This window comes from Micromonospora sp. NPDC007271 (genome assembly GCF_040634005.1).
Classification (GTDB): Bacteria; Actinomycetota; Actinomycetes; order Mycobacteriales; family Micromonosporaceae; genus Micromonospora.
The window spans coordinates 1-56,487 of the sequence record NZ_JBEYER010000045.1; the positions used below are offsets into that span (position 1 = coordinate 1).

Consider the following 56,487-nt stretch of genomic DNA (forward strand, 5'->3'; position numbering starts at 1 on the left):
CTCACCTCGCGGCCGGAGAGCCAGACCCGCCGGGCGTTGAGGTCGACCCGCAGGTTGCCGACCTCCAGGGTCGCCTCGACCCGGGGCGCGCGGGCGGTCCGGCGCATCACCGCCTCTATCCGGGCCTGCAGCTCCGCCATGGAGAACGGCTTCACGACGTAGTCGTCGGCGCCCGCGCGCAGCCCGGCCACCCGGTCCCGTTCCTCGGACCGGGCGGTCACCGCGATGATCCCGACGTCCTCGTTGCGGCGGCGCATCTGCCGGCACAACTGCAGGCCGTCGCGGTCGGGCAGGTTGAGGTCGAGCAGCACGAGGTCGACCTGACCGGCCGCGAGCGCCTCCGCCGCGGTCGCCGCCGTGACGACCGTGTGGCCCCGGCGGCGCAGCGCGGCGCCCAGCGCGGACGCGACTCGCAGATCGTCCTCCACCAGAAGCACGCGCACGTACGTCTCCTCGGCCGTCGTCGTTGACAGGTCCACGCGAGTCTGGCCGATGGGCACCGCTGCCACCAGCCTGGACTCAAGATCGTGACCGCAACATGACGTGCCTCGACCGTTCGGTCACCCGCACGCCGCCGCGCAACGGACGGACCCCCGTTCCGGGATTACGGTGTAACGGGCGGGCCTGTTCGTCGGCGCGGCGGGCGCCCGGGCGGGCGACCCGCACGAGGCCGCCCGGTCGGGGTGCTCAGCGCAGGCCGGCGGCGGCCAGCAGGTTGCCCTCCGACAGCGGCGGGAGCGCCCGGCCGAGGGTCATCCGCCGCTCGGCCCGCTCGGCCGTGAACGCGGCGTCCCGGGCGATGGCGGCCGCGTACGCGGCGGCGGTGCGGGACGCGATCGCCGACCAGGCGTACTGGTCGTGCACCATGGCCCGGGCACGCCGGGCGAGGGCGCGGGCCCGCTCCCGGTCCGACAGCAGCGCGTGCACCGCCTCGGTCAGCCCGTCCGGGTCCTGCGGGGCGAAGGTCATCCCGGTGACGCCCGGCTCGACGATCTCGGCGAGCCCGCCGGTCCGCGACACGGCGAGGGGAGCGCCGGCGGCGGCGCCTTCCAGGGCCACCATGCCGAACGGCTCGTAGATGCTCGGCACGGCGAAGCAGTCCGCCGCGGCCATCACCGCGGGCAGGTCGGTGCCGCCGAGGAAGCCGGGCATGGCCACCGTGCCGGCCAGGCCGAGCCGGTGCACCTCCGCCTCCAGGGCGCCCCGGTACGGGCCGTCGCCGACGATCACCGCGCGCAGCCCGGGGTGCCGCTCGCGCAGCGCCGGCAGCCCGGCGAGCAGGTGCTGCACCCCCTTCTCGTAGACCAGCCGGCCGGCGAAGGTGACCAGCGGGCCGTCGCCGGCGAAGCGGGCCCGGGCGGACGCCACTGCCGCCGCCGGCACCCGCCAGCGGTGCGGCTCGACCCCGTTGGGCACCACGTCGACCCGCGCGGTCGGCACGCCGAACAGCGCGGTCACCTCGTCGCGCATGTATCCCGAGCAGACGATCACCCGGCCGGACTCGGTGGCCAGCCAGTGCTCCACGCCGTGGATGGTCCGGTTCATCTCCTCGGGCAGCCAGCCCTGGTGCCGGCCGGCCTCGGTGGCGTGGATGGTGCTGACCAGCGGCACGTCCAGGTGCTCGCGCAGGGTCATCGCGGTGTGCGCGACCAGCCAGTCGTGGGCGTGGATCACGTCGTACCCGCCGGCCTCGGCGGCGCGCAGCGCGGCCCGGGTGAGGGTGTGGTTGAACGCCATCGTCCAGGCCAGCAGGGAGTCCGTGGCGAGGGGGAAGGTGACCGGGTCCTCGGCGGCGCGGACGATCCGTACCCCGTCGGCGTACTCCTCCAGCGGAGCGCCGTCCGCGTGCCGGGTGACGACAGTGACCTCGTGGCCGGCGGCGGCCAGGGCGACGGAGAGGGCGTGCACGTGGCGGCCGAGGCCACCGACGAGCACCGGCGGGTACTCCCACGACAGCATCAGGATGCGTCGCGGTCGGGCCGGCGTGCCGGGCTGCTGGGGGATGGTGGGGCGGGAGGTGAGGGTGGGGCGCTGGGTCCGGTCCGTCGCGGTGGCGGGCTGCTCGCCGACCCGCAGGATCGTCACATCAATCTCCGTCCATGCGTGCTGGGACGCGCCGGCGACGCTGACGGCGAGGAAGGTGCGGTGAGGGTGGCCGAGTGGCCGGGAGGAGGCGGGCGGGCGCACGCGTCCGACATCCAGGAAAGGCCATCCACCACGAACCCGCATCCCAAAACGGGCGATCGTGACGGACGACACCCGACGTTCGTCCCGATCCCAGCTGGGCGGTTGTCGGCTACCGTCCGAACGGGTGGGTTGGCGCGGCGTAAGGAGCGACATGCAGGTCTGGCCGGGCGAGAGCTACCCCCTCGGCGCCACCTACGACGGACTGGGCACCAACTTCGCGATCTTCTCCGAGGTGGCGGAGAAGATCGAGCTCTGCCTGTTCGACGAGGGGGACACCGGCGTCGAGCGCCGGGTCGAGCTGCGCGAGGTCGACGCGTACGTCTGGCACGCGTACCTGCCCGGGATCGGGCCGGGGCAGCGGTACGGCTACCGAACGCACGGGCCGTGGGACCCGGCCGACGGGCTGCGTGCCAACCCGCACAAGCTGCTGCTCGACCCGTACGCGAAGGCGATCGACGGCGAGGTCACCTGGGGCCCGGCCGTCTACGACCACGAGCCGGGCGGCGACCCGGACCGGATGTCGGAGATCGACTCGGCACCGTTCATGCCGAAGTCGGTGGTGGTGAACCCGTACTTCGACTGGGGCAACGACCGGCCGCCGCGCACCCCGTACCACCACTCGGTGATCTACGAGGCGCACGTGCGCGGGCTGACCATGCACCACCCCGACATCCCCGAGGAGCTGCGCGGCACGTACGGGGCGCTCGGCTCACCCGTCATGATCGACTACTTCCGGCGGCTCGGGGTGACCGCGGTCGAGCTGATGCCGGTGCACGAGTTCGTGCACGACCACCGGTTGGTCGACCTGGGCCTGCGCAACTACTGGGGCTACAACACCATCGGCTTCTTCGCCCCGCACCACGGCTACTCCGCGCTGGGCCGGCTCGGCCAGCAGGTGCAGGAGTTCCGCGGCATGGTCAGGGCGCTGCACGCGGCCGGCATCGAGGTGATCCTCGACGTGGTCTACAACCACACCGCCGAGGGCAACCACCTCGGCCCGACGCTCAGTTTCAAGGGCGTCGACTGTGCCAGCTACTACCGGTTGGGCGAGGCGGACCGGCGGGAGTTCGTCGACTACACCGGCACCGGCAACAGCCTCAACGTGCGCAGCCCGCACTCGCTCCAGCTGATCATGGACTCGCTGCGCTACTGGGTCACCGAGATGCACGTCGACGGCTTCCGCTTCGACCTCGCCGCCACCCTCGCCCGCGAGTTCTACGAGGTCGACCGCCTCTCCACCTTCTTCGAGGTGGTGCAGCAGGACCCGGTGGTCAGCCGGGTGAAGCTGATCGCCGAGCCGTGGGACGTGGGCCCCGGCGGCTACCAGGTGGGCAACTTCCCGCCGCAGTGGACCGAGTGGAACGGCAGGTACCGGGACACCGTGCGGGACTTCTGGCGCGGCGAGCCGGCCACCCTGGCCGAGTTCGCCTCCCGGATCTCCGGCTCCGCCGATCTCTACCAGGACGACGGCCGCCGGCCGTTCCACAGCATCAACTTCGTCACCTGCCACGACGGGTTCACCCTGCACGACCTGGTCTCCTACGACGACAAGCACAACGAGGCCAACGGCGAGGAGAACCGGGACGGCGAGAGCCACAACCGGTCCTGGAACTGCGGCGTCGAGGGGGAGACCGACGATCCGGCCGTGCTCGCCCTGCGCGCCCGGCAGCGGCGCAACTTCCTGGCCACCCTGATGCTCTCCCAGGGGGTGCCGATGATCGGGCACGGCGACGAGCTGGGCCGCACCCAGCGCGGCAACAACAACGCGTACTGCCAGGACAGCGAGCTGGCCTGGGTCGACTGGGAGCGGGCCGACCAGGAGCTGCTCGACTTCGTCCGGCGGCTCACCGAGTTCCGCAACCGGCACCGGGTGTTCCGCCGCCGCCGGTTCTTCACCGGGCTGCCGGTGGGTGGCCGGGCGACCGGCTCCGCCCTGCCCGACCTGGCCTGGTACACCCCCGAGGGCCGGGAGATGACCGGCGAGGACTGGGGCGACGACTTCGGCCGATCGGTGGCCCTCTTCGTCAACGGCGACGGCATCCCGGAACGCGGCCCGTACGGCCAGCGCCACCGGGACGATTCGTTCCTGCTGCTGTTCAACGCGCACGACGCGCCGCTGGACTTCACTCTGCCCGGGGCCGAGTTCGGGCCGCGGTGGGCACTGGCGATCAGCACCGCGGAGCCGGATCCGGAGCAGGCCCTGGTGGTCGAGGCGGGCGGGAGCGTCCGCGTACCCGACCGCTCGCTGCTGGTCCTGCAGAGGGCGGCCTGACCGCTTTCGTCGATATCCGTTCATCGTGTTACGGACATGTTCACCGGTCGGGTCTACAGTGGGTCTGAGCTGCTCCTTCATGATCTGTTGAGCACCGTCCCGTCGCCCTCCTCCCTCCCACCGATCCCGTGGAGGCCGCCGCATGACCGAGTTCACGGTGTGGGCGCCCGAAGCCGCCCGGGTCCGGCTGCGCCTGCCCGGCGTCGCCGACCACGACATGCGCCCCGGGCCGGGCGGCTGGTGGCGGGTCGAGGTGCCCGGCGCCGGACCGGGCACCGACTACGCGTTCCTGCTGGACGACGACGAGCGGGCGCTGCCCGACCCGCGGTCGGCCTGGCAGCCGGCGGGCGTGCACGGGCCGAGCCGCCGCTACGACCACGCGGCGTTCCGCTGGACCGACCAGGGCTGGACCGGTCGGCAGCTGCCCGGCAGCATCCTCTACGAGCTGCACGTCGGCACGTTCACCCCGGAGGGCACCTTCGACGCCGTGATCGACCGCCTCGACCATCTGGTCGACCTCGGCGTCGACCTGATCGAGCTGCTGCCGGTCAACGCCTTCAACGGCGAGCACAACTGGGGCTACGACGGCGTCTGCTGGTACGCCCCGCACCAGCCGTACGGTGGGCCGGACGGGCTCAAGCGGCTGGTCGACGCCGCGCACGGCAGGGGGTTGGGGGTGATCCTCGATGTCGTCTACCACCATTTCGGGCCCTCCGGGGCCTACGCGCCGGCGTTCGCGCCGTACCTGGCCGAGCGGACCAACCCCGGGGGCCGCGGCATCAACCTGGACGGCCCGCACTCCGACGGGGTACGCCGCTACATCGTCGACAGCATGCTGATGTGGCTGCGCGACTACCACGTCGACGGGCTGCGGCTGGACGCCGTGCACGCCATGCCGGACTCCCGGGCCCTCCACCTTCTCGAGGAGGTGGCGATCGAGGTCGAGGCGCTCTCCACGCACCTGGGCCGGCCGCTGTCGCTGATCGCCGAGTCCGACCTCAACGACCCGAAGATCATCGCCCCGCGGGAGGCCGGCGGGTACGGCCTGCACGCCCAGTGGAACGACGACGCCCACCACGCCCTGCACACCCTGCTCACCGGCGAACGGCAGGGCTACTACGGCGACTTCGGCTCGCTGGAGTGCCTGACCGACGTGCTGACCGGCGGGTTCTTCCACACCGGCACCTGGTCCGGCTTCCGCAAGCGGCAGCACGGCCGGCCGGTGGACCGGCAGCGCACGGCGGGACACCGGTTCGTGGCGTACCTGCAGAACCACGACCAGGTCGGCAACCGGGCCGCCGGTGACCGGATCTCCCAGACCCTCTCCGCCGGGCTGCTGCGCGTCGGCGCCACCCTGCTGATGACCGCGCCGTTCACCCCGATGCTGTTCATGGGGGAGGAGTGGGCGGCCGGGACGCCGTGGCAGTACTTCACCAGCCACCCGGAGCCGGAGCTGGCCGCGGCGGTGGCGGCCGGCCGCCACCAGGAGCTCGCCGGGCACGGGTGGCCGGCGGGCGAGGTGCCCGACCCGCAGGACCGGCAGACGTTCCTCCGGTCCCGGCTGGACTGGGCCGAGCTGGACAAGCCCGAGCACCGCGCGATGTACGACTTCTACCGGCGGCTGATCGCCCTGCGCAAGCGCCGGCCCGAGCTGTCCGACCCTCGGCTGAACCGGGTCGACGTGCGGCACGGCGACCAGTTCCTGGTGCTGCGCCGGGGCGAGTGCCTGGTGGTGGCGAACCTCGCCGGCAAGCCACAGCGGATCAACCTGCCCGGAGTGGTCCGCAACGTGCTGCTGGCCACCGGGGAGGGGGTCACCGTGATGCGCGACGGCATCGAGCTGCCGGCGGAGTCCGCCGCGATCGTCGCGCTGTAGCCCCTGCTCGATCTTGTTCTGGCCCGGCGGGGCATCGCCGGGCCCCGGCCGGTCGACCCGAAGGAAGGACCGACAAGGATGGCATCCCGTCCCGGCCTCGCGGCGGCCATCGTGCTCGCCCTCGCTCCCGTCGCCGGATGCACGCCCGGCGCCGCCCCCGGCGCCCGGTGGCGCCGCAGGGTCGGCGCCGGCCCCTTCGGCCACCGCGACGTCCGCCTCCGCCGTTCCGGTGGCCGGCTTCGACCGGCTGGAGGCCGAGTTCGACGCCCGGCTCGGGGTGTACGCCGTCGACACCGGATCCGGGCGTACCGTGGCGTACCGCGCCGACGAGCGGTTCGCGTACTGCTCGACGTTCAAGGCCCTGGCCGCCGCGGCGGTCCTGGGCGCGACGTCCACGGCCGAGCTCGACCGGATCGTCCGCTACTCGAAGACCGACCTGCTGACGTACTCGCCGGTCACGGAGCGGCACGTCGGCACCGGCATGACCCTGCGCGCGGTGGCCGAGGCGGCGGTGCGCTACAGCGACAACACCGCCGCGAACCTGCTGCTGGCGCGGCTCGGCGGTCCGGCGGGGTTCCAGCGGGTGCTGCGCGGCCTCGGCGACCGGGTGACCGAGCCGGCGCGGACGGAACCCGAGCTCAACGCGGCCGTCCCGGGCGACGTGCGGGACACCAGCACCCCGCGGGCGCTGGCCGGCGACCTGCGGGCCTACGCGGTGGACGACGCGCTGTCCGCCGAGGACCGCGCCGTGCTGGTGGACTGGTTGAAGCGCAACACGACCGGCGCGACGCTCATCCGGGCCGGTGCTCCGGCCGGCTGGGTGGTGGGCGACAAGACCGGGTCGGGTGGGTACGGCACCCGTAACGACATCGCCGTGGTGTGGCCGCCCGACCGCGCGCCGATCGTGCTGGCCGTGCTCTCCGGTCGCGCCGAGCGGGACGCGAAGAGCGACGACGGCCTCATCGCCCGGGCGGCGGAGCTGGCCCTCGCGGCGCTCCGCTGACGACCGATGGGCCCCGCGCACCCGCCCGAAGCCATTTGAGGGTGGGGTCGTGACTCGCTGTGAATCTCACCTCTGGAGGTGCTTATCTCACCCTCCGTGACAGCGCTGGGGTGCCCGAAGTACGGGGACTGTTGCCGCCCAAGCGCGTGACCAGCGGAGAGCCCTGAATCAAGGCCAGCGCGCCACCCTCCTTCACCCACCCTTTGCTCTGCAGCCATATGCGCAACAGTGAACCGTGCGTGGCTGTTGCGGGTATGGCTGCAGAGCAAAGTCACTGCGACCCCGTCCCGGGGACGGTGGGGGATGTGACACAGCGTGGTGACTCACCGTACGAGAGTCGGGGCTGGTGGCCGGCCGCCCTCAGGGGATCGGCCACTCGTGGACGGGGCGGTTGCTGTGCATCAGGTCCACGTAGTGGCGGACCACCTCGCGCAACGCCTCCGGCCGGTCCAGGTGGTCCGCCGACTCCAGCCGGTGCAGCGTCTCCACCTGCCAGGTCGCGCCGTTGCGGCCGGTCAGGCAGCGCTGCTCGACGATGCCGAGCAGCCGGTCGCGCTCGTCCGGGTCGAGCCCCCACCGGTCCAGCCCGTGGTGGGCCAGCGGCAGCAGCCGGCGCAGCACCAGCTCGGTCACCGGCAGGTAGCCCAGGCCGGGCCAGAACACCTGGGCCTCGATGCCGTACCGGGCACAGGCGGTGAAGTTCTCCTCGGCGGCGCTGAACGACATCTGCGACCACAGCGGCCGGTCGGACTCGGCCAGCGCGCGGACCAGACCGAAGTAGAACGCCCCGTTGGCGATGGTGTCCAGCACGGTCGGCCCGGCGGGCAGCACTCGGTTCTCCACCCGCAGGTGCGGGCGCCCCTTGAACACGTCGTACACCGGGCGGTTCCAGCGGTAGACGGTGCCGTTGTGCAGGCGCAGCTCGGCGAGCTTGGGTACGCCGCCGCTGGCCAGGGCCTCGCCCGGGTCCTCCGGGTCGCAGATCGGCAGCAGCGCCGGGAAGTAGCGGACGTTCTCCTCGAACAGGTCGAAGACGGTGGTGATCCAGCGTTCGCCGAACCAGACCCGCGGGCGTACCCCCTGGGCCTTGATCTCCTCGGCGCGGGTGTCGGTGGCCTGCTGGAACAGCGGCACCCGGGTCTCCCGCCACAGCTCCCGCCCGAAGAAGAGCGGCGAGTTCGCGCCGAGCGCGACCTGGATGCCGGCGATGGCCTGGGCGGCGTTCCAGTAGTCGGCGAACTGGGCCGGGCTGACCTGCAGGTGGAACTGGGTGCTGGTGCAGGCGGCCTCGGGGGTGATCGTGTCCGCGGTGACGACGAGCCGCTCCACTCCGCTGATCGAGATCCGCAGGTCCTCGCCGCGGGCGGCGAAGATCTGCTCGTTGAGCAGCTCGTAGCGCGGGTTCGCCGAGAGGGCGGCGGCGGTCAGGTGCTCCGGGCGCAGGGTCGGCAGGATGCCGATCATCACCATGTGGGTGCCGACCTCGCGGGCCTTCTCCTCGGCGGCGTTGAGGCTGGCCCGTACGTGCTCCTCGAACTGGGCGGTGCCGGTGCCGGTGAGCCGGCGCGGCGTCACGTTGATCTCCACGTTGAACTGGCCCAGTTCGGTCTGGAAGCTGGGGTCGGCGACCGCCTTCAGGACCTCCGTGTTGCGCATCGCCGGCCGCGAGTCGTCGTCGACCAGGTTGAGCTCGATCTCCAGCCCGGTCATCGGCCGTTCCACGTCGAAGCGGGACTCGCGCAGCATCTCGGCGAAGACGTCGAGGCAGCGCCGGACCTTCTCCCGGTAGCGGGCCCGGTCCTCGCGGCTGAAGGTGCGTACGCTGACGTCCTCGCCCATGGTCACCACCTTGTCACCGTTGGTCCCCCTAACCTCGCACGCCACGGCGGGGCGGGGAAGACCTGAAGGACGCTTTACTACCCACCCGCGGACCTGGTGATCCCCGTCGCGTCGGGCCCGTTGACCGCCCGGTCCGCCCGGGTTGGCTGGATAGCATGGCCGCACCGATCGTGGGGGAGTACGGATGCGCGAGAAGACGACCAGGCTGTTCGTGGCGGCGGCGATCGCCGAGGCGTTCTCCTGGGCGGGCCTGCTGGCCGGCATGGCGGTCAAGTACGGCCCGCCGCGCAACGAACTCGGGGTGCAGGTGTTCGGGCCGGTCCACGGTGCTCTCTTCGTGGTGTACGGCCTGCTCGTCCTCGTGGTGGCCCGGCAGCGCCGCTGGTCGCTCTGGCGCACCGCGGTCGCCCTGGCCTGCGCGGTGCCGCCCTTCGCCACCGTGCTGTTCGAGCGGTGGGCCCGCCGGCGCGGCCTGCTCGGCGAACCGGCACCGGTTGAGCGCCCGCTCACCCCGGTGGGCTGACCGAGCGCGCGGCGGAAACCTCAGGTGAGGGTCGCGCAGGCCGCGACGCCCAGCACCAGAAGCATGCCGAGCGCCGCCTGGAGCAGCAGCGGCGGGCCCAGGTGGGACCAGACCGTGGCGGTACGCGGGGTCAGCAGCTGACCGGTGGTCAGGTTGACGACTCGTTCGATCCGCGGTGGCAGGTCGGCGTCGTGCTGGGGGCGCAGGGTGAGTTGCAGATGGTCGCCGGGGTGCAGCGCGCTCTGCGGCAGGTGGCCGTGCAGCTCCACCTCCAGCAGCCCGCCCGCGACGTCCCGCAGGCGTACCGGGGTGACCAGGAACTCAGGCCCCTTCTTCAGCTCCTTGAAGCTGCGCCGGCCGCCCCGGCCGCCCCGGCCGGCGCTGCCGCGCAGGGCCCGCACCAGCCGCGCCAGCAGCCGTACCACGCCGGCGGCGGTCAGCACCCCCACCAGCACCGGCTGCCCCACGCGCACCTCGCGCGGGTAGCCCTCGAGTAGCCGGACCAGCCGGCCGGTGACGATCCGTTCGGTCAGGTGGACGACACGCCGGAGGGGGAGGTCGGCATCCATGCTCACCACCGGGAGTTCTTGTGCGTTCACGGATCGTATCCGCCCTCGGCGTTGAAGGTCGTGAATGAATAGCGGTCACGCCGCGGCCGGCTCAGGTGACATCCCCGGTGGCGCGGGTATGCGTGCGGCCGAGCTGGAAAGGGGTCGAGCATGCAGCTGTCCTTCCTGCGCCCGCTCTACGACCGTCCCGGGCCGTGGTGCTCGGTGTACCTGGACGCCTCCCGGGACACCCACGACTCCCGTCCCGCGGTCGACCTCCGCTGGCGGTCCCTGAAGGGGCACCTGCTGGAGCAGGGCGCCGACCGGGTGACCATCGACGCGGTCGAGGAGGTCGTCCGCCGGCACGACCCGATGCCCGGCGACTACGGTCTGGCCGTCTTCGCCACCCGGGGCCGGGTGGTGCTCACCGAGTACCTGTCCGCACCGCCGCTGCGGGATCTGGCGACCTGGTCCCTGGTGCCGCACACCATGCCGCTGGTCGCCCAGCGGGGCGAGCAGGTCGCCTGGGTCCGGGTGCTGGCCGACCGCAGCGGCGCGGACGCCGTCGCGGTCAGCGCCGGCGGGGTGCCCCGGCGGGCCCGGGTGAAGGGCCGGGAGAGCTGGCAGCTGCGCCGGGTGAAGCCGGGCGGCTGGTCGCAGTCCCGCTACCAGCGCGCCGCGATGGAGGCCTGGCACCACAACGCCGGCGACGCCGCCGCGGCCACCGCCGAGCTGGCCGAGAAGGTCGGCGCCGACGTCGTGGTGGCGGCGGGGGACATCCGGGCCACCGGCATGATCGCCGCCCAGTTGCCGGAACGCTGGCAGGACGTGCTGGTGCGTACCGACGCCGGCGCCCGTACCGGCGGCGCCGACCCGACCGCGATGGACGACCTCATGGTGCAGACCGTCGCCGAGGTCGCCGACCGGCGGATAGCCGCCGCGCTGGACCGGTTCGGCATGCAGGAGAACGTCGGGGCGGGCCTGGACGCGGTCGTCGCCGCCCTGCAACGCAACCAGGTGGACACCATGCTGATCGTGGACGACCCGTCCGCGGACGGCGAGCTCTGGATCGGCCCCGAGCCGACCGAGATCGCCACCGACCCGCGGCAGCTGGAGGCGATGTCGGTGACCGACCCGCAACGGGTCCGCGCCGACGCCGCGCTGCTGCGCGCGCTGGTCGGCACCGACGCCGAACTCACCGTGCTCGCGCCCGAGGAGGCACCGGAACTCACCGACGGGGTCGGCGCGGTGCTGCGGTACGTGGACGCGAGCACCCCCGGGCGGGGCAATGGCTGACCATGCCGTCGCGGACGTGGTCGTCGAACGGCTGCGCGCCTGGCACGTACCCCGGGTGTTCGGCTGCCCGGGGCCGGCGATCGCCCCCCTGGTGGCCGCGCTGGACGCCGCCGGCGGGGACCCGGAGTTCATCCCGGCCCGCCACGAGGAGACCGCCGCGTTCATGGCCACCGGCCACGCCAAGTTCACCGGCCAGATCGGGGTCTGCCTGGCCACCCAGGGTCCGAGCGCGCTGCACCTGCTCAACGGCCTGTACGACGCCAAGCTGGACAGCAAGCCGGTGGTGGCGATCGTCGGCGAGGACGTCACCGGGCCGCTCGGCGGGGCGCACGAGGAGATCGGGCTGAGCCGGCTCTTCGGCGACGCCTGCAACCAGTTCCTACGGTACGGTCGGCTGCCCGGACAGGTGTCGGCCCTGCTGGACCAGGCGCTCCGCACCGCGGCCGCGACCCGGAGCCCGACCTGCGTGGTCCTGCCGTACGCCCTGCAGGTGGCCACCGTGCCGGACCGGCAACCGCAGAGCGCCGGCGTGATGTCGGCCAGCCCGGGCGAGCCGCTGGCCCGGGTGCTGCCCCACGACGCCGACCTGGACGCGGCCGCCTCGCTGCTCAGCGCCGGCCAGCGAGTGGCGATCCTGGTCGGCCAGGGCGCGCACGGCGCGGCCGGCGAGCTCGTCACCCTGGCCGACCGGCTGGGTGCCGGCGTGGCCGCCTCGCTGCTCGGCAAGCCGGTGCTGGACGAGCGGCTGCCCTTTCACACCGGCGTGCTCGGCGAGGTCGGCACCGCCGCGGCCGCGGAGCTGATGGGGGGTTGCGACACGTTGCTGCTGGTCGGCACGAACGACCCGTGGACCGACTGGTTTCCGCTGCCCGGCCAGGTGCGCACCGTCCAGGTCGACATCGACGGCCGGCGGATCGGCACCCGGTACCCGGTCGACGTCCCGCTGGTCGGCGACGCCGCCGAGACGCTGCGGGCGCTGCTGGACCGGCTGCCGGACCGGCCCAACCAGCGGTGGCGGGGCGTCGTGGAGGGGTCGGTGGACCGGTGGCGGGAGGTCGTCGCCGCCCGGGCCGCCGCGCCGGCCGAGCCGGTCAACCCCCAGCTCGTGCTCCAGGAGCTCTCCGCCCGGTTGCCGCACCGGGGAGCTGTCGCCGTCGACGTCGGTTCGGTCATCTACTGGTACGCCCGGCACCTGGCGTTGCCGCCGGGCGTCCGGGCCCAGCTGTGCGGCACGCTCGGTTCGATGGGCTGCGCGCTGCCGTACGCGGTGGCCGCCAAGCTGGCCCGTCCGGACGAGCCGGTGGTGGCGCTGCTCGGCGACGGGGCGATGCAGCTCAACGGCCTGGCCGAGCTGATCACGGTGGCCCACCACTGGCGGCGGTGGCGGGATCCCCGGCTGGTGGTGCTGGTGCTCAACAACCGGGACCAGTCCGGCACGGGCGGCGGCCGGCGGGCCACCGGCGACCTGGGCGACCGCCGGCCCGACGTGCCGTACGCCGGGTGGGCCCGGCTGCTCGGTCTGCACGGCGTCCGGGTGGACCGCCCCGAGCTGGTCGGCCCCGCCTGGGACGAGGTCCTCGCCGCGGACCGGCCCAGCGTGCTGGAGGCCGTGGTCGACCCGGCGGTGTCGCTGGAGCCGCCCGAGCCGGCCCTGGCCGACCTGCGCTGGCTCGTCGCCGACGGGGACGCCGCGCGCCGCGTGCGGGAGCGGATGCTGGCCACCCGGACGGTGGTGGAGGCGGAGGACCGGGGGTAGCCAGGTCGTTCCCCGGCCGGGGATGGTGGCCCGTGACCGGCGATCCGCCAGTGGCATCAGCTCGACAGCGGGCAGCGGAGACCGCAGCGGGCGGCGGGAGATCACCCGCCGCCCGCCCGGCATGCCCCGGGTCCGGCCGCCGGCCCCCGGGTCCGTCGGGGCCGGCTCTCCGCCCGGCGGCGGGCCGTCCCGGTACGACCCGAACCCGTCCCGCACTCCGGTTCCGGCCCCGCCCGGTGGCCCACGGCGGCCTCGACGTACCTGGGTGCGGTGCGTGGCTCGGACCCTGCCGCCGGACACCCGAGGATTGGGGCGGCCCGTGGGGGGATGCCCGTTTAGACCCGATAGGGACGGGAAGGCGGGCCGCGTGGTGAGCGAACGAGGCAAGGTGGGGCCGATACGCAAGGTGCCCGTGGGGCTGCCGACGGACCGTGCCGGCCTGGGCGGGGACCGGGTCGTGGCAGCGGGCAGCCCGGCCCGGGTCCTGGTGGCGGCGACGGTCCGGGCGCTGCGCGGCGACGACTGCGCCGACCTCGGCCACGCCACCCCGCTCGCCCGGTTCACCGGTGCGCCCGAGCCGGTGCGGCGGGCCGCCGCCGCCCGCGCCGCCGGCCGGCTCGCCCTGACCCCGGAACAGGTCACCGAGGTGGACGCCGAGCGGGTGGCGGCCTGGATCGTCGACCAGTACCCGGCCCGCCAGTGGCCGGGGGTGCTGCTCGGTTCGCCGCACGGCGCGGCGGCCCACCTGGCGGTGGCGCTGGGCGTGCCGTGGCTGCCCGCCGCGTTCGAACTGGCGGTGCACTGGACCCGCGGCGCCGTGGACCGGCCCCGGGCCGCGCTCGACCACGGTGCCGCCGTCGCCGGCCGGCTGCTCGCCGGCAACCGGAACGTGCACGTCCGCCAGGTGCACTGTCCGGCCAGCCGGGGCGCGTCGGCCGGCGCGACCGCGGCCCTCGCGGTGCGGTGGCGCGCCCTGCCCGGGGCGTACGCCCGGTTCGTGGCCGAACAGCTGGCCCCCGGCGCGCCGGTGCTGCTGCTGCACGACGCTCGCACCTGGCCGGTGCTGGACGAGGGGCGGGGGCACAGCTTCCAGGTCGGCTCCCCGGCCAGCGGGCTCGATCCGGTCGACTTCCACCCCGACGGGCCCGCGCTGCGCCAGGTGCTCCGCTCGGTCGGCGGCGACGGGGCGCGCTGGGAGGCGCCGGACGTCTCGTGCCCGGCGGCGTACGCCGAGAACGGGGTGGAGCCCGGTTTCGAACACAGTGCCCGGTACTGGGCCGGCCGGCACGGGCATCCCCTGCACCGGGTCCTCGTCCCGCAGCCCGACGCGTTGAGCGCCGCCACCGCCGACGTATACCGGCGTTGGCTGCGTCGGGCCGGCAAGACCGGTGACCGCCTGGTGGTGGAGTGCGGTCGGCTGCTGGACCCGTGGCAGGTGATCCGGGCCGGCCTGGTGCCGTACTGGTGCGAGAACGCGACCCGGCGTCGGGTGGAGGGGGTGGAGTGGTGGCTCGCCGGCAGCGAGCCGTTCAGCTCGGTGGACGTGCTGCCGGAGCCGCCCGGCGTCCGGTCGCCGGCGCTCGCGGGCCTGCCGCAGTGGCTCGCCGTGGCCGGCTTCGGGCTACGCCGCCGGGCCCTGGACCGGGGGGCCGCCCGCGGGTACCCGGTCGCCTCGGTGCCGACCCGGCGGGCCACGGAGGTGTTGCGCAACCAGCCGTACGACCTGCCGGTCCCGCCGCCGCTGCGGATGGCCGAGGCCCTCGCGGCGCTCCGGGACGCGGGCGCCCACCAGGGGCTACTGGTCTCCTGACCGAACCCGCCGAAACATCCTCACGATCCTGCGGTCCGTGATTGAGTACCTACGGAGCGGGAACACCGCTGGCTGCGAAGACGGCCCACGACGCCGTGCGGCGGGCTGCCGCCGCTCCTGGCGTTCCGTCACGTAACCCACTTCCGGCCCGGTGCGTGGCCAGACCACGCGCACGACCGGTTTCCCGATCCGGGCGGGGGACCTTCCTGAGGGAGGCGCGGATGTTCGGACAGACCACCACACCCACACCACCACCGACCGAACGGGGTCTGGAGGACCTCGACGCGGCGGCTCTGGCGTACGCGGCACGGATCGAAGGGCTTCCGCCCGAGCGGCGGCAGGAGGCACGGGACGACCTCGTCCGCTTCGCGCTGCCCTTCGCCGGGCGGCTGGCCCGCCGTTACCGGGGCCGCGGCGAGCCGCTGGAGGACCTGGAGCAGGTGGCCCGCCTCGGCCTGGTCAACGCCGTCGACCGGTACGACCCGGAACGGGGCTCCTTCACCGCGTACGCGGCGATCACCATCGTCGGGGAGATCAAGCGGCACTTCCGGGACCGCACCTGGGGCGTGCACGTGCCGCGTCGGCTGCGCGACCTGATCCTGGAGGTGGGGCAGGCGACCGCGGCGCTGACCAGCGAGCTGTCCCGGGCGCCCACGGTCGCCGAACTGTCCGAGCGGCTGGAGACGCCGGAGGAGGAGATCCTCGCCGCGCTGGAGTCGGCCGCCGGCTACAGCCCGGCCTCGCTGAACGCGCCGGTCGGCGGGGAGAGCTCCGCCGAGTTCGGTGACCTGGTCGGCGAGTCGGACAGCGCTCTGGAGTCGGTCGACGACCGGGTCACCGTCAGCGGCCTGCTGCACCGGTTGCCCTGGCGGGAGCGGCGGATCCTGGCCATGCGCTTCTACGGCAACCAGACCCAGGCGGAGATCGCCGCCCGGTTCGGCATCTCCCAGATGCACGTCTCCCGCCTGCTGTCCCGGGCGTTGACCTGGCTGCGGCAGGCGATGCTCGCCGACGCCCCGCCGCCCTGGCAGAACGGCGCGGCCGAGACCGAGCCGACGAAGGCGAGGATCTCGGTCAAGCAGAACGGCGACCGGGTGGTCGTCGAGGTCGGCGGGGAGGTCGACCGGGACGGCGCGGACCAGCTCCGCCGGGCGATGCTGGAGGCGGTGACCGGGCAGCCCCGAGAGGTGGTGGTCGACCTGGTCGGCGCGGGCGGCTTCGACGCCGGCGGGATCGCCGCGCTGATGGCCGGCCGGGACGCCGCCGCCCGCACCGGTGTGCCGCTGCGGCTGACCCGGGTGCAGCCGGCCGTCCGCCGTTCACTCGCCGCGGCCGGCCTGCCGGCGGCCGACTGACCATTCGTCCGCCGTCCCGGCCCGTACGCGAGCACGGGCCGCCGGCCCGTGCTCGCGGTGTTCCTCCCGTCACTGCTCCGGGGTGTCCCCGTGGCCGCGCGGGTGTCGCCACCGGTCGTTCTCCTGCGGTGCCCGCTGCGCGCCCAGGATGGTCTCCTCCGGCTCGTCGGTCTCCTCGAAGCTGGGCCGGCGGATCTCCTCCGGCTCCGGAACGTCGACCGGCCGGGCGCCAGACTGCGGCGCGGGGTGGTACTCGACGGCCTCGCGGGCGCCGTGCGCGCCCTCGGCGGCCGGCGACTCCGGAACCTGCGGCACGTGGTGCAGTTCCTCGATGAAGTGCTGCGGCGGTTTGGTGGTGCGTTGCGGCAGGTCGCGACCGAGGTCGGCGACGAGAGGACCGTACTTGGCGTCGAAGGCCGGCCGCTCGGAGCGGATCCGCGGCATCCGGTCGAAGTTGCGCAGCGGCGGCGGGCAGGTGGTGGCCCACTCCAGCGAGTTGCCGAAGCCCCAGGGATCGTCCACGGTGACCCTCGCCCCGTACCGCCAGGACTTCCAGACGTTGTAGATGAAGAACAGCGTGGACGCGCCCAGGACGAACGAGCCGATCGTGGAGACCTGGTTCAACACGGTGAAGCCGTCGCTGGGCAGGTAGTCGGCGTACCGGCGGGGCATGCCCTCGTTGCCGAGCCAGTGCTGCACCAGGAACGTCCCGTGAAAGCCCAGGAACATCGTCCAGAAGTGCATCTTGCCCAACCGTTCGTCGAGCAGTCGCCCGGTCATCTTCGGGAACCAGAAGTAGATCCCGCCGAAGGCGGCGAACACGATCGTGCCGAAGAGCACGTAGTGGAAGTGCGCCACCACGAAGTAGGTGTCGGTCACGTGGAAGTCCGCCGGTGGGCTGGCCAGCAGCACCCCGGTCAGACCGCCGAAGAGGAAGGTGACCAGGAAGCCGACGGCGAAGAGCATCGGCGTCTCGAAGGTGATCTGCCCCTTCCACATGGTGCCGATCCAGTTGAAGAACTTGACCCCGGTCGGCACCGCGATGAGGAAGCTGAGGACGCTGAAGAACGGCAGCAGCACCTGCCCGGTGCCGAACATGTGGTGTGCCCAGACACTCATCGACAGCACGGTGATCGCGATGGTGGCGAGCACCAGACCGGTGTAGCCGAAGATCGGCTTGCGGGAGAAGACCGGGATGATCTCGGTGATGATGCCGAAGAACGGCAGCGCCACGATGTAGACCTCGGGGTGCCCGAAGAACCAGAACAGGTGCTGCCACAGCATCGGCCCGCCGGTGGTCGGGTCGAAGACGTGCGCGTGCAGGAGCCGGTCCGCGCCGAGGGCGAGCAGCGCGGCGGCCAGCAGCGGGAAGACCAGGATCACCAAAACGCTGGTGAGCAGCAGGTTCCAGGTGAAGATCGGCATCCGGAACATGGTCATGCCGGGGGCGCGCAGGGTCACGATCGTGGTGATCATGTTGACCGCGCCGAGGATCGTGCCGAGACCCGAGATGACCAGGCCGACGAACCACAGGTTTCCGCCGACCCCCGGGCTGTGCTGCCAGTTGCTCAGCGGCGTGTAGGCGAACCAGCCGAAGTCGGCGGCGCCGCCCGGGGCGATGAAGCCACCGACCACCAGCGATCCGCCGAAGAGATACAGCCAGTACGCGAAGGAGTTCAGCCGGGGGAACGACACGTCCGGCGCGCCGATCTGCAGCGGCACGATGTAGTTGCCGAAGCCGAACACCATCGGGGTGGCGAAGAGCAGCAGCATGATCGTGCCGTGCATGGTGAACGACTGGTTGTACTGCTCGGGGGAGAGGAACTGCATCCCCGGCTCGGCCAGCTCGGCCCGCATCAGCAGCGCGAGCACCCCGCCGATCAGGAAGAAGATGAACGAGGTGCCGAGGTAGAGCAGGCCGATCACCTTGGCGTCGGTCGTGCCGAGCAGCTTGATCAGCGAGTTGCCCTTGATCGCCTCCCGGACCGGGCCGGGATAGCCGCCGAAGTGGGCGGGCGCGAGGATGGCGGGCCCCCGGTCCCGTGGCGGTTCCGTGACTACCCGCTTGGGCATAGCTCTCACCCCGTCGTGGACGACAGAAAGGGACGGGCAGGCCTACCCGGCCCTCTACCCATAAAACCAGGCGAGAGCGGAAAATTCGGTCAGTTCGCCGGTAGCATCGCCCAGATGACCTTGCCGGCGCCGGCCGGCGCGCTTCCCCAACGCTGGGTCAGCTCGCGGACCAGCATCAGCCCGCGCCCGCCCTCGGCCCGCGGGTCACGGCTCGTCACCGCGCACGCGTCGGCCGGGCAGCCGTCCATCACGGCCACCCGCAGGTACGGCCGGCGCAGGGTCAGCGTCACCTGCATCGGGGTTCCCGCGTGCCGGACCACGTTGCCGACCAGTTCGGTGAGCACCAGCGAGGCCGGGCCGACCAACTCGGGGATGTTCCACCGGCCGCACGCGTCGGCCACCAGCTCCCGAGCCCGCCGGCAGGCACCGGCGACTGGCTCCAGCCGGGCCCGCAGCCGAGGCGCCGCCGCCGCACCCGCCAGCGCGGTCGCCTCGGCCCGGTCGGGGCGGACCGGAACCACCCGGCAGGCCGTCGTCTCCGCGAGCCAGGCGGCGGCGGCCGGTGGCGGGGCGCAGAGCACCACCGGCACGGCGGGCCAGTCGGCCGCCCGCCGAGCGGCGGCCGCGAAGACGGACAGTGCCAGCCGGTCCGCCACGGCGAGCCGCTCCAGGTCGACCACGAGCGCGTCCGGCTGGGTGGCCAGGCAGCGCTCCAGCACGGTGTGCACCGACCGCATCGTGACCAGGTCGAGCTCGCCGGCGAGCCGTACCGCGGTGACCCACGGCTCCTCGCGGACCTCACAGCTGATCCGGGTCGACATCAGGCCCTCGCCTCCGTCACGTCGGAAGCCTGCGAACTACCCGCCACCAGGACGGGCGAAACCGGGACCGATCCGCCCACCCGACGCTGGTCAGCGGCGGTTCCCGTTACGGACGGTGAACAGCCCGAGCGCGATCATCCCGATGCCGAGGCCGAAGTGCAGCCAGTTGTCGGCGAGATTGACCGGGATGAAGTTCGCGTCGGTGCCGCGGTTGATCACCAGTCCGTAGAGCCAGAGCACGACGTAGATCGCCCCGCCGCCGACCAGGAAGGTGCGGGCACTGGAAACCGTTCGGGACATCGCCAGACCGGCGACGCCGAAGAACAGGTGCACGAAGTTGTGCAGCACCGAGACCTGGAACACCCCGAACAGCTCGGCGCCCGATCCGTGCCCGGCCCAGTAGAGCTCGTGGAAGTTGCTGGTGATCCCGGGGATGAAGCCGAGCACCCCGACGAGCAGGAAGGCCACCCCGACGGTCGCGGAGGCCTGGCGCGCCGGGGCACGCCCCTCGGCCGGGTTGCGCCGCCCGCGCGAGTGCGCCATCGCGTTCGTCATGGCCGACCTCCTCAGCGGACCCCCCAGGGTCGGGCGGCTTACCCCGTGTCACCGGCGGCAAACGCAGCCGGCCCGACCGCGCGGATCACCGCCGGGCGGCGACGGCAGCGGAGCAGCCACGGCCACGTCGGGTGCCGGCGACCGTCACCTACCGGCTCAGGCCGGTAGGAGCGGACGCCCGGCGAGCCGGCGGACCTGTTCGTACCGGCTGACGTACTTCTCGGCCATCACGGCCGGGGTGAACCGGCTGGCCGCCTCGCGGCGGCACTCGGCCGGGTCGAGCAGGCCGGCCGCCAGCACCAGCTCGCCCAGCTCCTCCTCGTCGCCGGTGAGCAGACCGGTGCGGCCGTGCTCGATCAGCTCCGGCAGGCAGCCGCGGCCGACGGCCACCACCGGGGTGCCGAGGGAGAGCGCCTCGACCACCGCGGTGCCGCCCGGCTCCTCCCAGCGCAGCGGGAAGAGGGCGGCCCGCGCCCGGGCCAGCAGCTCGTCCCGCTCCCGGCCGGCGACCGTGCCGACCCAGCGGACCAGGTCGCCGTCGACGTACGGGGCCACCTGGTCGTGGAAGAACCGCACGTCCGGGTTCTGTCGGGCCTCGTCGCCCGCCGCGGCGAGGTCCTCCGGCCGGTGGTACGGCCCGACCGGGCCGGCGAGCACCAGCGGGAAGCCGACCTGCCGCGCCAGCCGGGCACCCAGGTCCTGCCCCTTGCCCGGGTTGACCCGGCCCAGCACGACCACGTGGTCGCCCTTCTCCACCGGGGGCCGGCGGTCGGCGTCGACCGCCAGCGGCGTGGACAGGTGTACGTGCCCGACCGAGTGTTCCCGCAGCGCGCGGGGCGCCCGGGCCAGCTGCGCCGCGGAGACCCCGTTGACCCGTACCCGGTCGCCGCCGTCGAGGTTGCCGTAGAGCTCCGGATGCTTGGCCAGGTCCCAGTGCAGGGTGTGCAGCACCGGCGGGCCGTCGGGCCCCATCGCCGCCATGGTGGCCAGCCCGACCGCCTCCACGTGGTCGTGCACCAGGTCGATGTCGTCCCGGGTGTGCAGCGCCCGCACCACCCCGTTGAGGTGTGCCTGGGACACCCCGCAGACCTGGTTGTACGGCCGTTGCAGGGCGTGGAACTGCCCGTCGGGGAAGACCGAGATCTTCTCGTCGACCGGCAGGGTGCTGGTCTCCACCGAGGCGAGCACCACCCGCACGCCGAGTCGGCGCAGCTCCGGCACCAGGGTGGCGATCACGTTCTCGATCCCGCCGTAGCCGGGTGGCGGCACGGACAACCAGGGACCCGCGTTCATCAGTACCGTGAGGCTCATCGGGCCCGGCCCCTTCCCCCGGTCACGCCGCCACCGGCCGCCGGGGCACCCGGTGCCGCAGCTGCGCCAGCGGCGGCCGCTCCTCGATCGAGACGTCGCTGACCACGATCTCCCGCTCCAGGTTCGGCAGCGCGTCCGAGCCGCCCCGCCGGAACTGGGTCAGCAGGGCCGCCGGCACGGTGCCCGGGCTCGCCCAGCCCCGCCGCTGCAACCGGGTCCAGGCGGTCAGCAGGATCTGCGCGGACATCCGGCCCAGGGCCGCGGTGTCCTGGTGGCGGTGCTTGCGCTCCCCCAGGTCCACCTGGGCCAGGGCGTCCAGCCCGACCAGCTCCAGCAGGTCGATCAGCATGGCCGTCTCCACGCCGTACCCGGAGACGAACGGCACCTGCTCCAGCACGTCGCGGCGGCCGGCGTACTCGCCGGCGAGCGGCTGCACGAAGCCGGCCAGCTCCGGCCAGAAGAGGTTGAGCAGCGGGCGGGCCGTCAGCTCGGTCACCCGACCGCCGCCGTCGGCCTCCACCCCGGTCGCCCTGACGAGCGGCCGATGGTAGAAGCCCTTGACGAACTCGACCGACGGGTCGGTCAGCAGCGGGCCGACCAGGCCGGTGACGAAGTGCGGGCGGAACTCGTGCAGGTCGGCGTCGACGAACGCGACCACGTCCCCCTCGGCCGCCGCCAGCCCGGCCCAGAGCGCGTCGCCCTTGCCGGTCAGCCGCGGCAGCCCCCGGGTCATCGCGTCCTGGCTGACCACCTCCGCGCCGGCCGTCCGGGCCACCTGGGCGGTCCGGTCGGTGGACCGGGAGTCCACCACGAGCAGCTCGTCCACCAGCGGGACCCGGTCCATCAGGTGCTCCCGGATCGTCGACACGATGGCGCCGACGGTGGCCTCCTCGTTGCGCGCCGGCAGCACCACGCTGACCCGGCTGTCGCCCTTGGCCGCCAGCAGCCGCCGTACCGGCCAGTCCTCGGCCGACGTGGTGCGGTACGTGGCCCATGCCTCCACCACCGGTGACACGATCGCTTCTGACTCCCGCAACTGGCACACCCCCAGGTCGTGGTGGAACGCGGGACGGGGATTCCCCTGGTTCCCCGCGCTAACCGGATCATGCCTGACAGGCTGCTCACGACCGCCGCAGCGGCGGGCTCCCCGTGGGTGAGGGTTTGATTGCGCGCCGACCCGGGGAGAGCTGACGACAGCCTTCGGGTCGACGCGGCGAGGGGGACGAGGCGATGCGTACGTGCCGGGTGGGACTGGTCGGTGCCGGCGGGGTGGCGCGACGCCATGCCCGGGTGCTGACCGGCTTCGAGGACGTGGAGCTGCTCGGGGTGACCGATGTCGCCCCGGACGCGGCGCGGGCGCTGGCCGGCGCGCACGGCGGCCGTGCCTTCCTGGACGTGGCGGACCTGCTCGCCGCCGGCCCCGACGCGGTGTACGTGTGCGTGCCGCCGTTCGCCCACGGCCCGGTGGAGGAGCTGGTGATCGAGGCCGGCGTGCCGATGTTCGTGGAGAAGCCGGTGGCGCTGGACCTGGAGACCGCGGAGCGGATCGCGGCGCTGGTCGCGCAGCGGGGACTGCTCACCGCGGTCGGCCACCACTGGCGCTACCTGCACGTGGTGGGGCAGGCCCGGGAGCTGCTGGCCGACCGCCCGGTGCGGATGGTCAACGGGGCCTGGCTGGACAAGGTGCCACCGGTGCCCTGGTGGGCCCGGTGCGACCGCTCAGGCGGCCCGGTCGTCGAGCAGGCCGCGCACGTGCTGGACCTGGTCCGGCTGCTGGCCGGCGAGGTGGCCGAGGTGACGGCGTACGGCGACGGCAGCCCGCCGCCGGTGGCGGGCGCCGACATCGACTCGGTCACCGCGGCCACCCTGCGCTTCGCCAGCGGCGCGGTGGGCACCCTCGCCGCCGCCTGTGTGCTGGGCTGGAAGCACCGGGCCGGGCTGGAGATCCTCGCCGACGGGGTGGCGCTGTCGCTGGCCGAGGACGGCCTGCTGATCCGCGACAACGCCGGGGAGCGGCAGCTGCCCGCCGACCCGGACGGCGCCCGGGTGGCCGTCGACCGGGCGTTCGTCGACGCCGTCCGGGGCGTCGGCGACGACGTCCGGGTCCCGTACGCCGAGGCGCTGCGTACCCAGCGGCTCGCCGTCGCGGTGGCCGAGTCGGCCCGGACCGGGCGAAGCGTGGCGCTGCCCACCGGACCGGCCGCGGGGCTCACCGCGCCGGTCGCCGGCGCGGCACCGGCCGAGGCGACCCTGCCGGGGGTGACCATCGATGCGTGACCGGGTGGTGGTGGTCAGCGGACCGGGCAGGATTGAGCTGGTCGAGCAGGAGGCGGCCGAGCTGCGCGCGGGCACCTTCCGGGTGGAGACCCGCTACAGCGGCGTCTCCGCCGGCACCGAGCTGAGCTACGTCAAGGGCACCAACCCCTACCTGAACGTCACCTGGAACGCCGACCTCGGGCTCTTCCAGCCGGGCGTGGCGAGCGCCCCGTACCCGGTGACCCGGCTCGGCTACATGCAGGTCGGCCGGGTGGTGGAGAGCCGCACCCCGGCGGTCGCCGTGGGCGCGGTGGGGGCGATGACGTACGGCCACCGCAGCGGGTATGTGGCCGACCCCCTCGCCGAGCGCTTCGTCCCGCTGCCCGACGACCTCGACCCGCTGCTCGGCGTCTACGTCGCGCACATGGGCCCGATCTGCGCCAACGGCCTGCTGCACGCCGCCGCGGACCTGTACGGCACCGACGTACGCTCGCTCGGCGACGGCGTCCGCGGCCGGCGGGTGGCGGTGGTCGGCAGCGGGGTGGTCGCCCTGCTCACCGCGCTCTTCGCCCGACGGCACGGCGCCGCCTCGGTGGTGGTGCTCGATCCCACCCCGACCCGGCGGGAGGTGGCCGAGGCGCTCGGCCTCGAGACCCTGGACCCGGCGGCGGACGACCCGGCGGTGGTGCTGAAGACCCGCTGGCACCACGCCGCCGGCGACCGGGGTGCCGACGTGGTCTTCCAGTGCCGGGGCCAGGCGTGGGCGTTGCGGCTCGCGCTCCGCCTGCTGCGCCCCCAGGGCGCCGTGATCGACCTGGCCTTCTACCAGTCCGGGGCGGACGAGGTCCGGTTCGGCGAGGAGTTCCACCACAACGGGCTGTCGCTGCGCTGCGCCCAGATCGGGCGGGTGCCCCGGGGGCTCGCCCCCACCTGGGACCGGGAGCGGCTCTCCGCGGAGACCATCGAGCTGCTCCGGCAGTACGGGGACCTGGTGCGCGAGCACCTCGTCACGGCGGTGGTGCCCCTCGACGAGGCCCCGGCCCTGCTGATCGATCTGGCCGAGCGCCGCCGGCAGGAACTCCAGGTGATCCTCAGCGGCTGAGCCGGGGAACCAGCTCGCCGGATGGCGCCGATCAGACCGGCTCTGAGCTGCGGAAACGGGCATGGAGTCGGACACCGGGCGAGACCCTCGCCGGGCGGGGGTCACAATCGGCTCCGGTTCGCGTACCGTTGCCGCTCATGGGTGTGTCGCAACGGTTGAAGAGCAGGTTCCGGCGGTTCCTCCAGCGCCCGGGGACGACGGTCGACCTGGCCCCGCTGGAGAAGCTGCTGCCGGCCATCGAGGCCCGCGAGGCGGAGCTGGAGAAGCTCACCGACGCCGAGCTGACCGAGGCCGCCGGGCAGGCGCAGGGGTACGAGGAGATCTGCGCCATCGGCCGGGAGGCGGCCCGCCGCGGCCTCGACCAGCGGCCGTACGACGTCCAGCTGCTCGGCGCGATGGCCCTGCTCTCCGGCAAGGTCGCGGAGATGGCCACCGGTGAGGGCAAGACGCTCACCGCGACCGTCGCCGCGTACGGGCACGTCCGGATGGGCAACGGCCCGGTGCACGTGCTCACCGTCAACGACTACCTGGCCCGCCGCGACGCGGAGTGGATGGGGCCGGTGTACACGCTGCTCGGGCTCACCGTCGGGTGGGTCAACGAGGCCTCCACCCCCGAGGAGCGGCGCGCCGCGTACGCCTGCGACGTCACCTACGTCTCGGTCAGCGAGGCCGGCTTCGACTTCCTCCGCGACCAGCTCGCCACCGACCTCGACGACCGGGTGCAGCCGGCGCTGCAGACCGCCATCGTCGACGAGGCCGACTCCATCCTCATCGACGAGGCCCGGGTGCCGATGGTGCTCGCCGGCGCGGTCGCCGGCGAGCAGGACCCGGTGCACGCGGCCGCCGCGCTGGTCCGCGGCCTGCGCAAGGGCAAGCACTACACGATCGCCGAGGACGGCCGCAGCGTCGCCTTCACCTCGGCCGGCCTGGCCACCGTCGAGGCCAAGCTCGGTGGCATCGACCTGTACGACGAGGAGCACGTCGGGCAGCTCTCCGCGGTCAACGTGGCGCTGCACGCGCACGCCCTGCTGCACCGGGACGTGGACTACATCGTCCGGGAGGGCTCGGTCGAGCTGATCGACGAGATGCGCGGCCGGGTGGCCCAGCGCCGCCGCTGGCCGGACGGGCTGCAGGCCGCGGTCGAGGCGAAGGAGGGCCTGGACGCCACGGCGGAGGGCGAGGTGCTGGGCACCATCGCCGTGCAGGCGTTCATCACGCTCTACCCGAAGGTCTGCGGGATGACCGCGACCGCGGTGCTCGTCGGCGACCAGCTGCGCGAGTTCTTCAACCTCGAGGTGGCGGTGATCCCGCCGAACACCCCGTGCATCCGCGAGGACGAGCCGGACCGGATCTACGCCACCCGGGCGGAGAAGGAAGAGGCGCTGATCGACGAGATCAGGCGCTGCCACGAGGCGGGTCGCCCGGTGCTGGTCGGCACCCTCGACGTGAAGGAGTCGGAGGGACTCGCGGCCGGCCTGCACGCCGCCGGGGTGTCCTGCGTGGTCCTCAACGCCAAGAACGACGACGAGGAGGCGGCGATCATCGCCGAGGCCGGTGCGTACGGCGCGGTGACCGTCTCCACCCAGATGGCCGGCCGCGGCGTCGACATCCGCCTCGGCGGCAGCGACCAGGCCGACCGGGAGCGGGTGGCCGACCTCGGCGGCCTCTACGTGATCGGTAGCGGCCGGCACGACAGCCGCCGGGTCGACGACCAGCTGCGCGGCCGGGCCGGCCGGCAGGGCGACCCGGGCGGGTCGGTCTTCTTCGTCAGCCTGGAGGACGACCTCGTCGTCCGGCACGCCGGCGACACCGTCCCGGCGTCGCCCCGGATGAACGCCGACGGCCTGGTCACCGACCCGCAGGTCGACTACGCGGTGGAGCACGCCCAGCGGGTCGCCGAGGGCGTCAACCACGAGATCCACCGCAACACCTGGCGCTACAGCGTGGTGATCGAGCAGCAGCGCAAGGCCCTCGCCGAGCGGCGGGAGCGGCTGCTGACCAGCGACATCGCCGCGCTGATGCTGCTGGAACGCTGCCCGGAGAAGGCCGGCGAGATGGACGAGGACCTGCTCGCCGACGTGGCCCGGAAGATCGCGCTCTACCACCTCGACCGGCTCTGGGCCGAGCACCTGGCCGAGCTCTCCGAGGTGCGCGAGGGCGTGCACCTGCGGGCGCTGGGCCGGCTCGACCCGCTGGACGAGTTCCACCGCAGCGCCGTCCCGGCGTTCAACGCGCTCGTCCCCGAGATCGAGACGCGGACCATCGCCACCTTCGAGGAGACGGAGTTCGACGAGGGCTGGGAGCCGGACGCCGCGAAGCTGGTCCGGCCGAGCGCCACCTGGACGTACCTGGTGCACGACAACCCGTTCGGCTCGGAGCTGGACCGGCTGATCGCCTCGGTGGGCCGCCGGCTGATCTCCGGGTCCCGCTGACCGTCGGCAAAGGGGTCCCGCCCGGCGACGCCGCGCCGAAAGGGACCCCTTTGCACTGTTTCGAACCTGGTTTGCGAGGGTAGTAGGCCGGGGCTTCGAGTCAGGGAGAGCAGCGGATGGCACAGGCAATGGCGCCGGACGGGGACGTCGCGCGGTGGTACGCGGGAGTGGCGGGGGCCGTGGCCCGGTGAACCTCGACACGCGGGAGCCCATGTTCGACACGCTCGGAGTGCTGGAGACCGCCGCGCTGCTGCGCGAGCTGACCGCCGGCCTCATCGCCGTCGACGACTTCGACGAGGCGCTGGCCCGGCTGGTCCGCGTCGCGCGGGACGCCGTACCGCGGATCGACTGCTGCGGCTTCACCGCCCTGCGGGCCGGCGAGCCCGCCGGGGTGGCCGCCTCGGACGCCGGCCGCGCCGAGCTGGACGACCTCCGGCACGGCCCCGACACCCCGGCGATGACCGCCATCCAGCGCCGCGAGATGATCACCGCGCCCGACCTCGAGCGGGACGCGCGCTGGCCGGCGTGGGCCGGCCGGGCTCGCCGGCTCGGCGTGCGCGGCGTGATCTCCGCGCCGGTCGACGTGGACGAGCAGGTGATCGGCGCCATCAACCTGTACGCCGACTCCGCCGACGCGCTCACCACCCGGCACCAGCTCACCGCGATGCTCCTCGCCGAGCACGCCGGGCTGCTCCTCGCCGCCGTCCGGGACCGCCAGCGCCAGGCCGCCCGGGCCGATCAGCTCGACTCGTCGCTGCTGGGGGAGGGGGTGGTCGGGCAGGCCGTCGGCGTGATCATGACCCAGCGTGGCTGCCCGGCGCCGGAGGCGCTGGAGGTGCTCCGCACCGCCGCCTCCGCGTTGGACATCCCGCTGCGCGAGGTCGCCGAGCGGCTGGTCCTCACCGTCTCCCGACCTCGGGACAACTGACCGACACTCGTTTCACCCCGGTGGGGCCCGGGTAGCACCCTGGACTGGTGAGCCGTGCCGACCCGGGGAGGACCGATGGAGAGCCGACTGCGGGTGCAGGGCCACCCCATCCAACCGATGCTGGTGACCTTCCCGTTCGGACTCTTCGTCAGCGCGGCCGTCTTCGACCTGGCCGACGTCGCCGGCGGGCCCGCGTTCCTCGGCGAGGTGGGCTACTGGAGCGCCGTCGCCGCCCTGGTCGCCGCCGCGCTGGCCGCCGTCGCCGGCATGGTCGACCTGTGGGACGTGCGCGCCGACCGGACCCGCCGCACCGCGGTCACCTGCAACCTGGTCAACGCCGCGATGGCGGCGCTCTTCCTGCTCACCTGCCTGGTCCGGGCGGAGGCGCCGCAGCGCGGCGCGACCGGCGTCCAGTTGGCCATCGAACTGCTCGCGCTGGCCGTCGGGTCGGTCGGGGTGTGGCTCGGCGCCCGGCTGATCCGGCAGTTCGACCGGCCCCCGGCCGCCGAGCCGACCGGCTTCGAGGCGCTCGCCGACCTGCCCGCCCCCACCGTGGAGATCATCCGCCCGCCGGCCGCCTGACCGCCCGCCCGGGAGTCGCCGTGGCGCCCGGGCGGGAAATCGCGTTGCTCCGGTCGCGGCCCGCGGCGCAGGCTCGGCGGATGAGCGCGGACCGTGACTTCGAGGAGCTGATCGCCGAGGGCGCTGCGGTGCCGGTCGAGGGCTGGGACTTCTCCTGGCTGGCCGGGCGGGCCAGCGAGGAGCGCCCGCCCTGGGGGTACGCCCGCCTGGTCGGCGCCCGGATGGCCACCGTGGACGCCGCGCTGGACGTCGACACCGGCGGGGGAGAGGTGCTGGCCGAGGTGCCCACTCCGCCCCCGCTGCTGGTCGCCACCGAGGCGTGGCCGCCGAACGTCGCGGTCGCCCGCCGTACGCTGCGCCGGGTCGGCGCCACCGTCGTCCAGGTGGCCGAGCGGTCGCCGCTGCCCTTTCGGGGCGCCTCGTTCGACCTGGTGGTCAGCCGACACCCGGTGGACACCCGGTGGGACGAGATCGCCCGGGTGCTGCGGCCCGGCGGCAGCTACCTCTCCCAGCAGATCGGCCCCGGCACCGTGCGCGAGCTGAGCGAGGCGATCCTCGGGCCGCTCCCACCGCCGGCCGCCCGTCACCCCGAGCAGGCGGTCGCCGCCGCCGAGGCCGCCGGGCTGACGGTGGTGGACCTGCGTACGGCCACCCTGCGGATGGTGTTCCACGACATCGCCGCGGTGGTCTACTTCCTGCGCAAGGTGATCTGGACGGTGCCCGGCTTCACCGTCGACCGCTACCGCGCCGAACTCCGCCGCCTGCACGACCGTATCCGCGCCGACGGCCCCTTCGTCGCCCACGCCCGCCGCTTCCTCATCGAGGCCCGCCACCCCTGACCCCACCCACCTACCCACCCACCGCCCGTCCGCCGGGCAGGCGTTGATCAAGGAGTTCGGGTCGGAGTTGATCTCCAATCAGACGCAAACTCCTTGATCGACCAGGGGTCAGTGGGGGGTGGTGCGGTGGGCGGCGAGGACGTCGGTGCCGAAGTCGCTGGCCGGGCGGCGCAGCACGGTGTGCGCGTGGTTGCCGTCGTCGGTGGTGTTGTCGTACTCGATCAGCAGGTCGTCGCCCTGGACCCGGTAGTAGTGCCGCTGGCCCGGGCGAATCGGGCCGGCCCAGGCGAAGTGCAGCTCCCGGCCGTCGAGCCGGCTCGCCTCGCGCGCGGACAGCTCGGGCGGGAGCCGGTCCAGGTAGAGCGCGACGAGCCGGTCGAGCAGCGCCCGCCCCGTCGGGGTGAGCCGGTCGCGGGGTACGCCGAGCGGGTCCAGCCGGTCCGGGGCGGTGGGCCGGGTGGCGCTGATGATGTCGGCCGGGGCCTCCTCGGCGATGATCGCCGCGGCCCGTCCGGCCGGCCCGAGCGCGTCCAGCAACTCGCGGGCCAGGTCCTCCTCCGGGCCCAGCGGCCGGGAGACCGGGCGGCCGGCGTGCCGGACGGTGGCCGGGTTGGCACCGAGGAAGAGCGGGGCGGGCGAGACCTGGTCGTCGACCACGGTCATGCTCACCGACAGGTGGTGTCCCTCGAACCGCCAGCCCCACCGGTCGTCCCGGACCGGGTCGCCGAACACGGCCACCCAGTAGTCGCCGCTGTGCCGGCCGCGCCGCCAGCCCTCCGCCCGGTCGAGCACCTCCTCCAGCGCGACCACCGCCATCGCCTGGGCGTACGCGGCCGGGCTGAGCGCGGTGGCCAGCAGCCGATGGGCGGCCTTGCGGGCGGTGACGTCCAGGTCGGCGAGGCTGACGCCGGGCCGGGGTCGGGGGCGGTACTCCAGCCAGCGGCGGGCGTCGACATCGTCGAAGTCGTGCCGGGCCAGCAGCCGCGCCGGCTCGTCGAGCGCCGCCAGCAACGCGCCGGCCGCCGCGCGCATCTGCTCGGGTACGGGATCCTCCACCGCCCCTGTATACCGGTTGGCCGGCTGCCCCGGGCCGCCCTGGTAGGTTGCCGAGCCGGCACGGGAGGGACGGAATGGACGATCGGGTGTACGTCGGGAAGGCGGCGGTGGACGGGGCGGCCGACGCGGGCTGGCTGCTCGGCCACTTCAAGCCACCCGGCGACGTGCGGCACAGCACCGAGGTCGAGGTGAAGTGGGGCGTGCACCCGGCCGGGGAGACCCGCTCGGCATGGGCGACGGGGGAGCGGCGTACGGCGCTGCTGGTGCTGATCAGCGGAGCGTTCCGGGTCGAGCTGCCGGATCGGACGGTGGTGCTGCGCGACCCGGGCGACTACGTGGTGTGGGGCCGTGGCGTGGACCATTCCTGGTACGCCGAGCGGGAGTCGGTGGTGCTCACCGTGCGCTGGCCCTCGGTGCCCGGCTACCGGGTGGCCCCGCCGGTGCGCCGCTGATCCGTGCCGGCCCGGATCCGGCCGTCCCAGCATTCGGTATTACCTACTAAACCTATAGGGTTAACCTCCTATGCTGAGGGGGCACGCGCCGACTCGTACCCGTGAGGACGACCCGCCGATGATCCGCACCGTCCAGTCCGACCTGCTCGCCGTCGCCGCCCGCTGGGCCGATCCGGCCGGCTGGCCGGTCCGGCTGCGCTTCGACCCGTCCGAGCGGTGGTACGCGCGGCTGGCCGCCGACGACGAGCACGAGGTGTGGGCGCTGAGCTGGTTGCCCGGTCAGGGCACCGACCTGCACGACCACGGCGGCTCCGCCGGGGCGTTCCTGGTCGTCGCCGGCACCCTCACCGAGGAGACGGTCAGCGGCGATCAACTGCGCCCGCACCGGCTCGCCGCCGGCGCCGGCCGGCGGTTCGGGGCCCGGCACGTGCACCTCGTCGCCAACCGCGGGGACCAATCGGCGGTCAGCGTGCACGTCTACCGGCCCGCGCTGCGCCGGATGACCCGCTACCACCTCGTCGCCGGGCAGCTCCTGGTCGCCGAGGTAGCCGAGGCCGGGGTCGCCTGGTGACCCGGCCCGTCCCCTGACCCAGCCGCACGGAAGGACCCGCCGATGCCGCACAACCCGACCCCGACCGAGTCCTGTCCGGTCCCGCCGCCCGGCTCCCAGGGGATCGACGAGATCCTCGCCGCCGCCCGTGCCCGGCTGCGCCGCCTCGATCCCGAGCAGGCCCACCTCGCCTGTCGGCGCGGTGCGCTGCTGGTCGACATCCGCCCGGCCGGCCAGCGCGCCGCGCACGGCACGGTCCCGGGCGCCCTCGTCGTCGAGCGCAACGTGCTGGAATGGCGCTTCGACCCACGCTGCCCGGCCCGGCTGCCCCAGGCCGTCGACTACGACGTGCCGGTGGTGGTCCTCTGCCAGGAGGGCTACACGTCCTCGCTGGCCGCCGCCGCGTTGCAGGACCTCGGTCTGCACCGGGCCACCGACGTGGTCGGCGGGTTCGCCGCCTGGCGGATCGCCGGCCTGCCCACCCTCGGCCCCACCCCACCGCTCCGACCCTCGTCCGCCGCGCCCCCGGTCACCGCCGGCCGGGTGCCTCGCTGACCGCTCCGCCACACCCGGCGGGGCGGGCGCGACCGCCAGCCCAGGAGGATCCATGTCCGTCGTCGCCCTGTCCCCCCGCCCGTACCGGCCCGGCCGGGCCGGACCGCCCCGCCCGCGCACCGGGCCGACCCTGACCATCACGCTCGACCTGGCCGCCGCCGCGTCGTCGCCCGGCCTGGCCCGCCTGGTCGAGGTGCTCGACGAACTCGCCGCGTCCGGTGCCGGGGTGCTGCGGCCCGATGACCACGAGCGGGCCCGCGCCGTGGCCGACCTGCCCCACGCGGCCATGCCGGCCGCACCGCAGGCCGCGGCCGAGGAACCCGACCCGGTACGCATCCTGGCCGGTACCCGGGTGGTCCGCCGCGGCGGCGAGCAGATCCCGCTGACCCGGATCGAGTACGACCTGCTGCTGTTCCTCGCCGAGCATCCCCGCCAGGTGTTCACCCGGCTGCAACTGCTCACCAACGTCTGGGGGTACGAACACGCGGTGGCGCGCACCGTGGACGTCCACGTGCGTCGGTTGCGGGCCAAGCTCGGCGCCGACACGCCCCTGGTGACCACCGTGTACGGGGTCGGCTACCGGCTCGCCGACGAGGCGCGCGTCCTCGTCGACCGCGACGCCTGAGCGGCCCCGCGGCACACCGCGCGGCGTACCCGGCCACGGGTGCGCCGCGCTCGTGTGTCCGGTACGACCGCCATTCGCCGCCCTGCCCGGAATCGGGCGGGGACCCCCCGTAACGGGTCATCTCGCCGCTCTGCTGTAATCATGTGACTCGTACGCAGAGCGAGCACCTGGCTCCGATGCGTTCGCCAATTGTCACATTCATGCAACGTAGCCGCCCCTTGACCCTCGCTCGGGCGCCGGGAAGCATCGATGGAGCGGCGTTCCCGGGGCCGTGGGGAAAACCCGGACCAGCCAAGGAGGACAATGTCCGTCAGCCCCGCCTCGTCGCGCGCCGGATGGCATACGTCCCAACCCGCGGTTCCCGGTCGTCCCCCCGGCGGCCAGCGTCGGCCCGTCCCCAGCACGCCGGTGCTCACGGTCACCCTCAACATCCCACTGGCCTGTGAGGAGTCGCTGAGCCCGGCCGCCCGACGCCTGTTGGAGGCCGCCCGCGAGCTGCTGGAACACGGCGAGGCGGTGATCTCCGGCGGGCCTGGCCCGGCGGACCGCCGGCCCGACCCGGTGCCGGCCGGGCGGTCCCCGGCCCGGCCCCTCGCGCCGGCCATCCCGACCCTGCACATCCTGGCCGCTTCCCGGTCCGTGCTGCGCGACGGCGAGCCGCTGCCGCTCACCCGGCTGGAGTTCGACCTGCTGCTGCACCTGGTCGCCCATCCCCGCCGGGTGTTCACCCGGTTGCAGCTGCTCAACGCCGTGTGGGGCTACGAGCACGCCGGCGTCCGCACCGTCGACGTGCACGTGCGCCGGCTGCGCGGCAAGGTCGGCGTGGACGTCCCGCTGGTCACCACCGTCTACGGCGTCGGCTACCGGCTCGCCGACGACGCGCGCGTCACGATCGACCGCACCGGCTGACCGCCCGGCCGCCGCGAGCAGCCCCGACCGGGGCGTGGCGCGGGGCCCGGCGCGGTCGCGGCCCGGTGGGCGGGCACGATGGTCGGGTGCGTGTCCGTCCGATCAGTCCCGAGCGCCTCGTCACCGAGCTGGCCGACCGGCTCGCCGGCACCCTCGTACCCGGCCGGCTGCGGGTCGCGGTCGACGGTCCGCCCGCCGCCGACCCGGACGCCCTCGCCGTCGCCCTGGTCGATCCGCTGCGCGCCGCGGGGCGTCCGGTGCTGCACGTACGGGCCGCGGACTTCCTCCGGCCCGCCTCCGTCCGCCTCGAACACGGCCGGACCAATCCCGACGCGTACTACGCGGGCTGGCTCGACGAGGCCGGGCTGCGCCGGGAGGTGCTCGACCCGGCCGGCCCGGACGGCTCGGGGCGGCTGCTGCCGTCGCTCTGGGACGCCGACGCCGACCGGGCCAGCCGGGCGGCGTACGTCGAGCTGCCGCCCGGCGGGGTGGTGCTGGTCAGTGGGCCGCTGCTGCTCGGCGGCGGGCTGCCGTTCGACGTCACCGTGCACCTGGAGCTCTCCCCGGCCGCGCTGGACCGGCGGACCGACTCCGCCCTGCGCTGGACCCTGCCCGCCTTCGCCCGCTACGCCGACGAGGTGGCCCCCGCCTCCTTCGCCGACGTGGTGGTGCGGGCCGACGACCCACGCCACCCGGCTCTGGTCGAGGCCGGCCGACCCGATCCCGGCTGACCCGGGCCTTCGGCTGGACGGCCGGCCCGCCGACCCGGACACTGCGCCCGGATCCGCCCTGCCGATCCCGGTACCGCCCGCGGCGGGCCCGAGCGTGACATCCGGGGCCGGACCGGCCGACGCAAGGGAGCACGAACGCCGGCAAACAGCCCGCAAAGTCCCCGGTTTGAGCCGGAGCGGGGACGGGTAATCGCCCGGCTCACAGAGCCCGGGTGATCCACCCGGGCACCCATCGGAGTTCATCCGGGGCGCTCGCCGCCCCGGATCGGCATGAGGCGCCAGAAAGGCAGGCAGCGATGCTCGTCCACGACACGACAGCCACGGGCCGCTCCCAGGCGGAGGTCGACCAGATCCGGCAGTCCCTGCAGTCGCGCTACGACGAGCTGACCGCGGAGTACGAGCAGGCCGTGCTGCAGAGCCAGGTGCTGCGGCTGGTCGAGATCGGCGACACCGCCGGCGACGACCAGGCCGACAGCGGCACCAAGACCGCCGAGCGGGACACCGCCCAGTCGCTGCTGCGCAGCATCCTGGACCGGCGCGCCCAGTTCGAGCACGCGCTCACCCGGCTCGAGGAGGGCACGTACGGCTTCTGCGAGGGCTGTTCCGCGCCGATCCCGGTGGAGCGGCTGGAGATCTTCCCGTCCGCCACGTCCTGCGTGTCCTGCAAGCAGAACCGGGAGCGGCGGGCGGCCTGAGCGGCCCCGGGTTGCCGGTCGGTTCCGGACGCGGTGGACTCGCCGCATGGGTGAGATCAAGGTGGGCACCGCCTCCTGGACCGACCGGACCCTCCTCGACTCCGGCTGGTACCCGCAGACCGCGGACACGCCGGAGCAGCGGCTGGCCTACTACGCCCGGCAGTTCCCGCTGGTCGAGGTGGACGCCACCTACTACTCGCCGCCGGCCGAGCGGACCGCGCGGCTGTGGGTGGAGCGCACCCCGCCCGGCTTCACCTTCAACGTCAAGGCGTTCAGCCTGCTGACCGGCCACCCCACCCGGGTCGGCGCGCTCTATCAGGATCTGCGTCCGCAGACGGAGAAGCGCAACATCTACCCGGACGACCTGCCACCGCAGGCGTACGAGGAGGTCTGGGCGCGTTTCCTGTCCGCCCTCGATCCGCTGGCCGAGGCGGGCCGGCTCGGCGCGCTGCTGTTCCAGTTCCCGCCCTGGTTCACCATCAGGCGGGACAACAAGCAGTACCTGCTGGAGGTGGCGCGGCGGTGCGCCCCGCTGCGCCCGGCCTTCGAGTTCCGGCACGCCTCCTGGTTCGCCGGGGACAACGCCGACGAGACGCTCGCCTTCCTGCGGCAGCACGAGCTGGCGTACGTCTGTGTCGACATGCCCCAGGGGCACCGGTCGTCCGTACCGCCGGTGCTGGCGGCCACCGCGGACCTCGCGCTGGTCCGCTTCCACGGCCACAGCGCCAAGTGGACCAGCAAGGACATCCACGAGAAGTTCGGCTACGACTACTCGGACCGGGAGCTGCGCGACTGGGCGCCGAAACTGCGCGAACTGGCCGGCGCGGCCGAGCAGACCCACGTGCTCATGAACAATTGCTACCGCGACTATGCGCAGCGCAACGGCCAGCGGTTGCAGGCGCTGCTCGGTGCGGGCTGAGACGGGGTTTCACCCGGTCGGGGTGAGGCCGGCTCACCCGCTCCCCGGACAGTCTGGACGGTGTGCGCGGTCCGTCGTCGACGCGGCCGCCAGGCCGACAGGAGGTGTGGGCCATGGTTCGGGTGGTATCGGATCCACGCCGTGGCGGGGTGCTGCACGTGGTCGGGCAGTCCGGCAGCCCCCGGCGCGGCGAGCGGCCCGGTCGGTTCAGTCCGGCCCGGCAGTGGCGGGGGCCCAGCGGGCCGCCGCGACGCACAGACGACCGACGGTGGGAAACCGACCTACGGGGGTGGGCAGATGGCTGAGCAGCTGAGTACCGCGATTGAGTCCTCCATCGAGAAGACCAACCTGATCCTCAAGGACATCGAGCAGGCCTACGGGTGGCCGAAGTCGCAACGCAACCAGTCCTACTGCGCCCTGCGTACGGTGCTGCACCTGCTGCGCGACCGGATGCCGGTGCAAGAGGGCGCCGAGTTCGCCCAGCAGTTGCCGCTGGTGCTGCGCGGCATCTACTTCGACGGCTGGCAGCCGATGGACGCGCCGGTGAAGCTGAACCGGGACGATTTCCTGTTCGAGGTACGGCAACGCTTCCCGTACGACGTCGAGGGCGGCACCGAGCGGGTGGTGCAGGTGGTGCTGGACGCCCTGAGCCGGCACGTCACCCCGGGTCAGTGGCAGGACGTGAAGGACAACATGCCGAAGGACCTGGTGCAGAACTTTCCCTGATCGACGGTCCCGACCGGCCCGCCCCACCATCGGTGGAGCGGGCCGTCCGCGTCAACCCGGACGCGGTACCCGCGCCATTTCCCGGTCCACGACCGTCGCGCGGTGGCCCAGGTGGGCCCGTTTGGGCAGCAGGAGCGGGGTGGCGAGGAGGAGAACGCCGGAGCTGGTGATCGCGGCGAGGGGACTGGTGAGTGTGGCGAGGACGCCCCAGATCACCGTGAGGGCGGCCTGCACGAGTTTGCTGCTGACACTCCACGCGCTGAGGACTCGGGCGGCATGGTCCGCGGGCGTCCGTTGCAGGCGTTCTGTGGCGTGGATCGGGTTGAAGATGCCCATGCATGTGATGAGCAGGCCCTCGACGATGATCACGGTGAGGAGCCCGGTGAGGCCGGGATGGAGGAACGCGAGACCGAGCGGGAAGAGTGATCGCAACCAGCCGGACACGGTCATGACCCGGTGCCGGCCGTAGCGTTGCACGAGGCGTGCGGAGAGGCGGGCGCCCACGAAGCCGCCGAGCGCCGGGATGCTGAAGGCAAGACCGTACTGCCAGGCCGGGAAGTGGTATTCGTCCAGCAGGAGGACGGCCAGGAGCGGGACGGTGGCCGTGATCAGGCCGCCGACCAGGATCGAGTTGAGGAAGAGGCGCAGTAGGGCGCGGTCGTGGAGGATGAACCGCCAGCCACCGAGAAGGTCGACTCCGCGCGACCCGGTGGCCGGATCGCGGGGTGCCGGGACGTCGCCTCCGCGGATGCGGAGGACCCCGAGCGCGGACAGCAGGTAGCTGAGCGCGTTGGCCATGACCGTGATGACCGGGCCGAGCAGCCCGATGAGCGCGCCGCCGAGGGGCGGTCCGGTCGCGGTCGCCACCCAGCTCGTGCCCTCGAATCTCCCGTTCGCGGTAAGCAGGTGGTCACCGCGGACGAGGTGTTTCAGGTACGCGCCCGACGCGGCGGTGAAGGCGATGCCGGCCGTTCCGGAGATGACCGAGACGACCACCAGTTGGCCGTAGGACAGCAGGCCGAGGACGTACGCGACCGGCACACTCGCCATCGCGAGGAACCGAGCCAGGTCCATCGCGATCATCACCCGACGCTTGGACCGGTGCTCGACCCACGGCCCGAGCGGGAACGCGATGATCGCCGCGACGGCAAGCCCCGCTGCCTCCAGAAGCGACACCGCGAATGCCGACGAGCGCAGCACTCGAACCGCGATGAGCGGGAACGCTCCGAAGGCGATCCACGTGCCGTACGTGCTGACGGCGTAGGCCGACCACAGCCAGCCGAAACTGGACCCCAACCTCACGCGCACACGACTCCTCCGCAACAACCGACGTTCGGGTCCCGGAATCACATCGGCTACGCGCGAGCAGGATCAAACAACCGCCCTTCGGCGAGCCACAACGACCAGTTGGGCGGGCATAGGCTGGACCGGTGGACACCGAGGCAGTGCGCTCGTTCGTCCGGGCGGCCGAGCTCGGACAGTTGCAACACGCGGCCGACGAGCTCGGCGTGACACAGCAGGCGGTCTCGAAGCGGGTCGCCGCCCTGGAGCGCGAGCTGGCGGTCCGCCTGTTCACCCGGACCGCCCGAGGGGTCGAACTGACCCTCGACGGCCAGGCGTTCCTCCCACACGCACGGAGCATCGTCGCGGGTGTCGATCGCGCCGTCACCGCGGTCAGGCCGGGCTCGCGGGCCCTTCGGATCGACGTTCTGGGCCGGCGAAGCGCGCAGGCCGTCGTGCTGCACGACTACTGGCGGTCGCATCCCGGAACCGACCTCGACGTGGTGACCCTCAGGGTCGACGACCCGCACGTGGCGGCCGCTGCCGTCCAGGCAGGCGAAATCGACGCCTCGTTCCGCACTGTCACCGACCGGGCCACGCTGCCGCGCGACGTGCAAATGATCCACGCCTTCGACTCGCCGCTGGAACTCCTCGTCGGCCCCCGGCATCCGCTTGCCGGCGCACGAACACTGACCCCACCCCAGCTACGCAAGCTTCGGATCTGGGTGCCCGGTATCGTGCCCCGGAGCGAATGGGCGGAGTTCTACGACCAGCTCGCCACCGCGTTCGACCTCCGTATCGACGCGGCCGGCCCGAACTTCGGTGACGAGGTACTCCTCGACGCCCTCGCGGACTCCGCCGACGTGGCCACCCTCGTCGGCGCGCGCGACCGGTACATCTGGCCGACGAACCACGACCTACGCCGCATCCCGATCGTGAACCCGACGCTCGCCTACCCGCTCTCGCTCATGTTCCCCAGCACGAATCCGCACCCGGGACTTCGGGCGATCATCAACCACCTCGCAAGCCTGGCGCCGCTCCCCGAGCCGGCCTGGCTCCCGTCCTGGGCAACATCACGCCGCAGCGCCGGCGACATCGCGCACACCCGCCACTGACAGTCGTTCGCGCAGGTGCGTCACCAACCGGACGGGCCCACCAGGATCATCGCCGGCGCCTACCCGAGGCCGAGGCGGAAGACCTCGAAGGCGACCCCGTACCGGACGCCCAGGCGGGTGCCGGCCGGGCGAGCCAACCCCTCGAGGAACTCCTCCGCGTCGAAGCCGCCGTCCCCCAGCCCGCTCAGGTACGCCCCGTGCGCCCGCAGCGACGCCACGCCCCGGTCGAAGGTGGCCGTCACGTCCACCCCGTGCCGGGCCCGGGGCGAGGCCGCCGCCCACACCTCCCGTACCCGGGGCCACGGCTCCACGCCGTCCACCAGCTGCTCCGGGAAGATCCACCGGTTGCCGGCGTCCCGGACCCCGTCCAGCACCGCCCGGCCGCAGGCCACGTGGTCGGCCTGGTTCAACGCGTACGTCCCGTCCCAGGTCTCCCGGAAGTTGACGGTGACCACGATGTCGGGGCGGTGCCGGCGGACCACACCGGCGACCTTCCGGCGCAGCGGAACCCCGTACTCCAGCAGGCCGTCCGGCAGGCCCAGGAACTCCACCGCGTCCACCCCGACCACCGCCGCGGACGCGCGTTGCTCCTCCTCCCGGAGCACCCGGGCGCGGTCCGGCGGCATCCCGTCGATGCCGGCCTCGCCGCTGGTGAGCAGGCAGTAGGCGACCTGCTTGCCCTGCCCGGTCCAGCGGGCCACCGCGGCCGCCGCGCCGAACTCCAGGTCGTCGGGATGGGCCACCACGGCGAGGGCCCGTTGCCAGTCCTCGGCCAGCGGCGTAAACGGCTCCGGCTGCCCCACGGCCATCTCCTCTCCCACGTACCCTCCGCCATCCTGGCACCGACGGGGCCGGCCCGCCGGTCACTGCCCGTGTCCACCACCTTCACCGTCAACGGCCTCATCTAGCCGCAAGCGGTGAGTCCCGGCGGGCCCGGCGAACCGCCTGTGTCGCCCCCGCCGCCTACCGAGAGCGATGTTGCGGTGCGGGTCCCGCGGACACCAGGCCAACGCTTGCGGGTCCTGCGGACACCAGGCCAACGCTGACGTGAACGCCGCGATCAACGTCAGGGACGCCGCCGGGCGGTGTCCCCACTCACCGGGCGGGCAGCCCGGGACAGGAGCCACTCGGCGTCCTGTCGACCACCCACCCGGCGCCAAGGCCGTACAGCGCTGGAAGCGGGAATCTCCCGCCGCTAGGCGGGAGAGGATGTCAAGGTTAGGGAAGATCGCGCGTGGGGTACCACCCGCTCCACGACGAACCCCGACGTACGCGGGGCGGCAGACCCGAGGGAGCACCCATGGCACTCAACGACGACGACATGCAGACCACTGGCGGCGGAGGCGCCGAGGGTCCGGCCGACGGTGGCGCGACCCCCGGCCAGCAGGACGGCGGCGCGGACGGCGGCGCCGATCGCGGCGCGGAGCGCGGTGCCGACCGCGGCGCCGACCGGGGCGCCGAGGGCCCGGCCGACGGTGGTGCCACGCCGGGAAAGCAGGACGGTGGCGCGGACGGCGGTGCCGAGGGTCCGGCCGACGGTGGCGCGACCCCCGGCCAGCGGGACGGTGGCGCCGACGGCAGCGCCCGCTGACCGGTCGCCATGGCGTACCTAGACCCGTCCGACAGATCCAGCTCGGCGCGTCTGGTGCCGCGCCACGACCGGCAACCGTCGCCGGGCGGCGACGGCCGCCCGGCGGTTCCGTGCGCCGCGTCCACGGCCCTCGCCCGCTGCGTCGCCGTCGACCCGGCCAAGTTCGCCGCCGACCACTGGGGGTGCAGCCCGCTGCTCTCCCGGGCGGCCGAACTGCCCAACCCGGACGGCTTCACCGACCTGCTCAGCCCCGCCGACGCGGACGAGCTGCTCAGCCGCCGGGGCCTGCGTACCCCGTTCCTGCGGCTGGCCAAGGACGGCGAGCTGGTGCCGGCGGCGCGCTACACCGGCGGCGGCGGCGCGGGCGCCGAGATCGGCGACCAGGTCCTCGACGAGAAGGTCCTGCAGCTGTACGCCGACGGCGCGACCCTGGTGCTGCAGGGTCTGCACAGGAGCTGGCCGACACTGGTCGACTTCGCCCGCGACCTGAGTATCGCCCTCGCCCAGCCCACCCAGGTCAACGCCTACCTGACCCCGGCCGGCAGCCAGGGCTTCGCCACCCACTACGACACCCACGACGTCTTCGTGCTCCAGGTCGACGGCCGCAAGCACTGGCGGATCCACCCGCCGGTGCTGCCCGACCCGCTGGAGCGGCAGCCGTGGGGCGGGCGGGCCGACGAGGTTGCCGCCACCGCCGAGGGCCGGCCCGCGCTGGACGTGGTGCTCACCCCCGGCGACGCGCTCTACCTGCCCCGCGGCTGGCTGCACAGCGCCCAGGCGCAGGAGTCCAGCTCGCTGCACCTGACCGTGGGGATCCGGGCGCTGACCCGGTACGCCCTGGTCGAGGAGCTGCTGGCGCTCGCCGCCGAGGATCCCCGACTGCGGTCCGGCCTGCCGCTCGGCGTCGACGTGGCCGACCCCGACGCCATCGAGCCGGAGCTGACCGAGACGGTGGAGGCGCTGCGCGACTGGCTGCTGCGGGCCGATCCGGCCGCCGTGGCCGCCCGGCTGCGGGACCGCGCCTGGCCGGCCGCCCGGCCGGCCCCGATCCGGCCCCTGGCCCAGGCCGCCGCGCTGGCCGCGCTGACCGCCGACAGCCGGGTCGCCCCGCGGGAGGGCCTGCGCTGGCAGCTCAGCCCGACCGGCGACGACGGCCGGGTGGCGCTGCGCCTGTTCGACCGCACCATCACCCTGCCCGGCACCTGCGAGCCGGCGGTGCGGGCCCTGCTCACCGGCGAGGTGACCCGGGTCGGCGACCTGCCCGGCCTCGACGACGACGCCGACCGCCTGGTCCTGGCCCGCCGCCTCCTCAAGGAGGCCGTCCTAACCCCCGCCTGAGGTCCCCCGGCCCCGCCCCGGGTCGCGTCGATCATGAGGTTGGCGGTGGCCGGCCCGGCGTGTCGTACCGCCAACCTCATGATCAGCGGTGCGGGGCGGGGGTCAGCGGGGGGCCAGGGTCAGGAGGAGGACGGTTGTCGCCAGGCCGGCGGTGACCACCAGCGTTATCGCGCGGGGGTTCAGCACGGCGTGTCGGCGGTCGGCCAGCAGGCGGGCCGGGGCCAGCCCGACCAGCGGGCCGAGCAGCGTCACCACCAGGGCCAGCACCGGCATGCCGACCGCCAGGTCCCCGCCCGAACCGGCGCCCAGCGCCCGCGCGCCCACCCCCAGCGTGTACGCGACGACCGACCCGCCGGCCCCACAGCACACCAGCAGCGGATTCGCCGAGCCGGGCAGCTCGCCCCGCCGGCGGATCCGGTCCAGCAGATCCCGTACCCCGCGCAGCCGGGGCACCGGGTCGCCGCTGGCGTCCGGCGCCGGACCGGGCGGGTCGCCCAACCGGCCGCCGGAGCGGACCCGGGTGCGCAGCTCCCCCCACAGGTGCGCGGCCTCGGCGTCCACCCGGTCCACCAGCTCCCGCGCCTCCGCCACCTCCGCCTCGGCGCGGCGGACCTGCTCGGCGGCCTCGGCCACGGCCCGGTCGGCGGCGGCGCACTGCTGCGCGTACCAGCTGTGCGCCTCGGCCCGCTGGGCGGCCACCCGGGCGGTCAGCTCGGCGAGCCGGCGGATCTGGGCGGCGTACGTCTCACTGGCGACCGGTTCGTTCATCGCGATGGACCATAAGGGATGATCACCTGCCCGGTGCGGTGCACCGCCCGGTCGAAGTAGAGGCCCCGCCAGGGGCGCGGGTACCAGTCCGGCCCACCGGTGCCCGGGTAGAGCGAGGAGCCCAGCTCCGCCCCCTGCACGTCGAGCGCCACCCAGGCGCCGATGTTCTCGATCCGAGCGCCCGGCCCGCCCAGGTCGGTTCGCATCCGGGCCACCCCCCGCCACCAGGCCAGCACGTGCGTACGCCGTTCCGGCCCGTCGTGCAGGATCCGGCGCAGCTGCTCCAGCCCGGTCCGCCGGCCCGCCTTGCCGGCGAGCTGCCCGGCCGCCGCGTCGACCGCGAACAGCAGCAGGTAGTGCGGGCTGTTCGGGGTGCCCGGGGCGCCGAGCGAGTCACCCACCTCCGCCATCAGCTCGGGGACGGTCTCCTCGTCGTACCAGGCGGCGTCGTCGGCCAGGTCCGCGTAGAGGGCACGGGCGGCCGGGTCGGCGTCCGGGTCGAGGCAGGCGATGGAGAACCGGGCGGTGCCGGGGCGGTGCTGCCGGGCCAGCGACCGGGCCGCGGCGTCCAGCACCGCGCACGCCTCGTCCACCCGGGTGCCGAGCACGGCGAGGTTGCGACCCGGGGCGCGGGGCAGCCGCAGCGCCGCCGAGCGGGCCTGCACGTCGATGATCTCCCCGAGCAGGGCCACCGGGCTGCGCGGCACCCCCTGCTCCGGGGCGGTCAGTGCGCCGAAGTCGGGCGCGTCGGCGAGCCTCGGGACCGCGTCGCCGTCGAAGAGGCGGGCCGGGGAGGCGTCCTGCGGCCGCATCCGCCACAACCGGTGCTGCAGCTCGCTCCACGTCTCCCAGTCGCTGGCCGACGGGATGCGCGCCACCTGGTTCCCCTCGACCAGGCCCGACTCGGCGTTGACCACCGCGTGGTGCCGGGGCAGCGACTGCGCCGCGTCGTTGCGTTCGGCCAGGATGCGCAGCGCCTTCGGCAGCGCGATCCGCAGCGTGAACTGGGCGACCAGCGCCGGCCGGCCCCACAGCGCCTCGATGCCGCGCACGTCCTGCGAGGCGAGCACCAGGTGAATGCCCTGCGAGCGGCCCCGTCGGGCCAGGTCCTCCAGCAGGTCGGCGGCCTCCCGGGCGACCACGTCCCGGCCCGCGAGCAGCGCCTGGAACTCGTCCACCACGGCCACGATCCGCGGCCAGCGCCCGGTCGGGTCCACCGCGCGCAGCTCGGCGAGCTTGGTGACCTCGTGTTTCTTCGCCGCGTCCGCGCGGCGGCGCAGCTCCTCGGCGAGGAAGCGCAGCAGGGCCAGCCCGAACTCCCGGTCCGTGTTGACGTTGATCCCGACCAGCCGCATGTGCGGCAGCCAGCTCGGGTCCCGCCGGCCCTGGGCGAACCGGGCGAAGGACACCCCCTCCTTGAAGTCCAGCAGATAGAACTCCAGCTCGGCGGGGGAGTAGCGGGCGGCGAGCGCGCCGATCCAGGCGAAGATCAGGTTGGTCTTGCCGGTGCCGGACGGGCCGCCGATCAGCGCGTGCGGCGGATAGTCGCCGAGGGTCAGCAGCACCGGCCGGCCGTGCCGGCCCTCGCCGATCGGCGCGGTCAGCCCGGGTGCCGAATCCTCCCGCCAGTACTCGTCGGGCGGGGGCAGCAGGTCGGTGAAGGGCGCCGGCGGGGGGCCGGCGTTCACCCGGGAGGCCACCTCCCGGCAGGTCTCGGTGACCAGCCCGGCCGGGGGCGGCTCGTCGAGCACGACCGGCAGCCCCGCGATGCGGGCATCCTCCGGCTCGACCACGATCCGGGTCACCGTCGGGTCGTCCGGCAGGGCCAGGCCGCGGACCATCAGGTGCACCCCGCAGGCCGCCCCGGTCCGCACCACCCGGTCCAGCTGGCCGCGCTCGTGCCGGGACAGCTCGTCGCCGCCGAGCAGCACCGCCACCCGCCAGGGCTCCGGCCGGCGGCCGGTGGCGGCGGCCAGCTCGCGCAGCGACCCGTACTCGCCGGCCAGCACGGTCTCGTTGATCCGGCGGATCTGCTCCACCAGGTCGTCCAGCAGCCGTCCCAGCCCGCCCGGGCCGACGAAGGTGAGCAGCCCGGCGGTGCCGAGCGGGGCGAACCCGGCCAGCCCGCCGCCCAGGTGCTCCGGGCCGTACCCGAACAGCCGGACCGTGCCCGGCTCGGCGCGCCCCAGCGAGCGCAGCAGCAGGGCCGGGACCACCGCGGCGATGCCGTCGCGGTCACCGCCGGCCAGGTGCACGTGACCGGCGTCCAGCAGCGGCACCAGCGCCGGCACCGGCTCGGCGCCGGGGATGCGTACCGTGCCGGCCCGGACCGCGCCGGGCGCCTCGGCCCGGTCGGCCGGGGTGACCCGCCACCGGTCCCACGGCGCGGACGCGGCACCGGGCGCCTCCCGTTCCGCCGCCGTGGCCGCCCGCCGGACCAGCTCGGCGATCCGGGCGGTGTGCCGGGCGTCGATCTCGGCCAGGCGGCCGTCGCGGGCCGCGCCCACCCGCCCCGGTACGGCCGCCGCGGCCCGGCGCACCCGGGTCAGCCGTTCCCGGCCGGCGGCCAGGTCGGCGTCCGCGGCGGCCAGTCGGTTCCGGGCCGCGCCGAGGGCCTCGGAGAGCATGCCCCGGACCCGCGACACCAGTTGGGTACGGACGTCAGCCATGCGCACCCCGGGACGGCTCCGGTTCGCCGGCGTCCTTCGGCAGGTCACGGCCGAGCCGGTCGAGCAGTACGCCGGTGACCACCCCGGCGGTCACCGCCGGATCCGCCGCGTGCGGCTGGTCCTGGTCGGCGGGGCGGCGGGGTGGCGGCATCCGGCAGACCCGGGTGAGCAGCGTGTCCAGCACCGGCGGCGGCAGCCCGGGCAGCAGGTCGCGGACCCGCCCGTCCAGCTCGCGCCGCAGCCGGCCCAGGTCGTCGGCGCGGGGCGGGTGCCCGAGCAGTTCCCCGGCCAGGTCGCGCAGCAGCGGCGGGGCGACCGCGGCCAGCCCCAGCCCCACGTCGGCGTGCGCCCGGCGCAGCTCCCGGTGCAGCCGCTCCCGGTCGCCCGCGCGGACCCCGGTCACCACCCGGCGCAGCAGCTCCCGGGCGTCGCCGACCTGCTCGTCCGGCTCGTCCGGCGGGCCCTCACCCCCGCCGGTCAGCTCCGCCACCCGCACCGACCACCAGCGCCGCGCCTTCGGGTCGGGGCCCTGCTCCGGTACGGCGCCCGGCGTCGCCGGCGCCCCCTCCGGGGGCGCGTCGTGCTTCGGCCGCCGGCCGTCGGCCTTCGGGGCGGGCGCCCCGTCGGCGGCGAGCCCGATCGCGGCCAGGTACGCCGACAGCTGCTCCTGCGCCACCCGCAGGGCGTATCCGGCGTTCTCGGCGTGCTCGGTCGCGGCGGACAGCTCCGGCACCCCCATCGGGTCGGCCGACTCCTGCCGTACCCAGCGCAGCCGCTCGGTGGCCTGGCCGAACTTCTCCAGCGCGGCGGCGAGCTGGGCCAGCGGCAGCTCGTCGGCGGCGGCCCGCACGCGGGCGCCGATGTCCTCGACGATGGACACGGCCGGCCCTAGAGGGTGGAGATGTAGAGCTGCGCCTGCTCGACCGCGACCAGTGTGGCGGCGAGGCACTCCTCCAGCTCCTGGCTGGCCTGGGTCAGCGACGCCTGGGCGGCCTCGACCGTCTCGTGCCCGCTGCCCTCCAGTGCGCCGGCCAGGGTCTGCTGCGCCTCGGCCAGCTTCTCGCCGGCCGCCTGCACGGCTGTCTGCCCGTCACCTATCTGCTGGAGGGCGACATCGATGGCTGCCTTCAGCTCGGCGACGCTCGCCACGGGGACCTCCTGGGGGCGGGGAGATCTCCATTACAACCCATCCCGACGGGTGGGAGAACATCCGCCCTCGCGGTGTTCCTACCCGGCTGTCCGATCGCGGCCCCTGACATGCGCTGAGACCGTTTCGCGCCCCGGGCCGCGGTCCCACCGGCGGGCCGACCGGTCCCGTCCACGGGCCGCCCTGGGCGGTCGTCACCGCCGGGAGCTGACTGCGGCTCCGTCCGCGTACCCTGGGCGCCAGGCCGGCGCGGGTCGTGCTCAGCGGTCCCAGGGCAGCCAGCGCGGGCCGTGCACCTCGGCGCCCAGCGCGCCCACCCGGGCCCGCAGCTCCCGGTCCGCGGTCACCACGACCCGGCGGCGCGGGGCCGCCGCCGCGACCAGTTCGACCATCGTGTCGTCACCGGAGCCGGGTGCGGCGACCACCCCGACCCCCGGCACCGCCGGCACGTTCCGGGCCGCTCCCTCCACCACCAGCACCACCTCCACCGGCGGCGGCAGCTCCGGCGGCACGCCCGTCCCGGCCAGCGGCACCAGCGCGTCGCGCAGCCGGGCCGCCGCCCCGGCCCGGTCCCGCCACCAGCCGTCCGGCCGCGAGCCCACCACGTTCGCGCCGTCGACGATCAGCAGCGGCCTGGTGTCCATGCCACCAGCCTGCCACCGAGCCGGCGGCCGCCCGCGCTCGCCTCGCCCGCGTTTGTCGCGCCGGCCGTCGGGTAGCCACCGCCGACCGTGCCGCGCCAGGTCGCCACGCCGGCCATGCCGCGCCAGGCCGTCTCGGCGACCCTGTCGCGCCAGGTCGTCTCGGCGACCGTGTCGCGCCAGGTCGTCGCGGCGACTGCCGCGCCAGGTCGCTCCGGCGACCGGGCCCGCCCGAGGAGCGGAGGACAGAGATGATGGGACCCGGTGACTTCGGCCCCGACCCGTGGGACGAGTTCCTGGCCCGGTACTTCGGCCGGGGCGAGGGGGGCCGCCGGCCGGCGCACCGGGTCGACATCACCCGGCTGATGACCGCCGACGCGCGGGAGATGCTCGCCGACGCGGCCCGCCGGGCGGCCCAGAAGCACAGCAACGACCTGGACACCGACCACCTGCTCTGGGCGGCCCTGCAACGCGAGCCGCTGCGCGACCTGGTACGCCGAGCCGGCGCCGACCCGGACGCCCTGGTCAACGCCCTCGGCGGGCGCGGCGACGGGGCACCCCGGGGCGAGGTGCCACCGAACCTGTCGCTCACCCCGGCGGCGAAGCGGGCGCTGCTCGACGCGCACCAGTTGTCCCGGGCGATGGGCGCCAACTACATCGGCCCCGAGCACATCCTGATGGCCCTGCCGCTGAACCCGGAGTCGCCGGCCGGGCGGATGCTCGCCGCCGGCCGGATCCAGCCGGAGTCGTTGCAGGCGGCCAGCGCGGAGCGGGGCGGCACGCCCCGCGTCGACCGGGGCACCCCCACTCTCGACCAGTACGGCCAGGACCTCACCGAACTGGCCCGCAACGACCAGATCGACCCGGTGATCGGGCGGGCGGACGAGATCGAGCAGGCGGTGGAGATCCTCTCCCGCCGGACCAAGAACAACCCGGTGCTCATCGGGGAGGCCGGCGTCGGCAAGACGGCCATCGTGGAGGGACTGGCCGAGCGGATCTGCGACGGGGACGTGCCGCAGACGCTGATCGGCAAGCGGGTGGTCCAGCTCGACCTGCCCGGCCTGGTCGCCGGCACCCGCTACCGCGGCGACTTCGAGGAGCGGCTCAAGAAGGTGATCGACGAGATCCGCGCGCACCGCGACGAGCTGATCATCTTCCTGGACGAGATCCACACCCTGGTCGGCGCGGGCGGTGCCGGCAGCGAGGGCGGCATGGACGCGTCCAACATGCTCAAGCCCGCGCTGGCCCGGGGCGAGCTGCGGGTGATCGGCGCGACCACCCTGGACGAGTACCGGCGCAGCATCGAGAAGGACGCCGCGCTGGCCCGCCGGTTCCAGCCGGTCTTCGTGCCCGAGCCCAGCGGCGAGGACACCGTCACCATCCTGCGCGGCCTGCGCGACCGGTACGAGGCGCACCACCAGGTCCGGTTCACGGACGAGGCCCTCGTCGCCGCCGCCGAGCTCTCCGACCGGTACGTCACCGACCGGTACCTGCCGGACAAGGCGATCGACCTGATCGACCAGGCCGGCGCCCGGGTCCGGCTGCGCACGCGGACCCCCGCCGAGGACGTACGGGAGCTGGAACGGCAGCTCGACGAGGTGCGCCGCAACAAGGAGCAGGCGGTCGCCGACGAGCAGTACGAACGCGCCTCCGAGCTGCGTGACCGGACGGCCGACCTGGAGGAACAGGTCCGCCGCGCGAAGGGGGAGGGGGAGACCCCGAACGTGCCGACGGTCGGGCCGACCGAGATCGCCGAGGTGGTCTCCCGGGCCACCGGCATCCCGATCAACCAGCTCACCGAGGAGGAACGGGACCGGCTGCTGCGCCTGGAGGGTGTCCTGCACGAGCGGGTGATCGGGCAGGACGACGCGGTCCAGGTGGTCGCCGAGGCGGTCCGCCGCTCGCGTACCGGCCTGGCCGACCCGAACCGGCCGATGGGCAGCTTCCTCTTCCTCGGCCCGACCGGCGTCGGCAAGACCGAGCTGGCCCGGGCGCTGGCCGAGGCGCTCTTCGGCGAGTCCGACCGGATGGTCCGGGTGGACATGAGCGAGTTCCAGGAACGGCACACGGTCAGCCGGCTGGTCGGCGCCCCGCCCGGGTACGTCGGTTACGAGGAGGCCGGCCAGCTCACCGAGGCGGTCCGCCGCCGCCCGTACGCGGTGGTGCTGCTCGACGAGATCGAGAAGGCGCACCCGGACGTGTTCAACATCCTGCTCCAGGTGCTCGACGACGGCCGGCTCACCGACAGCCAGGGCCGGACGGTGAACTTCAAGAACACCGTACTGATCATGACGAGCAACCTGGGTTCCGAGCTGATCACCGGCACCCAGCGCGCGGTCGGCTTCGCCGCCGGCGAGCCGGGCCAGCAGGAGGCCGCCGAGCTGCGGGAGCGGCTGATGCGCCGGCTCCAGGAGAACTTCCGGCCGGAGTTCCTCAACCGCATCGACGAGATCATCATCTTCCAGCGGCTCGAGGCACAGCAGCTGCGCCAGATCACCGAACTGCTGCTGGAGGAGACCCGCCGCCGGCTGCACGCCCAGGACATCCAGGTCGACTTCACCACGGCCGGCGTCGACTGGCTCGCCGAGCACGGCTACCAGCCGGAGTTCGGCGCCCGGCCGCTGCGCCGGGTGATCCAGCGGGAGGTCGACAACCGGCTCTCCCGGATGCTGCTGGAGGACGAGATCTCGCCCGGCCAGCGGGTCACCGTCGACGCGCAGGACGGCCAGCTCGCCATCGAGGTGGCCGGCGCCGGCGGCTACACCGCCGCCGCGACGTCCCATCCGCGATGAGCGATGAGGCGCCGTCCGCGAAGCGCGGCCAGGTCCCATCCCCGACGGAGCGGAGGCCGGACATGACCGAACCCGAGGCGACCCGGGAGGAGACCGAGCGCAGCGAGCCGATCGTGAGCCCACCGACGGCGAACCCGTCCCGGGTCAAGGTGCCGCCGGAGGGTGTGAAGAAGCAGACCGACGAGGGCGACCGGACGCCGTCCGGGCCGCCGCCGGAAGAGGAGGCGTGATGGTACGCGAACAGCGCGTGGATCCCGAGGTGGACGTGCTCTGGGACGACTTCCACGCCCTGGTGAACGTCCCCTCCGAGCAGTTGCGCCAGTGGCTGCTGACCCGGGGTTCGGGCGAGGAGTCGTTCGGCCCCGAACCGAACATGTCCCTGCCCGAGCCGGGCCGGCACATCCTGCGGGTGCTGAGCAAGCGCAAGGTGGACCTCACCCGGGAGGACATCGAGGTGATGCAGGAGGCGGTCGACCGCATCCAGTCCCTCATCGACGCCCGGCCGAGCGCCGGCAACACCGACAACGAGTGGCGGCACTCGCTGCTCGATCTCGGCCACGACGTCCTCGTCGAACGCTGATCCGGCCGGCGTCCCCCGGACGCCGAGCCGGACCGGACCGGCGGCACCCGGACTGCGTCCCGGGTGCCGTCCCGCGTCCGGCCGTACTACTCGGGCTCCATGCTCGGCAGCTGCAGGCCGGCGGCGTCGGCGGCGGCCTGCCGGTCGGCCCGGGCCCGCTCCTCCCGGCTGAGCAGGTTGGCGTACTCGGTGATGTCGGCCGGGTCGGGCACCTCTGGCAGCCGGCGCAGGAAGGTCTCCACGTCCTGGGCGGCGGCGGCGTGCGTGGCGGCCGCCTGGCGCAGCAGCTCCCGCTGTTCGGCGGCGGGGTACAGATCAGTCATGCCGCCCTGATACCCGCGCTCAGGCCGTTCGCACCCCGCCGGTCACCGGCACCCGGGCACCGAAGTCGGGATGCCGCAGCAGCCAGGCCAGGTAGTCCGGGTGCGGCGCCAGCGCGTCCGTGTACGCGGCCACCGCCGTCTCCAGCACCGTCTCGGCGACCCCGGCGGCCGGCGCGTCCGGGTGCCAGCCCAGCAGCAGCCGCCAGCGCAGCGGCGCCCCGGCCAGCCGGCGGGTCACCAGCCCGGCGGGGGGCCGGAAGGTGGCCTGGCAGAGCGCCACCCCCTCGCCCGCGTCGACCAGGTCCACGCAGCCGCGCACGTCCGCCTCGTACAGCTTGCGCGGGGTGAACCCGGCGCGGGCGCAGGCGGCGGCGAAGCAGTCGCCGAAGCAGCCGTCCCCGGGTGCCGCCACCCACTGCTCGCGCCGCAGGTCCACCAGGCGCACCTCGCCCCGGTCGGCCAGCGGGTGGTGCTGCGGCAGCAGCACGGAGATCGGGTCGACGGCCACCTCCCGCCAGCTCAGCCCGAACTCCACCGCCGGGCGGGCGTCCCCGCACACCCCGATGAGCGCGAAGTCGAGCCGGCCGCCGGCCACCAGCTGGGCCAGCTCGTCCACCGACCAGGACGCGTACGTGGTGATCCCCACGTCCGGCTGCTCGGCGGCGAGCCGGTGCACCAGCCGGCCGAGGATCGGGCTGTTCACCCCGCCGAACCGGTAGCGGTTCAGCGGGTCGCCCGCCCCGGCCAGCCGGGCCGCCTCGTCCTGAAGCCCCTTCATCGCCGGCAGCAGCACCCGGGCCCGGTCCAGCACCAGCTCGCCCAGCGCGGTCGGACGGGCGCCGCGGCGGTCGCGTTCGAACAGTGGACCGCCCAGGGTCCGCTCGATGCGCTGGAGCTGGGCGGTCAGTGCCGGCTGGGCCAGGCCGAGGGTCGAGGCCGCCTTGGTCACGCTCCCCGTCTCCGCGATCGCGCAGACGACCCGCAGGTGTCGCAGCTCCAGATTCATACGGTGACGGTAGGACCACGAACCGGTATGCGGAAGAGCCTTCGCCATCGGCGTACCTCGATCGATCGGGTGTCGCCCGGACGGCGGCCCGACTCAGCGCACCCGGCGCCGCTCGAGGTCCGACACGTGGGTACGCCGGCCGGTCACCGCGTCGCGGACCTTATCCAGCACCCCCACCGCCGGCTCGACGAGCTTGTTCCACGGCGGGCTGGCCGGGGTGCCCGGGTGCGGCCGGGTGGGCGCCGCCTCCTCGGCGATCTCCCACCGGTTGCCGAGCCGGATCAGCTCGGCGTCGGTGGCCACCCCACGCAGCGACGTGACCAGCGCGGCGACCCGGTCGACGTGCCGGCGTACCCGGTCGACCACCTCCGCCAGCGCCGGGTCCGCCGGCCCGGACAGGCCCTTCAGTGCCGCGCGCAGCGCGGCGTCCGCCTCGATCTCCCGGTCCACCGGGTCGGCGCTCTCCGGCACGGCGGCCCGGGCGGCGGGAAGGAGATACTGCTCCTCCGCGGAGAGATGCCGGGACACCGCGGCGGTGAACACCTCGAGCACCTCCCGGCGGCGGTCGGCCGGCAGCTGCGCTCCGGCGAGTTGCCCGGCCAGGCCGAGCAACGTCCGGTGCTCCCGATCCACGATCTCGACCACGCTCCGGCCACCGGGCCGGTAGGCGTCGTCGGCGGCGGGCGGCAGCGGCGGCAGGGGGACGGTCACGGTGCCCTCCTCGACTGGTGGCCGCCGGGGGATCGGCGGCGCCTAGCGGTCCACGGGCGGTGCGGGGACGCCAGCGGCGGTACCCGGTCGCGCGATCCGCGAAACCGCGCGCGGACGGGGGTGGGCCGGCCGCGGGGCCCGACTGGTATGAAGAAGCGATGACGAGCCACGCCGCCACCCGACCGGACCCCACCGACGAGGTCGTGGACCTCTGCCGCGACCTGCTGCGCATCGACACCACCAACACCGGGGACAACGACACCAGCGTCGGGGAGCGGCGCGCCGCCGAGTACGTCGCGGAGAAGCTCGCCGAGGTCGGGGTCGACGCCGAGATCCACGAGTCCGCGCCCGGCCGGGCCAACGTGGTCGCCCGGATCGCCGGCACCGGCCCCGGGCGGGACGCCCTGCTGGTGCACGGCCACCTCGACGTGGTGCCCGCCGACGCGGACGAGTGGTCGGTGCACCCGTTCTCCGGCGAGATCCGCGACGGCTACCTGTGGGGCCGCGGCGCGATCGACATGAAGGACTTCGACGCGATGGTGCTCGCCGTGGTCCGCGGCTGGCAGCGCTCCGGGGTGCGCCCGTCGCGGGACATCGTGCTCGCCTTCACCGCCGACGAGGAGGCCGGCAGCGACTACGGGGCGCACTACCTCGCCCGCGAGCACCGCGGCCTGTTCGACGGCTGCACGGAGGCGATCGGCGAGGTCGGCGGCTTCTCCTACTCCGTCGACGAGCAGCAGCGGCTCTACCTGATCGAGACCGCCGAGAAGGGCATCGACTGGCTGCGCCTGCACGCCAAGGGCCGCCCCGGCCACGGGTCGATGGTGCACGACGACAACGCGGTCATCGCGCTCGCCGAGGCGGTCGCCCGGATCGGCCGGCACCGCTTCCCGGTGGTCGTCACCGACACCGTGCGGGCGTTCCTGGACGAGGTTGCCGACGTGCTCGGCATCGAGATCGACCCGGAGGACCCGGAGACCGCGATCGCCAAGCTCGGCCCGATCGCCAACATCATCGGCGCGACCATCCGCAACACCGCCAACCCGACCCGGCTCGCCGCCGGCTACAAGGACAACGTCATCCCCGGCCGGGCCACCGCCACGATCGACTGCCGCAGCCTGCCCGGCCAGTCGGAGCTGCTGGAGCGGCAGCTGCGGGAGTTGGTCGGCCCGGACATCGCCATCGAGTACATCCAGCGCCAGCCCGCCCTGGAGACCACCTTCGACGGCGATCTGGTCGACGCCATGTCCGCGGCGCTGCGCGCCGAGGACCCGGGCGCCCGACCGGTGCCGTACATGCTCTCCGGCGGCACCGACGCCAAGGCGTTCTCCCAGCTCGGCATCCGCTGCTTCGGCTTCGCGCCGCTGCGGCTGCCCGCCGACCTCAATTTCTCCGGCCTGTTCCACGGCATCGACGAGCGGGTTCCGGTGGACGGGCTACAGTTCGGCGTGCGGGTTCTCGACCGGTTTCTCCGCAGCTGCTAACCGTGCCCGTCGCGTCACCGTCGGCGCGGATTCTTCCCCCATCGTGAAGGGACTGCCATACATGACCGACCAGCACGGTGAGCTGGACGCCGCCCTCGAGCGGGTGATCGACGCGGCCCGCGCCCACCTGGCCGCCGTCCGCGCCGCCCAGGGCCGGATCGACGACGACGCCGTCTGGCAGGCGTACGTCAATTTGAACAACGCCTCGTTCGCCTACGACGAGCAGCTGCTCGACGCGTTCGGCGAGGTGACCCCGTGGGACGTCGAGTCGATCGACCCGGACGAGGCCGACGAGCGCTTCGGCGTGGTCGAGGGTGTCGAGGCCACCGACCCGCACCCGCGGGTCATCTCCGTGCGGCAGCGGCGCGACTACCGCGTCCCGAGCGTGTCCGCCCTGATCCGGGCGGCCGAGGCGGCCCGCCGCGAGGGCACCCCCGAGGAGGACGAGCCGGCCCCGGTCGAGGGCGTCGGCGAGGCCGTGCTGGAGCTGCTGCAGAGCGGTGACGGCTCGCTCAGCGCGCTGGACGTGCCGGAGCTGGAGCCGCTCGACGGCCTGGTCATGGTCAGCGAGGTCGGCACCCCGGTCGACCTGGAGTCGTTCGACGACGACGACCCGCTCGGCCCGTTCCAGCCGGCCCCCGACGATCGCCTCGTCGGCCGGCTCGACGAGCACCCGTTCCTCGAGCTCGACGAGGAGCACGACCACGCCCACTAGGGCAGCCGTTACGTCCCCGGGGCCCGACCGTGCGGTGCGGGCCCCGGGGCGTGCGGAGCGAGGCGGGGATGCGCCCAGCCTCAGTACGACAAACCCGGCTGCGGCTGGTTGACCCGGCGGCGGCGCAGCATCACCTGTCGCGTGCCGTCCCGGTACAGCCGCACCCGGGCCAACTCCCAGCCGGAGAACTCCGCCTGGATCGCCAGCTGCGCCGCGGCGGTCAACCGGTCGACATTCGCCGGCAACCGCAGCGGCGCGTATTCGTAGTCCATGGACCTATGCTGCCCAGCTCGCCGGCCGTGCGCCAGCCCCGGGCGGTGACCTGTGTCGCCCCCGTGGTGGCGCCGCCCGGAAACGGGCCGGGACGTCCCCGGCCAGCGGCCGGCGGGCTGAGCAGACCCCTCCGGCCGGTCAGCCGTCCCGTTCCGGGTAGCCGACCGGCACGGCCGACACGTCGTCCAGCGCGGTGACGATCTCCTCCGGCAGGGTCATCCGCTCCACCTGCAGCGCGCCGAGGAGCTGGCCCACGGTGCGGGCGCCGAGGATCGGCGCGGTCACCCCGGGCCGGTCCCGGATCCACGCCAGCGCCACCTCCAGTGGCGACACGCCCAGCCCGCCCGCCGCGGTGGCGACCGCCTCCACGATGCTGGAGCAGCGCGGCTCCAGGTACGGCGTGACGAAGCGCTCGAAGTGCGGCGAGGCGGCCCGGGAGTCGGCCGGGCGGCCGTTGCGGTACTTGCCGGTGAGCACCCCCCGGCCCAGCGGCGACCAGGGCAGCACCCCCAGCCCCATCGCCTCGCAGGCGGGCAGCACCTCGCGCTCCACGCCCCGCTCCAGCAGCGAGTACTCCACCTGCGCGGCGACGATCGGGGTCCGCCCCGGCCAGGCGGCCTGCCAGGCGGCGGCCCGGGCGGTCTGCCATCCAGAGAAGTTGGACACCCCCACGTACCGGGCCTTGCCGCTGGACACCGCGTGGTCCAGCGCGGCCAGGGTCTCCTCCAGGGGGGTGTCCGGGTCGTACCCGTGCACCTGCCACAGGTCGACGTGGTCGGTGCCGAGCCGGCGCAGCGACGCGTCCAGGGTCCGCAGCAGGTGGCCCCGGGAGCCGTCCCGGCGGCGGCCGCTGCCCGGCCGCAGCCCCGCCTTGGTGGCGATGAGCAGTTCGTCCCGGGCGACCAGGCTGCCCAGCAGCGAGCCGATCACCGACTCGGCGTCGCCGTCGGCGTACACGTCGGCGGTGTCGACGAGGTTGCCGCCCGCGTCGAGGTAGCTCTTCAGCTGGGCGGCCGCGTCGTCGGCGTCGGTGTCCCGTCCCCAGGTCATCGTGCCGAGTGCGAGCCGCGAAACCGCCAGCCCGCTTCGGCCGAGCGGTCGCTGTTGCATGGGTGAACCTTATTTCGAACCGCGCGTCACGGATATCCTCGCCCGCAGTCAAGTTCCCGCTCCACCGGTGTGACGTGTTCGGGGGCGAGCCGGTGATCGGGTCGACCACCGGCATTGCGTAACCTGATGCGACCTGTGGTGCGGACGGTGGGAGGACCAGTGCGACTCGGGCTCAGCCTCGGATACCAGACGGCGTGGAGCACGCCGGCCGATCATCTGGCCCTGGCCCAGGAGGCCGACGGGCTCGGCTACTCCGTGGTGTGGGCGGCGGAGGCCTACGGCTCCGACTCGCCGAGCATGCTGGCCTGGATCGCCGGTCAGACCGAGCGGATCGACGTCGGCAGCGCGGTGATGCAGATCC

At 74.1% G+C, this 56,487-nt stretch carries 53 protein-coding genes and 1 pseudogene (1 of these 54 only partly in view); 32 read left to right on the top strand and 22 right to left on the bottom strand.

Annotation, left to right across the window (positions count from 1 at the left end; genetic code table 11):
- Window positions 1-443 (bottom strand): response regulator transcription factor (locus ABZ570_RS17605; protein WP_358064048.1); only part of this gene is annotated, 443 nt, incomplete at its 3' end.
- A gap of 244 nt (window positions 444-687) precedes the next feature.
- Window positions 688-2,085 (bottom strand): glycosyltransferase family 4 protein, encoded by a 1,398-nt coding sequence (locus ABZ570_RS17610; protein WP_358064051.1) that lies wholly within the window; start codon window positions 2,083-2,085, stop codon window positions 688-690.
- Between the two features lie 253 nt (window positions 2,086-2,338).
- Here ABZ570_RS17610 and glgX point away from each other — a divergent pair, with 253 nt between their 5' ends.
- From glgX to bla, 3 genes and pseudogenes are all read left to right on the top strand, one after another.
- Window positions 2,339-4,459, top strand: a complete 2,121-nt coding sequence (gene glgX, locus ABZ570_RS17615) for a glycogen debranching protein GlgX (RefSeq protein WP_358064054.1) — start codon at window positions 2,339-2,341, stop codon at window positions 4,457-4,459.
- Window positions 4,460-4,601: 142 nt separating this feature from the next.
- Entirely contained in the window at window positions 4,602-6,335 is a 1,734-nt protein-coding gene (treZ, locus tag ABZ570_RS17620; protein WP_358064057.1) for a malto-oligosyltrehalose trehalohydrolase, read from the top strand.
- Between the two features lie 78 nt (window positions 6,336-6,413).
- Window positions 6,414-7,338 (top strand): annotated as a pseudogene (bla, locus tag ABZ570_RS17625) (class A beta-lactamase).
- A gap of 360 nt (window positions 7,339-7,698) precedes the next feature.
- Here the strand turns inward: bla and ABZ570_RS17630 are convergent.
- On the bottom strand, window positions 7,699-9,177 hold the full coding sequence (locus ABZ570_RS17630; protein WP_358064059.1) for a glutamate--cysteine ligase: 1,479 nt from the start codon (window positions 9,175-9,177) through the stop codon (window positions 7,699-7,701).
- 184 nt (window positions 9,178-9,361) lie between these two features.
- Between ABZ570_RS17630 and ABZ570_RS17635 the strand changes: the two genes are divergently transcribed.
- Window positions 9,362-9,700, top strand: coding sequence for a DUF3817 domain-containing protein (locus ABZ570_RS17635; protein ID WP_358064062.1), 339 nt, complete (start codon window positions 9,362-9,364; stop codon window positions 9,698-9,700).
- 20 nt (window positions 9,701-9,720) lie between these two features.
- Here the strand turns inward: ABZ570_RS17635 and ABZ570_RS17640 are convergent, their stop codons facing one another.
- Complete coding sequence (locus ABZ570_RS17640) at window positions 9,721-10,278, bottom strand: hypothetical protein (RefSeq protein WP_358064065.1); 558 nt, start codon at window positions 10,276-10,278, stop codon at window positions 9,721-9,723.
- A 141-nt stretch (window positions 10,279-10,419) separates the two neighbouring features.
- Between ABZ570_RS17640 and ABZ570_RS17645 the strand changes: the two genes are divergently transcribed.
- The 4 genes from ABZ570_RS17645 to ABZ570_RS17660 all read left to right on the top strand — a co-directional run bounded on the left by ABZ570_RS17645 (window position 10,420) and on the right by ABZ570_RS17660 (window position 16,465).
- The gene (locus tag ABZ570_RS17645) at window positions 10,420-11,544 is read left to right on the top strand and encodes a Vms1/Ankzf1 family peptidyl-tRNA hydrolase (RefSeq protein WP_358064066.1); all 1,125 of its coding nucleotides are present in this window, start codon (window positions 10,420-10,422) and stop codon (window positions 11,542-11,544) included.
- Window positions 11,537-13,300, top strand: a complete 1,764-nt coding sequence (locus tag ABZ570_RS17650; protein ID WP_358064069.1) for a thiamine pyrophosphate-binding protein — start codon at window positions 11,537-11,539, stop codon at window positions 13,298-13,300. The genes ABZ570_RS17645 and ABZ570_RS17650 overlap by 8 nt, the downstream gene beginning before the upstream one ends.
- 418 nt (window positions 13,301-13,718) lie before the next feature.
- A complete protein-coding gene (locus tag ABZ570_RS17655) occupies window positions 13,719-15,110 on the top strand; it encodes a hypothetical protein (protein ID WP_358064195.1) in 1,392 nt (463 codons plus the stop codon).
- Between the two features lie 221 nt (window positions 15,111-15,331).
- On the top strand, window positions 15,332-16,465 hold the full coding sequence (locus ABZ570_RS17660) for a SigB/SigF/SigG family RNA polymerase sigma factor (protein WP_358064072.1): 1,134 nt from the start codon (window positions 15,332-15,334) through the stop codon (window positions 16,463-16,465).
- A 69-nt stretch (window positions 16,466-16,534) separates the two neighbouring features.
- Here the strand turns inward: ABZ570_RS17660 and ctaD are convergent, their stop codons facing one another.
- From ctaD to ABZ570_RS17685, 5 genes are all read right to left on the bottom strand, one after another.
- Window positions 16,535-18,538 carry a cytochrome c oxidase subunit I gene (gene ctaD, locus ABZ570_RS17665; RefSeq protein ID WP_358064075.1) on the bottom strand — a complete coding sequence of 668 codons (2,004 nt, stop codon included), beginning with the start codon at window positions 18,536-18,538 and terminating at the stop codon, window positions 16,535-16,537.
- Between the two features lie 89 nt (window positions 18,539-18,627).
- Complete coding sequence (locus ABZ570_RS17670) at window positions 18,628-19,359, bottom strand: ATP-binding protein (RefSeq protein ID WP_358064078.1); 732 nt, start codon at window positions 19,357-19,359, stop codon at window positions 18,628-18,630.
- Window positions 19,360-19,449: 90 nt separating this feature from the next.
- Window positions 19,450-19,914, bottom strand: coding sequence for a DUF4383 domain-containing protein (locus ABZ570_RS17675; RefSeq protein ID WP_358064081.1), 465 nt, complete (start codon window positions 19,912-19,914; stop codon window positions 19,450-19,452).
- Between the two features lie 156 nt (window positions 19,915-20,070).
- Window positions 20,071-21,225: a glycosyltransferase gene (locus ABZ570_RS17680; RefSeq protein WP_358064084.1), complete on the bottom strand. Its 1,155-nt coding sequence runs from the start codon at window positions 21,223-21,225 to the stop codon at window positions 20,071-20,073.
- A 22-nt stretch (window positions 21,226-21,247) separates the two neighbouring features.
- Window positions 21,248-22,228, bottom strand: coding sequence for a glucosyl-3-phosphoglycerate synthase (locus tag ABZ570_RS17685; protein WP_358064198.1), 981 nt, complete (start codon window positions 22,226-22,228; stop codon window positions 21,248-21,250).
- A gap of 227 nt (window positions 22,229-22,455) precedes the next feature.
- Between ABZ570_RS17685 and ABZ570_RS17690 the strand changes: the two genes are divergently transcribed.
- From ABZ570_RS17690 to ABZ570_RS17715, 6 genes are all read left to right on the top strand, one after another.
- On the top strand, window positions 22,456-23,502 hold the full coding sequence (locus ABZ570_RS17690; protein WP_358064087.1) for a Gfo/Idh/MocA family oxidoreductase: 1,047 nt from the start codon (window positions 22,456-22,458) through the stop codon (window positions 23,500-23,502).
- Window positions 23,495-24,583: a zinc-binding dehydrogenase gene (locus ABZ570_RS17695; RefSeq protein ID WP_358064090.1), complete on the top strand. Its 1,089-nt coding sequence runs from the start codon at window positions 23,495-23,497 to the stop codon at window positions 24,581-24,583. Before ABZ570_RS17690 ends, ABZ570_RS17695 begins: the two co-directional genes overlap by 8 nt.
- Window positions 24,584-24,720: 137 nt before the next feature.
- Window positions 24,721-27,015 carry an accessory Sec system translocase SecA2 gene (gene secA2, locus ABZ570_RS17700; RefSeq protein WP_358064093.1) on the top strand — a complete coding sequence of 765 codons (2,295 nt, stop codon included), beginning with the start codon at window positions 24,721-24,723 and terminating at the stop codon, window positions 27,013-27,015.
- A 187-nt stretch (window positions 27,016-27,202) separates the two neighbouring features.
- A complete protein-coding gene (locus ABZ570_RS17705; RefSeq protein ID WP_358064096.1) occupies window positions 27,203-27,943 on the top strand; it encodes a GAF and ANTAR domain-containing protein in 741 nt (246 codons plus the stop codon).
- A gap of 75 nt (window positions 27,944-28,018) precedes the next feature.
- A complete protein-coding gene (locus ABZ570_RS17710; protein ID WP_358064099.1) occupies window positions 28,019-28,525 on the top strand; it encodes a DUF2231 domain-containing protein in 507 nt (168 codons plus the stop codon).
- Between the two features lie 80 nt (window positions 28,526-28,605).
- Window positions 28,606-29,364, top strand: coding sequence for a class I SAM-dependent methyltransferase (locus tag ABZ570_RS17715; RefSeq protein WP_358064102.1), 759 nt, complete (start codon window positions 28,606-28,608; stop codon window positions 29,362-29,364).
- A 108-nt stretch (window positions 29,365-29,472) separates the two neighbouring features.
- Here the strand turns inward: ABZ570_RS17715 and ABZ570_RS17720 are convergent, their stop codons facing one another.
- Window positions 29,473-30,420 carry a DUF3500 domain-containing protein gene (locus tag ABZ570_RS17720; protein WP_358064105.1) on the bottom strand — a complete coding sequence of 316 codons (948 nt, stop codon included), beginning with the start codon at window positions 30,418-30,420 and terminating at the stop codon, window positions 29,473-29,475.
- Window positions 30,421-30,494: 74 nt separating this feature from the next.
- Here ABZ570_RS17720 and ABZ570_RS17725 point away from each other — a divergent pair, with 74 nt between their 5' ends.
- From ABZ570_RS17725 to ABZ570_RS17765, 9 genes are all read left to right on the top strand, one after another.
- Entirely contained in the window at window positions 30,495-30,872 is a 378-nt protein-coding gene (locus tag ABZ570_RS17725; protein WP_358064108.1) for a signal peptidase I, read from the top strand.
- Between the two features lie 118 nt (window positions 30,873-30,990).
- Entirely contained in the window at window positions 30,991-31,443 is a 453-nt protein-coding gene (locus ABZ570_RS17730) for a cysteine dioxygenase family protein (protein WP_358064111.1), read from the top strand.
- Window positions 31,444-31,485: 42 nt separating this feature from the next.
- Window positions 31,486-31,977 (top strand): rhodanese-like domain-containing protein, encoded by a 492-nt coding sequence (locus tag ABZ570_RS17735; protein WP_358064114.1) that lies wholly within the window; start codon window positions 31,486-31,488, stop codon window positions 31,975-31,977.
- A 130-nt stretch (window positions 31,978-32,107) separates the two neighbouring features.
- Complete coding sequence (locus tag ABZ570_RS17740; protein ID WP_358064200.1) at window positions 32,108-32,602, top strand: winged helix-turn-helix domain-containing protein; 495 nt, start codon at window positions 32,108-32,110, stop codon at window positions 32,600-32,602.
- A 303-nt stretch (window positions 32,603-32,905) separates the two neighbouring features.
- Complete coding sequence (locus tag ABZ570_RS17745) at window positions 32,906-33,511, top strand: winged helix-turn-helix domain-containing protein (protein ID WP_358064117.1); 606 nt, start codon at window positions 32,906-32,908, stop codon at window positions 33,509-33,511.
- An 86-nt stretch (window positions 33,512-33,597) separates the two neighbouring features.
- Entirely contained in the window at window positions 33,598-34,242 is a 645-nt protein-coding gene (locus ABZ570_RS17750) for a uridine kinase (protein ID WP_358064120.1), read from the top strand.
- A 296-nt stretch (window positions 34,243-34,538) separates the two neighbouring features.
- Window positions 34,539-34,937, top strand: coding sequence for a TraR/DksA C4-type zinc finger protein (locus ABZ570_RS17755; protein ID WP_358064123.1), 399 nt, complete (start codon window positions 34,539-34,541; stop codon window positions 34,935-34,937).
- 46 nt (window positions 34,938-34,983) lie between these two features.
- Entirely contained in the window at window positions 34,984-35,856 is an 873-nt protein-coding gene (locus ABZ570_RS17760; protein WP_358064126.1) for a DUF72 domain-containing protein, read from the top strand.
- 297 nt (window positions 35,857-36,153) lie between these two features.
- Entirely contained in the window at window positions 36,154-36,582 is a 429-nt protein-coding gene (locus ABZ570_RS17765) for a DUF2267 domain-containing protein (protein ID WP_358064128.1), read from the top strand.
- Window positions 36,583-36,633: 51 nt separating this feature from the next.
- Here the strand turns inward: ABZ570_RS17765 and ABZ570_RS17770 are convergent, their stop codons facing one another.
- Window positions 36,634-37,884, bottom strand: coding sequence for an MFS transporter (locus ABZ570_RS17770; protein ID WP_358064131.1), 1,251 nt, complete (start codon window positions 37,882-37,884; stop codon window positions 36,634-36,636).
- A gap of 128 nt (window positions 37,885-38,012) precedes the next feature.
- On the opposite strand from ABZ570_RS17770, the gene ABZ570_RS17775 reads away from it, so the two are divergent.
- Window positions 38,013-38,978, top strand: a complete 966-nt coding sequence (locus ABZ570_RS17775; RefSeq protein ID WP_358064134.1) for a LysR family transcriptional regulator — start codon at window positions 38,013-38,015, stop codon at window positions 38,976-38,978.
- Between the two features lie 59 nt (window positions 38,979-39,037).
- On the opposite strand, the gene ABZ570_RS17780 is transcribed toward ABZ570_RS17775, so the two are convergent.
- Entirely contained in the window at window positions 39,038-39,781 is a 744-nt protein-coding gene (locus ABZ570_RS17780; protein WP_358064137.1) for a PIG-L deacetylase family protein, read from the bottom strand.
- Window positions 39,782-40,278: 497 nt separating this feature from the next.
- Here ABZ570_RS17780 and ABZ570_RS17785 point away from each other — a divergent pair, with 497 nt between their 5' ends.
- Window positions 40,279-40,569, top strand: a complete 291-nt coding sequence (locus ABZ570_RS17785; protein WP_358064139.1) for a hypothetical protein — start codon at window positions 40,279-40,281, stop codon at window positions 40,567-40,569.
- A 54-nt stretch (window positions 40,570-40,623) separates the two neighbouring features.
- Window positions 40,624-41,907, top strand: coding sequence for a cupin domain-containing protein (locus tag ABZ570_RS17790; protein ID WP_358064142.1), 1,284 nt, complete (start codon window positions 40,624-40,626; stop codon window positions 41,905-41,907).
- Between the two features lie 102 nt (window positions 41,908-42,009).
- On the opposite strand, the gene ABZ570_RS17795 is transcribed toward ABZ570_RS17790, so the two are convergent.
- The 5 genes from ABZ570_RS17795 to ABZ570_RS17815 all read right to left on the bottom strand — a co-directional run bounded on the left by ABZ570_RS17795 (window position 42,010) and on the right by ABZ570_RS17815 (window position 47,135).
- On the bottom strand, window positions 42,010-42,675 hold the full coding sequence (locus ABZ570_RS17795; protein ID WP_358064145.1) for a hypothetical protein: 666 nt from the start codon (window positions 42,673-42,675) through the stop codon (window positions 42,010-42,012).
- Entirely contained in the window at window positions 42,672-45,344 is a 2,673-nt protein-coding gene (locus ABZ570_RS17800; protein ID WP_358064148.1) for an FtsK/SpoIIIE domain-containing protein, read from the bottom strand. The genes ABZ570_RS17795 and ABZ570_RS17800 overlap by 4 nt, the downstream gene beginning before the upstream one ends.
- Window positions 45,337-46,224: a hypothetical protein gene (locus tag ABZ570_RS17805; RefSeq protein ID WP_358064151.1), complete on the bottom strand. Its 888-nt coding sequence runs from the start codon at window positions 46,222-46,224 to the stop codon at window positions 45,337-45,339. Before ABZ570_RS17805 ends, ABZ570_RS17800 begins: the two co-directional genes overlap by 8 nt.
- Before the next feature lie 8 nt (window positions 46,225-46,232).
- The gene (locus tag ABZ570_RS17810) at window positions 46,233-46,493 is read right to left on the bottom strand and encodes a hypothetical protein (protein WP_358064154.1); all 261 of its coding nucleotides are present in this window, start codon (window positions 46,491-46,493) and stop codon (window positions 46,233-46,235) included.
- A 258-nt stretch (window positions 46,494-46,751) separates the two neighbouring features.
- Window positions 46,752-47,135, bottom strand: a complete 384-nt coding sequence (locus tag ABZ570_RS17815) for a hypothetical protein (RefSeq protein ID WP_358064157.1) — start codon at window positions 47,133-47,135, stop codon at window positions 46,752-46,754.
- Window positions 47,136-47,383: 248 nt separating this feature from the next.
- Between ABZ570_RS17815 and ABZ570_RS17820 the strand changes: the two genes are divergently transcribed.
- The 3 genes from ABZ570_RS17820 (at window position 47,384) to ABZ570_RS17830 (ending at window position 50,504) form a co-directional block, all read left to right on the top strand.
- Entirely contained in the window at window positions 47,384-49,924 is a 2,541-nt protein-coding gene (locus ABZ570_RS17820) for an ATP-dependent Clp protease ATP-binding subunit (protein ID WP_358064160.1), read from the top strand.
- A gap of 62 nt (window positions 49,925-49,986) precedes the next feature.
- Window positions 49,987-50,154 (top strand): hypothetical protein, encoded by a 168-nt coding sequence (locus ABZ570_RS17825; protein ID WP_358064164.1) that lies wholly within the window; start codon window positions 49,987-49,989, stop codon window positions 50,152-50,154.
- Window positions 50,154-50,504, top strand: coding sequence for a DUF3140 domain-containing protein (locus tag ABZ570_RS17830; protein ID WP_358064167.1), 351 nt, complete (start codon window positions 50,154-50,156; stop codon window positions 50,502-50,504). The genes ABZ570_RS17825 and ABZ570_RS17830 overlap by 1 nt, the downstream gene beginning before the upstream one ends.
- 86 nt (window positions 50,505-50,590) lie before the next feature.
- On the opposite strand, the gene ABZ570_RS17835 is transcribed toward ABZ570_RS17830, so the two are convergent.
- The 3 genes from ABZ570_RS17835 to ABZ570_RS17845 all read right to left on the bottom strand — a co-directional run bounded on the left by ABZ570_RS17835 (window position 50,591) and on the right by ABZ570_RS17845 (window position 52,544).
- Window positions 50,591-50,827: a hypothetical protein gene (locus ABZ570_RS17835; protein ID WP_358064170.1), complete on the bottom strand. Its 237-nt coding sequence runs from the start codon at window positions 50,825-50,827 to the stop codon at window positions 50,591-50,593.
- A gap of 19 nt (window positions 50,828-50,846) precedes the next feature.
- A complete protein-coding gene (locus ABZ570_RS17840; RefSeq protein ID WP_358064173.1) occupies window positions 50,847-51,833 on the bottom strand; it encodes a LysR family transcriptional regulator in 987 nt (328 codons plus the stop codon).
- 93 nt (window positions 51,834-51,926) lie between these two features.
- Window positions 51,927-52,544, bottom strand: coding sequence for a hemerythrin domain-containing protein (locus ABZ570_RS17845; RefSeq protein ID WP_358064176.1), 618 nt, complete (start codon window positions 52,542-52,544; stop codon window positions 51,927-51,929).
- 158 nt (window positions 52,545-52,702) lie between these two features.
- On the opposite strand from ABZ570_RS17845, the gene ABZ570_RS17850 reads away from it, so the two are divergent.
- Together ABZ570_RS17850 and ABZ570_RS17855 are read left to right on the top strand one after the other, a co-directional pair.
- On the top strand, window positions 52,703-54,028 hold the full coding sequence (locus tag ABZ570_RS17850; protein WP_358064179.1) for a M20/M25/M40 family metallo-hydrolase: 1,326 nt from the start codon (window positions 52,703-52,705) through the stop codon (window positions 54,026-54,028).
- A 61-nt stretch (window positions 54,029-54,089) separates the two neighbouring features.
- Window positions 54,090-54,743, top strand: a complete 654-nt coding sequence (locus ABZ570_RS17855) for a hypothetical protein (protein WP_358064182.1) — start codon at window positions 54,090-54,092, stop codon at window positions 54,741-54,743.
- 80 nt (window positions 54,744-54,823) lie between these two features.
- Here ABZ570_RS17855 and ABZ570_RS17860 read toward each other — a convergent pair whose 3' ends face one another.
- Entirely contained in the window at window positions 54,824-55,015 is a 192-nt protein-coding gene (locus tag ABZ570_RS17860; protein WP_073838148.1) for a DUF5703 family protein, read from the bottom strand.
- Window positions 55,016-55,154: 139 nt separating this feature from the next.
- Entirely contained in the window at window positions 55,155-56,126 is a 972-nt protein-coding gene (locus ABZ570_RS17865; protein ID WP_358064186.1) for an aldo/keto reductase, read from the bottom strand.
- A gap of 159 nt (window positions 56,127-56,285) precedes the next feature.
- Here ABZ570_RS17865 and ABZ570_RS17870 point away from each other — a divergent pair, with 159 nt between their 5' ends.
- On the top strand, window positions 56,286-56,487 hold the beginning of the coding sequence (locus tag ABZ570_RS17870) for an LLM class F420-dependent oxidoreductase (protein ID WP_358064189.1). 851 nt of this gene lie beyond the right edge of the window; 202 of the gene's 1,053 nt are visible here — the first part of the coding sequence; its start codon is at window positions 56,286-56,288; the stop codon falls past the right edge of the window.

Bases quoted from the DNA above. Each gene is read 5' to 3' on its own strand.
- glgX (WP_358064054.1), top strand. From the start codon at position 2,339: ATGCAGGTCTGGCCGGGCGAGAGCTACCCCCTCGGCGCCACCTACGAC.
- treZ (WP_358064057.1), top strand. From the start codon at position 4,602: ATGACCGAGTTCACGGTGTGGGCGCCCGAAGCCGCCCGGGTCCGGCTG.
- ABZ570_RS17630 (WP_358064059.1), bottom strand. From the start codon at position 9,177: ATGGGCGAGGACGTCAGCGTACGCACCTTCAGCCGCGAGGACCGGGCC.
- ABZ570_RS17635 (WP_358064062.1), top strand. From the start codon at position 9,362: ATGCGCGAGAAGACGACCAGGCTGTTCGTGGCGGCGGCGATCGCCGAG.
- ABZ570_RS17645 (WP_358064066.1), top strand. From the start codon at position 10,420: ATGCAGCTGTCCTTCCTGCGCCCGCTCTACGACCGTCCCGGGCCGTGG.
- ABZ570_RS17650 (WP_358064069.1), top strand. From the start codon at position 11,537: ATGGCTGACCATGCCGTCGCGGACGTGGTCGTCGAACGGCTGCGCGCC.
- ABZ570_RS17660 (WP_358064072.1), top strand. From the start codon at position 15,332: ATGTTCGGACAGACCACCACACCCACACCACCACCGACCGAACGGGGT.
- ctaD (WP_358064075.1), bottom strand. From the start codon at position 18,538: ATGCCCAAGCGGGTAGTCACGGAACCGCCACGGGACCGGGGGCCCGCC.
- ABZ570_RS17670 (WP_358064078.1), bottom strand. From the start codon at position 19,359: ATGTCGACCCGGATCAGCTGTGAGGTCCGCGAGGAGCCGTGGGTCACC.
- ABZ570_RS17675 (WP_358064081.1), bottom strand. From the start codon at position 19,914: ATGACGAACGCGATGGCGCACTCGCGCGGGCGGCGCAACCCGGCCGAG.
- ABZ570_RS17680 (WP_358064084.1), bottom strand. From the start codon at position 21,225: ATGAGCCTCACGGTACTGATGAACGCGGGTCCCTGGTTGTCCGTGCCG.
- ABZ570_RS17690 (WP_358064087.1), top strand. From the start codon at position 22,456: ATGCGTACGTGCCGGGTGGGACTGGTCGGTGCCGGCGGGGTGGCGCGA.
- ABZ570_RS17695 (WP_358064090.1), top strand. From the start codon at position 23,495: ATGCGTGACCGGGTGGTGGTGGTCAGCGGACCGGGCAGGATTGAGCTG.
- secA2 (WP_358064093.1), top strand. From the start codon at position 24,721: ATGGGTGTGTCGCAACGGTTGAAGAGCAGGTTCCGGCGGTTCCTCCAG.
- ABZ570_RS17710 (WP_358064099.1), top strand. From the start codon at position 28,019: ATGGAGAGCCGACTGCGGGTGCAGGGCCACCCCATCCAACCGATGCTG.
- ABZ570_RS17715 (WP_358064102.1), top strand. From the start codon at position 28,606: ATGAGCGCGGACCGTGACTTCGAGGAGCTGATCGCCGAGGGCGCTGCG.
- ABZ570_RS17725 (WP_358064108.1), top strand. From the start codon at position 30,495: ATGGACGATCGGGTGTACGTCGGGAAGGCGGCGGTGGACGGGGCGGCC.
- ABZ570_RS17730 (WP_358064111.1), top strand. From the start codon at position 30,991: ATGATCCGCACCGTCCAGTCCGACCTGCTCGCCGTCGCCGCCCGCTGG.
- ABZ570_RS17735 (WP_358064114.1), top strand. From the start codon at position 31,486: ATGCCGCACAACCCGACCCCGACCGAGTCCTGTCCGGTCCCGCCGCCC.
- ABZ570_RS17745 (WP_358064117.1), top strand. From the start codon at position 32,906: ATGTCCGTCAGCCCCGCCTCGTCGCGCGCCGGATGGCATACGTCCCAA.
- ABZ570_RS17755 (WP_358064123.1), top strand. From the start codon at position 34,539: ATGCTCGTCCACGACACGACAGCCACGGGCCGCTCCCAGGCGGAGGTC.
- ABZ570_RS17760 (WP_358064126.1), top strand. From the start codon at position 34,984: ATGGGTGAGATCAAGGTGGGCACCGCCTCCTGGACCGACCGGACCCTC.
- ABZ570_RS17765 (WP_358064128.1), top strand. From the start codon at position 36,154: ATGGCTGAGCAGCTGAGTACCGCGATTGAGTCCTCCATCGAGAAGACC.
- ABZ570_RS17785 (WP_358064139.1), top strand. From the start codon at position 40,279: ATGGCACTCAACGACGACGACATGCAGACCACTGGCGGCGGAGGCGCC.
- ABZ570_RS17795 (WP_358064145.1), bottom strand. From the start codon at position 42,675: ATGAACGAACCGGTCGCCAGTGAGACGTACGCCGCCCAGATCCGCCGG.
- ABZ570_RS17800 (WP_358064148.1), bottom strand. From the start codon at position 45,344: ATGGCTGACGTCCGTACCCAACTGGTGTCGCGGGTCCGGGGCATGCTC.
- ABZ570_RS17815 (WP_358064157.1), bottom strand. From the start codon at position 47,135: ATGGACACCAGGCCGCTGCTGATCGTCGACGGCGCGAACGTGGTGGGC.
- ABZ570_RS17820 (WP_358064160.1), top strand. From the start codon at position 47,384: ATGATGGGACCCGGTGACTTCGGCCCCGACCCGTGGGACGAGTTCCTG.
- ABZ570_RS17825 (WP_358064164.1), top strand. From the start codon at position 49,987: ATGACCGAACCCGAGGCGACCCGGGAGGAGACCGAGCGCAGCGAGCCG.
- ABZ570_RS17830 (WP_358064167.1), top strand. From the start codon at position 50,154: ATGGTACGCGAACAGCGCGTGGATCCCGAGGTGGACGTGCTCTGGGAC.
- ABZ570_RS17835 (WP_358064170.1), bottom strand. From the start codon at position 50,827: ATGACTGATCTGTACCCCGCCGCCGAACAGCGGGAGCTGCTGCGCCAG.
- ABZ570_RS17840 (WP_358064173.1), bottom strand. From the start codon at position 51,833: ATGAATCTGGAGCTGCGACACCTGCGGGTCGTCTGCGCGATCGCGGAG.
- ABZ570_RS17850 (WP_358064179.1), top strand. From the start codon at position 52,703: ATGACGAGCCACGCCGCCACCCGACCGGACCCCACCGACGAGGTCGTG.
- ABZ570_RS17855 (WP_358064182.1), top strand. From the start codon at position 54,090: ATGACCGACCAGCACGGTGAGCTGGACGCCGCCCTCGAGCGGGTGATC.
- ABZ570_RS17860 (WP_073838148.1), bottom strand. From the start codon at position 55,015: ATGGACTACGAATACGCGCCGCTGCGGTTGCCGGCGAATGTCGACCGG.
- ABZ570_RS17865 (WP_358064186.1), bottom strand. From the start codon at position 56,126: ATGCAACAGCGACCGCTCGGCCGAAGCGGGCTGGCGGTTTCGCGGCTC.